The sequence below is a fragment of the Rhodococcus sp. IEGM 1408 genome (assembly GCF_033142235.1).
Classification (GTDB): Bacteria; Actinomycetota; Actinomycetes; order Mycobacteriales; family Mycobacteriaceae; genus Dietzia.
Map to the genome: position 1 here is coordinate 1 of NZ_JAWLRW010000007.1, position 56,577 is coordinate 56,577.

50 protein-coding genes and 3 pseudogenes are annotated in these 56,577 nt (G+C 70.6%); 32 read left to right on the forward strand and 21 right to left on the reverse strand.

All coding sequences use genetic code 11. From position 1 onward, the window contains the following. Positions 1-243: 243 nt before the first annotated feature. Entirely contained in the window at positions 244-3,111 is a 2,868-nt protein-coding gene (gene ppc, locus R4P08_RS11935) for a phosphoenolpyruvate carboxylase (RefSeq protein WP_317814092.1), read from the reverse strand. A gap of 147 nt (positions 3,112-3,258) precedes the next feature. Here ppc and R4P08_RS11940 point away from each other — a divergent pair, with 147 nt between their 5' ends. Then, on the forward strand, positions 3,259-3,693 hold the full coding sequence (locus tag R4P08_RS11940; protein WP_317814093.1) for a DUF4870 domain-containing protein: 435 nt from the start codon (positions 3,259-3,261) through the stop codon (positions 3,691-3,693). A 50-nt stretch (positions 3,694-3,743) separates the two neighbouring features. On the opposite strand, the gene R4P08_RS11945 is transcribed toward R4P08_RS11940, so the two are convergent. After that, positions 3,744-5,495 carry an AMP-binding protein gene (locus R4P08_RS11945; RefSeq protein WP_317814094.1) on the reverse strand — a complete coding sequence of 584 codons (1,752 nt, stop codon included), beginning with the start codon at positions 5,493-5,495 and terminating at the stop codon, positions 3,744-3,746. 211 nt (positions 5,496-5,706) lie between these two features. Between R4P08_RS11945 and R4P08_RS11950 the strand changes: the two genes are divergently transcribed. After that, a complete protein-coding gene (locus R4P08_RS11950; RefSeq protein WP_317814095.1) occupies positions 5,707-6,549 on the forward strand; it encodes a tyrosine-protein phosphatase in 843 nt (280 codons plus the stop codon). On the opposite strand, the gene R4P08_RS11955 is transcribed toward R4P08_RS11950, so the two are convergent. The 6 genes from R4P08_RS11955 to R4P08_RS11980 all read right to left on the reverse strand — a co-directional run bounded on the left by R4P08_RS11955 (position 6,533) and on the right by R4P08_RS11980 (position 16,031). After that, the gene (locus tag R4P08_RS11955) at positions 6,533-6,925 is read right to left on the reverse strand and encodes a hypothetical protein (RefSeq protein WP_317814096.1); all 393 of its coding nucleotides are present in this window, start codon (positions 6,923-6,925) and stop codon (positions 6,533-6,535) included. The two genes, R4P08_RS11950 and R4P08_RS11955, sit on opposite strands and share 17 nt — an antisense overlap. A 157-nt stretch (positions 6,926-7,082) precedes the next feature. After that, positions 7,083-10,553, reverse strand: a complete 3,471-nt coding sequence (locus R4P08_RS11960) for a UvrD-helicase domain-containing protein (protein ID WP_317814097.1) — start codon at positions 10,551-10,553, stop codon at positions 7,083-7,085. Next, positions 10,550-13,552: a PD-(D/E)XK nuclease family protein gene (locus R4P08_RS11965; protein ID WP_317814098.1), complete on the reverse strand. Its 3,003-nt coding sequence runs from the start codon at positions 13,550-13,552 to the stop codon at positions 10,550-10,552. The genes R4P08_RS11960 and R4P08_RS11965 overlap by 4 nt, the downstream gene beginning before the upstream one ends. A 35-nt stretch (positions 13,553-13,587) precedes the next feature. After that, positions 13,588-14,181 (reverse strand): helix-turn-helix domain-containing protein, encoded by a 594-nt coding sequence (locus tag R4P08_RS11970; RefSeq protein ID WP_317814099.1) that lies wholly within the window; start codon positions 14,179-14,181, stop codon positions 13,588-13,590. Positions 14,182-14,265: 84 nt separating this feature from the next. Further along, positions 14,266-15,132, reverse strand: coding sequence for a Fic family protein (locus R4P08_RS11975; RefSeq protein ID WP_317814100.1), 867 nt, complete (start codon positions 15,130-15,132; stop codon positions 14,266-14,268). Continuing rightward, on the reverse strand, positions 15,129-16,031 hold the full coding sequence (locus R4P08_RS11980) for a putative nucleotidyltransferase substrate binding domain-containing protein (RefSeq protein ID WP_317814101.1): 903 nt from the start codon (positions 16,029-16,031) through the stop codon (positions 15,129-15,131). The genes R4P08_RS11975 and R4P08_RS11980 overlap by 4 nt, the downstream gene beginning before the upstream one ends. 179 nt (positions 16,032-16,210) lie before the next feature. On the opposite strand from R4P08_RS11980, the gene R4P08_RS11985 reads away from it, so the two are divergent. From R4P08_RS11985 to R4P08_RS12015, 7 genes are all read left to right on the forward strand, one after another. Next, on the forward strand, positions 16,211-17,749 hold the full coding sequence (locus R4P08_RS11985; RefSeq protein WP_317814102.1) for an amino acid permease: 1,539 nt from the start codon (positions 16,211-16,213) through the stop codon (positions 17,747-17,749). A 6-nt stretch (positions 17,750-17,755) separates the two neighbouring features. Further along, positions 17,756-18,634 carry an urea amidolyase associated protein UAAP1 gene (locus R4P08_RS11990; protein ID WP_317814103.1) on the forward strand — a complete coding sequence of 293 codons (879 nt, stop codon included), beginning with the start codon at positions 17,756-17,758 and terminating at the stop codon, positions 18,632-18,634. Between the two features lie 12 nt (positions 18,635-18,646). Further along, positions 18,647-19,327 carry an urea amidolyase associated protein UAAP2 gene (locus R4P08_RS11995; RefSeq protein ID WP_317814104.1) on the forward strand — a complete coding sequence of 227 codons (681 nt, stop codon included), beginning with the start codon at positions 18,647-18,649 and terminating at the stop codon, positions 19,325-19,327. A 72-nt stretch (positions 19,328-19,399) separates the two neighbouring features. Further along, positions 19,400-21,382: a 5-oxoprolinase/urea amidolyase family protein gene (locus tag R4P08_RS12000; protein ID WP_317814106.1), complete on the forward strand. Its 1,983-nt coding sequence runs from the start codon at positions 19,400-19,402 to the stop codon at positions 21,380-21,382. Further along, a complete protein-coding gene (gene atzF, locus R4P08_RS12005) occupies positions 21,379-23,163 on the forward strand; it encodes an allophanate hydrolase (RefSeq protein ID WP_317814107.1) in 1,785 nt (594 codons plus the stop codon). The genes R4P08_RS12000 and atzF overlap by 4 nt, the downstream gene beginning before the upstream one ends. 120 nt (positions 23,164-23,283) lie before the next feature. Then, a complete protein-coding gene (locus tag R4P08_RS12010) occupies positions 23,284-23,973 on the forward strand; it encodes a hypothetical protein (protein ID WP_317814108.1) in 690 nt (229 codons plus the stop codon). 95 nt (positions 23,974-24,068) lie between these two features. Then, positions 24,069-24,704, forward strand: a complete 636-nt coding sequence (locus R4P08_RS12015) for a hypothetical protein (RefSeq protein WP_317814109.1) — start codon at positions 24,069-24,071, stop codon at positions 24,702-24,704. Between the two features lie 96 nt (positions 24,705-24,800). On the opposite strand, the gene R4P08_RS12020 is transcribed toward R4P08_RS12015, so the two are convergent. Both R4P08_RS12020 and R4P08_RS12025 read right to left on the reverse strand, forming a co-directional pair. Beyond that, positions 24,801-25,658, reverse strand: coding sequence for a T3SS (YopN, CesT) and YbjN peptide-binding chaperone 1 (locus R4P08_RS12020; protein WP_317814110.1), 858 nt, complete (start codon positions 25,656-25,658; stop codon positions 24,801-24,803). 4 nt (positions 25,659-25,662) lie between these two features. Continuing rightward, positions 25,663-26,253 carry an HD domain-containing protein gene (locus R4P08_RS12025; RefSeq protein WP_317814111.1) on the reverse strand — a complete coding sequence of 197 codons (591 nt, stop codon included), beginning with the start codon at positions 26,251-26,253 and terminating at the stop codon, positions 25,663-25,665. A gap of 240 nt (positions 26,254-26,493) precedes the next feature. Here R4P08_RS12025 and R4P08_RS12030 point away from each other — a divergent pair, with 240 nt between their 5' ends. Continuing rightward, positions 26,494-26,802, forward strand: a complete 309-nt coding sequence (locus R4P08_RS12030; protein ID WP_317814112.1) for a hypothetical protein — start codon at positions 26,494-26,496, stop codon at positions 26,800-26,802. Between the two features lie 14 nt (positions 26,803-26,816). Here the strand turns inward: R4P08_RS12030 and R4P08_RS12035 are convergent, their stop codons facing one another. Next, positions 26,817-27,875: an NAD(P)-dependent alcohol dehydrogenase gene (locus R4P08_RS12035; protein WP_317814113.1), complete on the reverse strand. Its 1,059-nt coding sequence runs from the start codon at positions 27,873-27,875 to the stop codon at positions 26,817-26,819. Between the two features lie 314 nt (positions 27,876-28,189). Here R4P08_RS12035 and R4P08_RS12040 point away from each other — a divergent pair. After that, positions 28,190-28,864: pseudogene (locus R4P08_RS12040) on the forward strand (UvrB domain 3-containing protein); the annotation flags it as partial. Positions 28,865-28,981: 117 nt separating this feature from the next. On the opposite strand, the pseudogene R4P08_RS12045 reads toward R4P08_RS12040, so the two are convergent. Next, positions 28,982-30,237: pseudogene (locus tag R4P08_RS12045) on the reverse strand (IS256 family transposase). A 275-nt stretch (positions 30,238-30,512) separates the two neighbouring features. Here R4P08_RS12045 and R4P08_RS12050 point away from each other — a divergent pair. The 3 genes and pseudogenes from R4P08_RS12050 to R4P08_RS12060 form a co-directional block, all read left to right on the forward strand. Beyond that, a pseudogene (locus R4P08_RS12050) lies at positions 30,513-30,680 on the forward strand (type I restriction enzyme endonuclease domain-containing protein); the annotation flags it as partial. 55 nt (positions 30,681-30,735) lie between these two features. Next, positions 30,736-31,074: a hypothetical protein gene (locus R4P08_RS12055; protein WP_317814114.1), complete on the forward strand. Its 339-nt coding sequence runs from the start codon at positions 30,736-30,738 to the stop codon at positions 31,072-31,074. Between the two features lie 125 nt (positions 31,075-31,199). Then, positions 31,200-31,598, forward strand: coding sequence for a hypothetical protein (locus R4P08_RS12060; RefSeq protein ID WP_317814116.1), 399 nt, complete (start codon positions 31,200-31,202; stop codon positions 31,596-31,598). A gap of 17 nt (positions 31,599-31,615) precedes the next feature. On the opposite strand, the gene R4P08_RS12065 is transcribed toward R4P08_RS12060, so the two are convergent. Beyond that, entirely contained in the window at positions 31,616-32,389 is a 774-nt protein-coding gene (locus tag R4P08_RS12065; protein ID WP_317814117.1) for an SDR family NAD(P)-dependent oxidoreductase, read from the reverse strand. After that, positions 32,386-33,912 (reverse strand): NAD(P)/FAD-dependent oxidoreductase, encoded by a 1,527-nt coding sequence (locus R4P08_RS12070; protein WP_317814118.1) that lies wholly within the window; start codon positions 33,910-33,912, stop codon positions 32,386-32,388. The genes R4P08_RS12065 and R4P08_RS12070 overlap by 4 nt, the downstream gene beginning before the upstream one ends. A gap of 90 nt (positions 33,913-34,002) precedes the next feature. On the opposite strand from R4P08_RS12070, the gene R4P08_RS12075 reads away from it, so the two are divergent. The 4 genes from R4P08_RS12075 to R4P08_RS12090 all read left to right on the forward strand — a co-directional run bounded on the left by R4P08_RS12075 (position 34,003) and on the right by R4P08_RS12090 (position 38,127). Beyond that, positions 34,003-35,028, forward strand: a complete 1,026-nt coding sequence (locus tag R4P08_RS12075) for an AraC family transcriptional regulator (protein ID WP_317814119.1) — start codon at positions 34,003-34,005, stop codon at positions 35,026-35,028. Between the two features lie 84 nt (positions 35,029-35,112). Continuing rightward, positions 35,113-36,711: an AMP-binding protein gene (locus R4P08_RS12080; RefSeq protein WP_317814120.1), complete on the forward strand. Its 1,599-nt coding sequence runs from the start codon at positions 35,113-35,115 to the stop codon at positions 36,709-36,711. Then, positions 36,711-37,706, forward strand: coding sequence for an LLM class flavin-dependent oxidoreductase (locus tag R4P08_RS12085; protein ID WP_317814122.1), 996 nt, complete (start codon positions 36,711-36,713; stop codon positions 37,704-37,706). Before R4P08_RS12080 ends, R4P08_RS12085 begins: the two co-directional genes overlap by 1 nt. 40 nt (positions 37,707-37,746) lie before the next feature. Then, on the forward strand, positions 37,747-38,127 hold the full coding sequence (locus tag R4P08_RS12090; RefSeq protein WP_317814123.1) for a hypothetical protein: 381 nt from the start codon (positions 37,747-37,749) through the stop codon (positions 38,125-38,127). A gap of 1 nt (position 38,128) precedes the next feature. On the opposite strand, the gene add is transcribed toward R4P08_RS12090, so the two are convergent. Both add and R4P08_RS12100 read right to left on the reverse strand, forming a co-directional pair. After that, positions 38,129-39,121 carry an adenosine deaminase gene (add, locus tag R4P08_RS12095; protein WP_317814124.1) on the reverse strand — a complete coding sequence of 331 codons (993 nt, stop codon included), beginning with the start codon at positions 39,119-39,121 and terminating at the stop codon, positions 38,129-38,131. After that, positions 39,118-40,587: an alanine/glycine:cation symporter family protein gene (locus R4P08_RS12100; RefSeq protein WP_317814125.1), complete on the reverse strand. Its 1,470-nt coding sequence runs from the start codon at positions 40,585-40,587 to the stop codon at positions 39,118-39,120. The genes add and R4P08_RS12100 overlap by 4 nt, the downstream gene beginning before the upstream one ends. A gap of 55 nt (positions 40,588-40,642) precedes the next feature. Here R4P08_RS12100 and R4P08_RS12105 point away from each other — a divergent pair, with 55 nt between their 5' ends. Then, positions 40,643-41,533: a patatin family protein gene (locus tag R4P08_RS12105; RefSeq protein WP_317814126.1), complete on the forward strand. Its 891-nt coding sequence runs from the start codon at positions 40,643-40,645 to the stop codon at positions 41,531-41,533. A gap of 93 nt (positions 41,534-41,626) precedes the next feature. Here the strand turns inward: R4P08_RS12105 and R4P08_RS12110 are convergent, their stop codons facing one another. Beyond that, positions 41,627-41,773: a hypothetical protein gene (locus tag R4P08_RS12110; RefSeq protein WP_317814127.1), complete on the reverse strand. Its 147-nt coding sequence runs from the start codon at positions 41,771-41,773 to the stop codon at positions 41,627-41,629. Positions 41,774-42,086: 313 nt separating this feature from the next. Here R4P08_RS12110 and R4P08_RS12115 point away from each other — a divergent pair, with 313 nt between their 5' ends. Genes R4P08_RS12115 through R4P08_RS12125 form a run of 3 tightly spaced genes read left to right on the forward strand, consistent with a single transcriptional unit; the run spans position 42,087 to position 45,465 of the window. Next, positions 42,087-43,781 (forward strand): nitrite/sulfite reductase, encoded by a 1,695-nt coding sequence (locus tag R4P08_RS12115; RefSeq protein ID WP_317814128.1) that lies wholly within the window; start codon positions 42,087-42,089, stop codon positions 43,779-43,781. Then, positions 43,778-44,560 (forward strand): phosphoadenylyl-sulfate reductase, encoded by a 783-nt coding sequence (locus tag R4P08_RS12120; protein ID WP_317814129.1) that lies wholly within the window; start codon positions 43,778-43,780, stop codon positions 44,558-44,560. Before R4P08_RS12115 ends, R4P08_RS12120 begins: the two co-directional genes overlap by 4 nt. Continuing rightward, positions 44,560-45,465 (forward strand): NAD(P)-dependent oxidoreductase, encoded by a 906-nt coding sequence (locus tag R4P08_RS12125; RefSeq protein WP_317814132.1) that lies wholly within the window; start codon positions 44,560-44,562, stop codon positions 45,463-45,465. The genes R4P08_RS12120 and R4P08_RS12125 overlap by 1 nt, the downstream gene beginning before the upstream one ends. 19 nt (positions 45,466-45,484) lie before the next feature. Here R4P08_RS12125 and R4P08_RS12130 read toward each other — a convergent pair whose 3' ends face one another. Next, complete coding sequence (locus R4P08_RS12130; protein WP_317814133.1) at positions 45,485-46,303, reverse strand: lysophospholipid acyltransferase family protein; 819 nt, start codon at positions 46,301-46,303, stop codon at positions 45,485-45,487. Between the two features lie 58 nt (positions 46,304-46,361). On the opposite strand from R4P08_RS12130, the gene R4P08_RS12135 reads away from it, so the two are divergent. Both R4P08_RS12135 and R4P08_RS12140 read left to right on the forward strand, forming a co-directional pair. Further along, a complete protein-coding gene (locus R4P08_RS12135; protein ID WP_317814134.1) occupies positions 46,362-47,093 on the forward strand; it encodes a sirohydrochlorin chelatase in 732 nt (243 codons plus the stop codon). A 139-nt stretch (positions 47,094-47,232) separates the two neighbouring features. Beyond that, entirely contained in the window at positions 47,233-47,571 is a 339-nt protein-coding gene (locus tag R4P08_RS12140) for an Lsr2 family protein (protein ID WP_317814136.1), read from the forward strand. Positions 47,572-47,739: 168 nt separating this feature from the next. Here the strand turns inward: R4P08_RS12140 and R4P08_RS12145 are convergent, their stop codons facing one another. Further along, positions 47,740-48,429: an enoyl-CoA hydratase/isomerase family protein gene (locus R4P08_RS12145; RefSeq protein WP_317814138.1), complete on the reverse strand. Its 690-nt coding sequence runs from the start codon at positions 48,427-48,429 to the stop codon at positions 47,740-47,742. 181 nt (positions 48,430-48,610) lie between these two features. On the opposite strand from R4P08_RS12145, the gene R4P08_RS12150 reads away from it, so the two are divergent. From R4P08_RS12150 to R4P08_RS12185, 8 genes are all read left to right on the forward strand, one after another. Continuing rightward, complete coding sequence (locus R4P08_RS12150; RefSeq protein WP_317814139.1) at positions 48,611-49,348, forward strand: TetR-like C-terminal domain-containing protein; 738 nt, start codon at positions 48,611-48,613, stop codon at positions 49,346-49,348. Positions 49,349-49,352: 4 nt separating this feature from the next. Beyond that, complete coding sequence (locus R4P08_RS12155; RefSeq protein ID WP_317814140.1) at positions 49,353-50,219, forward strand: acyl-CoA thioesterase domain-containing protein; 867 nt, start codon at positions 49,353-49,355, stop codon at positions 50,217-50,219. Beyond that, entirely contained in the window at positions 50,216-51,037 is an 822-nt protein-coding gene (locus R4P08_RS12160; protein ID WP_317814141.1) for a maleylpyruvate isomerase family mycothiol-dependent enzyme, read from the forward strand. Before R4P08_RS12155 ends, R4P08_RS12160 begins: the two co-directional genes overlap by 4 nt. Beyond that, on the forward strand, positions 51,034-51,462 hold the full coding sequence (locus tag R4P08_RS12165) for a CrcB family protein (RefSeq protein ID WP_317814142.1): 429 nt from the start codon (positions 51,034-51,036) through the stop codon (positions 51,460-51,462). Before R4P08_RS12160 ends, R4P08_RS12165 begins: the two co-directional genes overlap by 4 nt. A 5-nt stretch (positions 51,463-51,467) precedes the next feature. Beyond that, positions 51,468-51,875, forward strand: a complete 408-nt coding sequence (gene crcB / locus R4P08_RS12170; RefSeq protein ID WP_317814334.1) for a fluoride efflux transporter CrcB — start codon at positions 51,468-51,470, stop codon at positions 51,873-51,875. 70 nt (positions 51,876-51,945) lie between these two features. After that, positions 51,946-52,581 carry an RNA 2',3'-cyclic phosphodiesterase gene (gene thpR / locus R4P08_RS12175; RefSeq protein WP_317814144.1) on the forward strand — a complete coding sequence of 212 codons (636 nt, stop codon included), beginning with the start codon at positions 51,946-51,948 and terminating at the stop codon, positions 52,579-52,581. A gap of 14 nt (positions 52,582-52,595) precedes the next feature. After that, the gene (locus R4P08_RS12180) at positions 52,596-53,222 is read left to right on the forward strand and encodes a nucleosidase (RefSeq protein WP_317814146.1); all 627 of its coding nucleotides are present in this window, start codon (positions 52,596-52,598) and stop codon (positions 53,220-53,222) included. A 93-nt stretch (positions 53,223-53,315) separates the two neighbouring features. Continuing rightward, complete coding sequence (locus tag R4P08_RS12185) at positions 53,316-54,869, forward strand: HNH endonuclease signature motif containing protein (protein WP_317814147.1); 1,554 nt, start codon at positions 53,316-53,318, stop codon at positions 54,867-54,869. Positions 54,870-54,893: 24 nt separating this feature from the next. Here R4P08_RS12185 and R4P08_RS12190 read toward each other — a convergent pair whose 3' ends face one another. Next, complete coding sequence (locus tag R4P08_RS12190) at positions 54,894-55,379, reverse strand: molybdenum cofactor biosynthesis protein MoaE (protein ID WP_317814148.1); 486 nt, start codon at positions 55,377-55,379, stop codon at positions 54,894-54,896. A 43-nt stretch (positions 55,380-55,422) separates the two neighbouring features. Beyond that, positions 55,423-56,490 carry a bifunctional molybdenum cofactor biosynthesis protein MoaC/MoaB gene (gene moaCB / locus R4P08_RS12195; RefSeq protein WP_317814149.1) on the reverse strand — a complete coding sequence of 356 codons (1,068 nt, stop codon included), beginning with the start codon at positions 56,488-56,490 and terminating at the stop codon, positions 55,423-55,425. Between the last annotated feature and the right edge of the window lie 87 nt (positions 56,491-56,577).

The window sequence follows — 56,577 nt, forward strand, 5'->3', positions numbered from 1 at the left end:
CCGCCGAACACAACTTGAAAACCACGAAGAGCCCCCGATCGCCCTCACCGGCGACCGGGGGCTCTCCGTCATTTCACAAGGCGCGAGTATGACTGGGGCGCCCGTCAACGATCACCCACCAAGTCGATAGCCGCCGCATGCGGTCCGATGAGCACGCTGCGGTGGCGAGGCCGGGGGAGGCCACCCGCGCGACCCGCTCGATCTCGTAACAGTCGGCCGCACAGCGGCCTGGAACGTGGGTGGTCAGCCGGAGTTGCGCAGCGCCGTGGCCAGTCCGTTCATGGTCAGCTGGATGCCGGTGCGTACGGCCGGGTCCTCGTCGCCTCCGCGGTAGCGCCGCAGCAACTCGACCTGCAGGACATTGAGCGGCTCGAGGTACGGGAAGCGGTTGCGGACGGACCTGGCCAGCGCCGGGTTGTCGTCGAGCAGCGTCTCGTACCCGGTCACGGCCAGCAGCATCTCGCAGGTGAGGTCGAACTCGTCGGAGATGATCCCGTGGATCCGCCGGCCCACCTCGCCGTCCGGGACGAGCTCGGCGTAGCGGCCGGCCAGACCCATGTCCGCCTTGGCCATCACCTGCGCCATGTTGGACAGGGTCGTGCGCAGGAACGGCCAATCGCCGTAGAGGCGCCGCAGGGTGGCCATCCGCTCGTCGGCGCTCGCCTGGCTCTCCGGTTCGCCCCCGATCTCCCCAAGGCCGCCGTTCTCGCCGTCGATCCAACGTCGCAGGGCAGTGCCGACGCCGAACCAACCCGGCAGCATGACCCGCGACTGCGACCATGACAGCACCCACGGGATCGCCCGCAGGTCGTCGACGGTCGAGGTCTGTTTGCGCGAGGCCGGGCGGGAGCCGATGTTGAGCTCGCCGATCTCGCTGAGTGGGGTCGAGGACGTGAAGTACTCGATGAACCCTTGGTCGTGATGGACCAGCGACGCGTACGCCTCGCGTCCCAGCCTCGCGAGTTCGGTCATCACCTCGTATGCGTCCGCCGCCCGGTCGCCGAGGCCCTCGACGTCGAGCAGGGAGGCCTCGAGCGTGGCGGCCACCAGTGCCTCGAGGTTGCGGCGGGCGCGGTGCGGTTCGGAGTACTTGGCGGAGATGACCTCTCCCTGCTCGGTGATCCGCAGCGCACCCTGCACCGCACCGGGCGGCTGGGCGAGGATCGCGTCGTAGGAGTTGCCACCGCCCCGGCCCACCGCGCCGCCCCGGCCGTGGAAGTAGCGCAGGTGCACTCCGGCGCGGTCGGCGGCGTCGACGAGGTCGCGTTCGGCCTGGTAGAGCGCCCAGTTGGCCGCCAGGTACCCGCCGTCCTTGTTGGAGTCCGAGTAGCCGAGCATCACCTCCAGTACATCGCCCTGCGCGCGGATCAGTGCCCGGAACTGCGGCAGTGCCAGTGCGGCGTCGAGGATCCCGGGCCCCGCCGCGAGGTCGTCGATCGTCTCCAGCAGCGGGATCAGCCGCACGCTCGACCGCGGCTCCTCCGGGTCGCCGGAGAACAGGCCCACCTCGCGCAGGAGCACCGCCGGCTCCAACAGGTCGGACACCGACCCGCACATGGAGACGATGTAGTGCGGCACCACCTCCGGCCCCAGCAGGTCTACCGCCGCAGCGGCGGCCCGCATCACGCCGAGTTCCTTGGCCGCCAGCTCGGACAGCTCAGCCCGCGGGCCGAGCAGTGGGCGATCGTGGGAGAGCTCGCGCAGCAGCAGCTCGACGCGGGCGTCCTCGTCCAGCGCCGAATAGTCCCGGCTCACCCCGGCCAGCGCGAACAGCTCGGTGAGCACCTCCTCGTGCGATTCCGAGTTCTGCCGCATGTCCAGGGCCTGCAGGTGGAACCCGAACGAGCGCAGCGCCCACCGGAGGTCCCGCAGCCGCGGCTCGCGCAGCAGGTCCGACCCGCAGGCGGACAACGCGGCATCGATCGTGTCCAGATCGGCCAGCATCTCCGCCGGGGAGCGGTACGGCTCGTCGTCGTCTCGCCCGATCGCGGGGGACGTACCCGACGGCGACGACGACGAGGAGATCGACCGCGCGGCGAGCCGACGGCGGACCACCCGCACGGCGCGGCGGAAGGGCACGTCCTCGCGGGTGGCGGTGATCTCGTCGCGGACCTCGGGAAGCGAGTCGGCCAGTTCGTACAGCTCGTCCGGTACGGGGACGACCCGGGCCGACAGGGACAGTTCCCGCTCGAGCTTCCGGAGCTGCTCCGCGTAGTGCCGGTGGACGAGCTCGGCCGCGCGTTCGGTGGCGAAGCGCACCACGTCGCCGGTGACGTAGGGGTTGCCGTCGCGGTCGCCGCCGATCCACGACCCGGGGCGGACCACCGCGCGGTCGCCGGTCCCGAGCCGCTCGGCGATCTCGGCGTTGAGCGGAGGGATCACGTCCAGCAGCGTGGCCTCGTGGTACTGCAACCCGCTCAGGACCTCGTCCTCGATGCGCGGGCGTTCGCTGCGGATGATCGCCGTCTGCCACAGGGTGAGCACCTGCTGCCGGATGTCGACCTCGATCTGGGCTGTCTCGGCCTCTACCACCGGGTCCTGGGGTCCGGTGCGCAGGGCGTCGCGGCGGCGCATGAGGGCGTGGACGCGGCGCGTGACCTCGAAGACCGTGCGACGACGCGTCTCCGTGGGATGCGCGGTGAGCACCGGTGACACGCGGGCGGTGGCGCGGACCGCCTCGAGCTTGTCGGGCGCGAGATCGGCACCGTCCAGCCGTGACCAGGTGGACCCGAGGTCGCCGTCCGGCGGAGACTCGCCCGCGGCGGTGTGGATTCTGCGACGGCGCTCCTGGTGCAGGTCCTCGGCCACGTTGGCGAGCAGCGCGAACAGCGAGAACGCGCGGATGACGGGGATGATCTCCCGCGCACTGACGTCGGTGAACAGGGCCACCACCTCGTCGCGGTCGGCCTGCGAGCGGCGGACCGCGAACGCGGTGCGGCGGGCGGTCTCCACGAGGTCGAAGATCTTCTCGCCCGCTTGCTCGCGCACGGTGTCGCCCAGCAGGGCGCCGAGGAAACGGACGTCGTCACGCAGCGGTGCGACCGCCCGCTCGAGCGGATCTGCTTGGGTTGAATCTGACCGGGTTGAATCTGACCGGGTTGAGTCCGTCATGCGCGCCAGGGTAGGCGCGGCATGTGACACGCGTGTGAATCTCCCGGTAGTCGGGCTCAGAGGCGGATGGGACCGGGCGGCGGCAGAATGGCGGAAACCGGGGACTTCCCTGATGCCGATGCGCTGCGAGAGGTGGACACTGGGGACATGACCCAGCAGCCCGGATTCCAGCAGTACGGCGGCTCCGCTCCAGGAAATCAGCCGTTCGGCAACCAGCCCGCGACCGTCGGGCCCGACGACCGCACTCTCGCAGCCCTCGCGCACGCCTCCAGCCTGATCGCGATGGTGTTGTCGGCCGGCTGGCTGTCCTTCGTCGGACCACTCGTGATGTGGCTGATCTACAAGGACCGCAGCCCGTTTGTCCGCCAGGCCGCCGCGGGCTCGTTCAACTTCAACCTCGGCCTGTGGATCATGAGCATCGTCGGTTGGATCTGCATCTTCACGTTCATCGGCATCCCGGTCGGCCTGGTCCTGCTGGCCGTCTCGTTCATCGCCCAGATCGTCGGCCACATCATCGGGACCTTGCGGGCGACCAAGGGCCGGACGATCAACTACCCGTTCCAGCTGCGCGTCCTGCACTGAGCGCACCCGGCCGGGGTCGCCGCCTGATCACGGCCGCCGCCGGCTCCTGATCACACCCCGGCTGGTTGCCGCCCGTGCAGTCGGTAGTTCGCGAGGAGCTCGTCGCGGACCTCGATGGTCAGGGGCAGGAACTCGTCGTCGTCCTTCCCTCCCACCAACGCGGCGCCCCCGCGGGCGTACACCTGTCCCGGCTCGATCCACGACTGGCGCCGCAGGCTCGGCTTGGCGATCTTGCGGGTGGCGGTGACCGGCATGGTCTCCATGATCCGCACGAAGCGCGGGGTCCACTTGGTACCCATGTCCGGCTGCGAGCGGCAGAACTGGCCGAACTCCACCGGGTCGAAAGTGGCGCCCGGCTCGAGTTGGATGGCCGCCATCACCTGGTCGCCGGTGCGTGGATCGGGCACCGGGTAGACGGCTACCACGAGCACCCCGGGGAAGCGGTCGAGGATGCGCTCGACCGGGCCGGCGGAGAAGTTCTCGCTGTCCACGCGGATCTTGTCGCCCGAGCGGCCCGCGAAGTAGAAGAAGCCGTCGGCGTCCTGGTAACCCAGGTCGCCGGAGTGGTAGACCTCGCCGATGTTGCGCTCGGCCGTGGCCGCGGGGTTGCGGTAGTAGCCCTCGAACATCGCCGCGCCGGTCAGGTTGCAGATCTCACCGATCGCCTCGCCGGCGTTGACCAACCCTCCGTCGGCGTCGAACTCGGCGGTCGGGCACTCCCGGCCGCTGTCGTCGAGGATCGTCACCTGCATGTGGGCGCCGGCCACCCCGAGCGCGCCCGGCGGGGTGTCCTCGGTGTGGCTGATCACCACGCCGCCCTCACTGCTGCCGTAGGACTCGAGCGGTTCGACGCCGAAGCGGCGGGCGAACTCGGCGCGGTCGTGGGTCGAGGCCTCGGTGCCGAAGACGATCCGCAGCCTGGTCCGGCTTTCCTCGGGGCGCTCGGGCTGGGCGAGGATGTACGAGAGCGAGCGACCCACGTAGTTGACGTAAGTGGCGTCGAAGCGCAGGACGTCGGGGAGGAAACCCGACGCCGAGAACTTGCGACGCATGGCGAAGCTGCACCCGATATACGCCGCCGGGGCGAAGGCGGCGAACAGCGCGTTGCCGTGGAAGAGCGGCATCGCGCTGTACGCGACGTCTTCCCGCACGAGCCCGCGGTAGTTGATCGTGCCGAGCATCGCCATGCGTCCGGTGGAACACATGACGGCCTTGGGCGCGCCGGTCGAGCCGGACGTGAACAGCAGCGCCAGGAGCGTGTGGGGGTCTCGGGCGTCGTCGGCCAGAGCGGGCGAGGCGCCAGCGTGTCGGTCGAGCAGACCCTGCCAGTCGGGGGAGTCGATGTCGTACACGGCAGCGACACCCGGGTCACCGCCGTCGGCCTGCGCAGCGTCCAGCAGGGCCCGCCCGGCGGTGTCGGTGAGGATCACGTCGCAGTCCACGCCCCGGATGTCGGAGGCGAGTTCCGACCCACGTCGGGTGGGGTTGACGCCGATGACGGTCACACCCGCCAGTGCCGCCCCGCACAGGACGAACAGGTAGTCCGGGACGTTCTCGAGCAGGACGCCCACGTGCAGGCGCCGGAACCGCTCGGGCCGGTCCGAGAAGTGGGCCGAGTGCTCGGCCGCCAGGACCGTGAGGATTTCCGCGCGTACCGCGGACTCCGCCACGAACTCGCGCCAAGTCCAGGCTGCGTCCTCGAAGAGCAGACCCGGGTGGTCGTCGGCGGAGCGCTCCAACAGGATCTCGCCGAACGTCTGGTGCTGCATCTCGTGGCCGGGGTTGAAACTAACACGTGTCATGTAGCGGAGGTTAGGACAACTGACGCGGTCATGACGGCGAAATGGCGGCCCCGGAGTGTGCCCTCCCCGGACGTCAACAACGTTCCGCGCGAACGTCCCCGCGTGGGGACCCTGTGGGCGCGCGGGCCCGGGTGACGGGTTCACCTGCGTTCCTGTAGGAACGTGAGGTCGGCGCGTCACAGGGGCGGGCGGGGAACTGAGGAGATGCGGGATGAACGCGGAGGCAGGTGCAGACGCCGGGGTCGACGAGGATCTGGAAGCCGACGATGTCGTGGAGGAGCTCGGGATGGTGGTGAGCGACGTCCGACTCACCACCATTCACAACTTCCGTGATGTCGCCGGACCCGGATACGCCATCCACCCCTCGGGGACCATGTCCCGCGGCCTGGTCTACCGTTCCACGACCCTGACGGTGGGGGAGGAGGACCTCGGGGTTCTCGAGCGTCTGGGGGTGAGCACCATCGTGGACCTGCGGACCGAGGCCGAGATCACCAAAGAACCCGACATGATCCCGGCCGGCGCCGAGTACCTCGCCATCGACGTGCTCGCCGGCAATTCCTCGGCCGCCGCCTTGACCGGGGCCGGGACGTTCAGCGTCGAGGATGCGCGCCGTGAGATGGCGACGACCTACGACCGGTTTGTCCTCGGCGACCAGGAGAGAGTGGCGTTCGGGCGCGCGGTGCACGCCGTGGCCCTGTCGTCCGGGCCGGCGATCGTCCACTGCACCGCGGGAAAGGACCGGACGGGGTGGATCTCCGCCCTACTCCAGATGCTCGCCGGGGTACGGGAGGAGGACGTGATCGCCGACTACCTGCTCACGCGTGAGATGTCGGTGGACTTCGTCACTGCCATCAGGACCTACGTCCGGGCCGAGATGCCCGATCAGTTCGACGCGATCGACGTCCTCATCGGCGTCGAGGAGAGCAATATCCGGCGCTCGCTGGACGCGATGACCAAGGAGTTCGGCGACGCACGTCGCTACCTGGTGGAAGGCGCCGGCCTCGAGGATTCCCTGGTGGACGAGCTGGGGGCCCGGCTCAGATCAGGACGATGAGGGCGCCGACCGCGCCGCCGAAGGCGATAGCCTCGAGGATCACGGCGAGGATGCGACCCGTCTCGGTCCGCGCCGCCGCGTGGACCCGGGGGCCGGCCATCGTCATGGCGAACACCAGGACGATCACGCTCACCCCGACGAGTGTGTCGGCCAGCCGCGCCGCGACCCCGTAGACCATCGCCAGGCCGATCAGCCCACCTATCGCCGCGGCCGCGAGGGTGGTCAGCGGCGCCGGGAAGACGGCGGCGGGTGTGGCGTCGCTCTTCCCGAGCGATGAGTCGGCGCCGGGTAGGTTCTCGTCCGGGTCGCCCACTGCGAAAGCCGCAGGGGTGGACTGGTTCCACTCCTGCTTCTCGAGCGTCAGACGGTAGTCCATGACTCCGGACACTACGTAGGGACTCCGCCGGAGTCATTTGCAGTCACCTGAGGAATGGCAGCGATGAGCGATAGTGCTGGTCAGGCGCCTGGTAAGGGGCGGAGAGATCGGTCACATCCGCTCGCCGTCACCGGGGACCGGGCCCGGGCCACCACCCTCAGCCGAGGTCCCGTCCCACCACCGTGGCGCGGCCGCCGCGGCAGAACACCAGCTCGATCCGCGATACCCTCCGGCCCGTGGTGGCGCCGAGGAGTTCGGCGTAGGCGCACAGCTGGAGCAGGTACTCGTCGATGGTCGTGGTGGTGACGCTGACGTCGGTCTTGTAGTCGACGATCGACAGGGAGCCGTCGGGCTCGTCCACGACGAGGTCGACCACCCCGTCCACCGCGACCACCCTCCCGTCGGCGGTGGACAGTGGACCCGCGACCGGCAACTCCGCCCAGTGGGGCCGCGCCGCAGCCCTCCGGACGGGTTCTGAGGTGAGGGCGGTGCGGGCTACGGCGACCATCTCGGCGACAGCCTCGGGGGTCCGCGTGCTGCGGAGCCCACCGCTGAGTCCGAGGGCGGTGAGCTGACCTGCGGCCCACCGCTCCCAGTCTGCGGCAGCGGTGGAGTCGTCGCCGGTGGCGGACCGGCCGTCGGCCGAGGCGAGAACGGCGAGATCGGTGTGCTCGGCGAGGTGATGCACGGCGGTGCCCACGTCCGGGCCGGAAGCCAGTGGAACGCGGCGGGGAGCAGGTGGCACCTCCTCCTGACGTGCAGGAGCGGGGGCGAAGCGATCCCGGAGTGCGGCGGCCAGTTGCTCGGGAAGTGGGGGCCTCTCTTCGGCGGGCTCGGATTCGGTCGCCTCGGACGTGTCGAGAGCGGCAGCGGAGTCTCCGGCAGCGGCAGCTGCCGGGTGGACGATCCGGGTGGCCGACCAGCCGGCCCGCTCGGCGGAGCGGGCGGAGATCGCCTCACTGCGGTCGAGCCAGTCGTGCTCATCCGGAACGTCGACGTCGGGCGCATCGGCGGGACGGAGCAGATCCTCCCCGTAGGGCACGAGTGGTGGTGAGTCGGGCTCTTCCATCACCGAGCCGAGGAGAGAACCCCACAGCTTTTTCGGCTGAGGTTTGGTCGCCTTGGTGAGAACGTACCCGTGACCCGAGACCGCGAGTCGGCTCTCGGCGCGGGTGGTGGCCACGTACAGCAGTCGAATCCGTTCGGCCAGGGAGTGCTCCGCTTCGCGTTCTGCGGCCCTGTTGAATCTCGGATCGCGCACCTTCGGGGAGAACGAGGCCGCCGGACGAGGCTGCTCGTCGTCGGTCCAGAGAAGTCGCTCTCGGTCCGCAGGCCATTTACGGCTCATCCCGGCGATAACGACCATCGGGTACTCGAGACCCTTGGAGGCATGGATGGTGGTGATCCGGACAGCGTCTACGCCGATCTCGGGGATGGCGGCCTCCGGGACCCGGGCATCTTCAGCGGTCAGGGACAGTGCCCAGTCGGCGTACTCCCGCAGGTCGGCGCGGGCGGGGTCGGCGGCAGACTCCTCCCACTGCCAGGCGTGTTCGGTGACGAAGCGGATGCGTCGCCACAGATCGCGGCGGCGCGGGGACTCGGCAACCGACTCGAAGACCATGCGATCGTGCACGAGCGTCTCCAGCAGTTCACCCGGTCGCCGGGTGCCGCGGCCGAGGGCGGAGAGATACCTGATCCCCTCGGCGACCGGGGAGTCGGACAGACCCTCGGGGGCGGGGGCGCCGCTCGCCCACGTGCCACCGGCGGAGCGCCAGCGGAGCAGGTCGTCGTCGCCGCAGCCGAAAAGCGGGGAGCGGAGCGCACCGACGAGCGAGGCCTCGTCGGCTGTGTTGGCCACGGCCCGGACGGCGAGGAGTAGATCGCGGATCTCGGGGGTGCCGTAGACGATCGACGAGGCCTCGGTCCGGAAATCGATCCCGGCGTGGTCGAGGCATTTCTCGATCATGGGCAGCGACCCACGGGAGGGGAGAAGGATGGCGATGTCACCGAGCCGGAGGGGGGTCTGTTCACCGTTCTTCGACTCGTGCGTCCACTCCTCTCGGATCGCGGTGGCGATCACCCGCGCGACGTCAGAGGCTTCGGTCCAGTGACGCTTGTCATCTTCAGTCGCGTGTCGCGGGCAGTGATCGGGTACGTCCTCGGTGCGGAACACAAACGGCCGGGGTCCGTGTGCGGAGTCATGTACCGGTCGGCCGGGCCCCGGCTCGAGATCCTGGTATGCGGGCTGCACACCCTCTGCAGCGAGGAGCACCTCGGAGAACACGGAGTTGACCCAGTCGAGCACTGCCCGGGAACAGCGGAAGTTCGTGCTCAGCCGCTCGACCTCGACCCCGTTCCCACTCTGCGCGCGCAGGTAGGTGGAGATGTCGGCCCGCCGGAAACGGTAGATGGACTGCTTGGGGTCGCCGACGGTGAAGAGCCGCCCCGACTCGGGGCCGTCGCCTGACTCGTCACTGGTGAGGAGCGTCGCGAGGTCGAGCTGAATGGGGTCGGTGTCCTGGAACTCGTCGATGAGGATCCGTGTGTACTGGACCCGGACGCGATCTCGGACCGACCGGTTCTGCAGCAACTCACGCGCCAGGACGAGCTGGTCATGGAATTGCAGTGTGCCGTGCCGGCGTCGATCGTCTGCGTGCCTGAGGACCACCGGGATGAGGGCGTCGAGAACGATGGCGATGCGGGGACGCCAGTGCGTGGCGAGGACTTCCTTGCAGAGCGGTTCCAACGCCTTGATCTCTTCTTTGATGCCCTTGACGGCGTCGGCGCCTCCCCAGTTCGCCCCCTTCCCTCCGCGGCCGGTCTTGACGGGCTTGGCCAGGAGTTCGACCCAGCTGGGTGAGGCGGTCGGATCCGTGGCGGCCGCGTGCAGGTTCGCCAGCCACTCCTCGTGCTCGCCGATGGTGGCGTAGAGGAGGTCGGTCTCGTCCTGGCAGGAGTCGCGCCAGGCCACGATCGATCCGACCGCGGCGGCCACCTCGGCCAGGTCGGGCGACGTCGGGAGTTCGCCGTTCGGCGACCCGCCGGAGTACAGGGGCTCGGTGGGGAGGCGGTCCCAGTCGCGGTGGAGCGCCTCCACCATGTCGCGGAACGCGAGCGTGCCCACTCCGGCGTCGAGCATGTCGTCGACCGCTCGAGCGAGGTTGCCGGCGCGTGAACCCTCGTGATCCGTTCCGAACAGGACGGTCGCACATTCCTGCCACAAGGCGTTGACGGCTGTCGCCTCGGCGGTGTCCTGCTGGGCGGTCACCCGCGGCGGGATCCCGGCCTCGAGCGGGTTCTCCGAGAGCAGCCGAAGAGCGAACGAGTGCAAGGTGCCGATTGCTGCGGTATCGAGGCCGGCGAGCGCGACATCCGCGAGTGTGTCTCCCTTGTCTCGTTCACTCACGAGATGCATGCGGAGCCGGTCACGCAGTTCTGCGGCCGCCTTCTCGGTGAAGGTGATCGCGGCGATCTGGTCGACGGGTACGCGGTCGGTGAGCAGCAGGGCACTGAGCCGCTGGACCAGGGCATGGGTCTTACCCGTTCCTGCTCCGGCCTCGACGAACAGAAGGGCGGCGGTGTCGTTGTGGACGCGGTGGCGCGCGGGATGGTCCTGGAGCAAGGTCATGAACTGGATTCCGATCCGGAGTCGGTCTGGTCATCGGCGACGATGCCCGCGAACGCGGGGTGGGAGAGCAGGGGTTCTCGCCTGGACAGGCTCTCCCAGGTGCGGTCCAGATCCGCGCCTCCGAGGAGATCGGCCAGGTCCCTGGAGGACCCGCGGCCGCCCTTGAGTGGGAACCATCCGCTCTGGAGGGCGTCGACAAGGTTCCCGACATCCGTGCGGACGCGGTCCATGAGGGTGTCGGTGACCGCCAGGGAGATCTGTTCGAACTTCCCGCGCTCGGTGCAGTACCAGTACCGCACCTCGCTCACCGGCTGGGCTCGGGCGGTGGCGGCAGCCGCGGCGTAGAGCGGCAGCTGGAACCGGGTACCGGTCATCGTGGGGTCGTCCTCGCTCGGGCGTTCCTCCGCCTTGGGCGGGGCCCCCGTCTTGTAGTCCGTGACGCGCTGCGTACCGCCACGGACGTCGAGCCGGTCGATCGACCCGGCCAGGAGAAGGGTCCGAGGGCCGCGAGAGGTGGCGACCTCGAACGGGACCTCGGTCACCGGGGCGTCCGGCGCCGCGCGCCCGAATGCGAGTTCGGTCGCGGTGGGCTGCCACCCGTTGTCGGCGTCGGCGCTGTCCTCGTCGAACCAGCGGCCCAGCTCCGCGGCCAGGAGGATCTGCCGACGGCGCCACAGCGGGGTGAGCAACCCGGGGGCGGCGTTGACCGCGTCCTCGCATTCCTGTTGGAGTGCCTCCATGAGCAGCTCGCGGTCGGGGTCGCCCCCGCGCTCGAGGCGAGCGGAGACGTAGCGCTGCAGGATCGCGTGGACCAGATCGCCGTAGTCCCGTAGATCCATCTCGATGTGCGCCGCGGGGTCGTCGAGAGGGCGGACCCGGAGCACGGTGCCGAGGAAGAAGAGGTAGGGGCTCTGGGCCCAGTCCTCGAGCCGGGTCGGCGAGACGGGATGGTCGAAGACGGTCAGCAGGTCTCTCACCGTGGACACGTTGCCGGTGAAGCGAGAGAACAGGCCCTTCCTGCGGTCTCGTCGCATCTCGTGGGCCCGGGCGAGCAACGCCGGTGCCCTGGCCCCGACCCGCCACTCGTCCGCCGCGAGTGCGCGGATGCGCAGCTCGGCCGCTGTCGCCGGGTCGGAACCGAGCTCGGCCGGCGGGGAGAGGACGCCGTCGACGAACGACGGGACCGCGGTGACGGACGGGCAGCCCGCCACGTTCTGCTGCCACTCGGTGGCGTGGACCTTCGTGCCGGCGAGGTGTGACAGCGTGGGCAGCAGCCAACGAGACGGGATGCGGTTCCCGCCGCCGCGCATGGACCCGCGGGGAAAGGTGCACAGTGTGCGGGCCGAGCCGGCGGAGAGCGCGAGCTGGAGAACCCGGTACCGCTCGTCGAGCTGGTCGGCGGGGAGCTCGACCGCGCCCTCGGGCAGCAGCGGGTCGGGCCGGTGTAGGACGGGGAGCAATCCCTCGGCCATTCCCACGACGCACACCGTGTCGAGGTCTCTCCCGACCGCGTCGTCGATCGGTCCCAGTGCCACGCCTGCGCCTTCGTCGCCGATCCTGTCGCCGATCGAGTCCAACCGCGTGGCCACGGCACCGACGATCCGCTCGCGGGTGATCACGGGGGAGATGGTGTCCAGGTCGGTCAGTGCGTGCACCGCGGCCTGCACGGCGGCCCGGTCGGGGCTCTGCCGGAACAGCGAGGTGAGCAGCGTGTCCACGGCGGCCACGACGTCGGACCACGTGTGGGCGGAGCCGAGCGCGCGCGAGCCGGCGCGGACCTTGCCGATCAGGCGTAGGAGAGCGGCACCGGCGGATCGCTCGGAGTCGGTGAGCCGACGCCCGCCGGACCCGGCCCCCTCCGACGATTCCGGTTCGGCGAGCAGTTCCTCCGCCAGTCGGTCCCAGTCGCTCCCACCGATGACCGGGAACGCCGTGCGGGTGAGCAACTCCAGGCGGCGGGAGGAGACCGGTGTCCCCGTGTCGTCCGGAATCAGCACAACCCCCTCGGCCACGATCGACAGCAGCTCGGCACGGGACATGAGGTCCGCATCCACCCCGAGGAGTCGGATGAGTGACCGCCCGACGGGGGTCCGCCCCAGAGTGGTGATCGAGGGGGCGTGGACGGTGATCCCCGACTCCGCGAACGCGCGGAGCAGCAGGCGCAGGTAGGGATCCGGCGACGGGTAGTAGACGCCGATCCGGTGACCCGGGATCCCGGCCGCGAGGCGTGAACGGACGAAGCGGACCACGGCTCGCACCTCGTCATCCGAGTCCGACGCGTGCAACACGTGGGTCCCCGTGACGGCGCCCTTCCCGTCCGGTTCCGCGGCGGAGGCCAGGTGGTCGGCGCCCGTCCCGGGGACCGGGGTGACCCCGCGGGCGTCCAACGCGGCGCGCAGGCGGCGCTCGGCCTCGGTCCCCCGCAGTGGCGCCGCGAGGACGATCCGGCCGAGCACGTCGAGCCTCTCCAGCGCCGTCGTCACCGCCTCGAACTGCGGGTAGTACGCGGCGCCGGTCATCGAGTGAGCCTGTTCCGACAGGCGCAGGACCTCCGAGTGCAGTGGCGTCCGCGGGAAGAGCGAACCCACGTCGACCTCCCCGAGCCGCAGGCAGGCCTGGGCCACCGCGTGAGCGGTGACCGGTTGGGAGGCGACCGCGCGCAACTCGCCCGGGTCGGCGTCGAGGGCCTTCTCGACAGCAGCCTCGAGGAGGGGGAACGGCAGCGCGGCGCGGGGGGCCAGTGCCGGCCCGGACAGTTCGGTGATCACCTGGGCGGCCGTCCGCACCGCCACGTTGACCGCGCCCCCGCCCAGCGCCAGCGCCCGCACGAGGTCCCTCGTCGCGCCGAAGGAGGCGACGATGACGGTGATGCGGCCGAGGGGATCGGACCCACGGAGGCGACGGACCTCGGCGACCACAGGGGAGACGGCAGGAGAACCGGGTGGGGAACCGAGCGGGAAGGCGCCGTCGGAGTCGGGGGAGGCCTGGGTTTCGGTCACAGCGCCATGGTGCCCCACGGGTACGACAGTCCGGGTCAACCGATGTCGATCGCACGGGTCGCGGCCGTCGCCCACCGCCCGGCGTCGATGCCGCCTGCCGGGTGGTCCTGCCGGTGCGCGATCACCGACTCGACCACCCGGAACGGTAGGTCGACGGCCTGGTCGCCGGGATCGAGGTCGGGGCGACAGAGGGAGACGAGGCGGCGGTAGATCCCCCTGAGTTCGGAGCGCGAGGCCCGGAAGCCCTCGAACTCCGCCCCGGCCACCTCGGGCAACACGTACAGCATCCCGATGTTCCAGCGAGAGGCCAGGAGGCCCTCGACATCGATCGTCGCCAGCGTCAGGAGGGTCTCCCGCGGGTCGCGGTCCCCCTCGACGAGGTGACGGGCGTGGTCGAGGGTCGGTGCCACCGTGGTGTCGAGCAGGGAGACGAGGATCGCGGCCTTGGTGGAGAAGTGTGTGTAGAGCGAGGCCTGGCGGAGCCCGACCGCGTCGGCGATGGCCCGGGTGGAGGTGGCCGTGTACCCGCGGGTGGTGAACAGTTCCGCCGCTGCGTCGAGGATCTCGTCCGCCGGGGTGGCCCCGGGACGCCGCCGGTCCACGAGTCGGGGGCGGCCGGGTGAGGACACGGGGCTCCCTTCGGGCAGCGGTCGGCGGGCAGTGGGCAGCGGGCAGTGGGCAGCGGTCGGCGACGGGCGATCACCGCTCGTAGGTCAGTTGCCGTCCGCGGCGGCGAACCGACCCATTGTGACACGGAGGAATTCGAACCGATGGGCTGTCGTATCGACGGTGCGCCGGGGCGGCGACGGCATGGAGGCGACGGCGGCCTGGACCCACATCTCGCGATCGGTCCGGGTGAAGTCGAGATCCACCCCGTGGGCGCGCGCGGCGAGTAGGGCGGCGACCGCGGCGGCGCGCCCGTTCCCCTCTCGGTACGGGTGGACGTGGTTGACCTGCGCGTACCAGTCGGCCAGGGCCAGGGCGACGGTCGTCGCGGGGGTTGTGGCGAGGGTTGTGGCAGGGGTTGTGACGCGGGTGGTGGCGCCGGAGGCCGAGGCGAGCGCGTCGGCGACGAGGGCTGCGGGGCGTTCGAGCGGAGCCAGCAGCGCCGGGACGTGGGCTGCGCTCACGAACGCGGAGCCCTGCTTGGTGAGGTCGACGATCCGGGGCAGGCCGGCCCAGGCGTACACGTCCCCGAACAGGGCCGCGTGGACACCGGACACCGTCGCGGGGGCGCGGGCGGGATCACGCAGGAGTCGTGCCCCGGCGGCGACGACGAGGAGGGCCTCCGCCCGGCCGAGAGCTGTCGCCGACGTGATGCCGAGACTGTTCTCGAGGACCCGCGTCCCGCGGATGAGGTAGGGATGGCGGCGGGACAGGGCACCGGGCCGCGGCCGCCGCACGGCGTCCGGCGCTACTCCCTGGAGGACCCGGAGGCGGATCGCGCGGGCGGGGGCGCCCCGATCGACGAGATCGAGTACCTCGTCGTCGTCCCCCTCCGGTTCCCATCCCTCCAGTGCGGAGACGGCGAGCATCGTGGCGGTGGCGGGGTGGCGGCTCGTCCGGCTCACCGCGGTCACCCAGGCTCCCGGAGCTCGCCCGCCGAGCGGAGGTAGTCGAGGGTGCGCTGCGCGCCGGCGATCTCGCGTGCGGCGGACCGGAGCCCGGCGCGCTCGGCCGTGGTGAGGGTGGAGAGAGGGAACAGGTCGGTTCCCGGGCCCTCGGACCCGGCGCGGAGGCGGACGTCCCACCGCAGGCGGGCGGTGACACGGGCGGCCACGCGCAGCGAGTCCCACCGGTCCGCCGGCAGGATCCGCGGATCGGCGGCGAGCTCCAGGCGCGCGTCGGTGGCGGTGGCGGTGACACCGGCGCGGAGCGCGGCCCAGCGGGCGAGTTTGACGACCGGGGTGAGCACCGACGCCTTGAGGTCGACGACGGGGTCCGAGCGGAGGTTGCGGGCGAACCGGGACGGCACGGACGCCCGGGTCGAGAGCGCGTCGGCCAGGACGTCGGCCAGCACCGCGGGGTGGGCTCGCACCGACTGGACGGCCAGGCAGGGCAGCAGGTCGGGCTGGTCATGGCCGTCGACGAGGGGCCGGGCGTCGGCGAGCAGTCCCAGGTGGACCACGCCCAGGTCCCGGGCGGGGGCGCCGGCCCAGTCGTCGGCGGCGGTCGACCACCCGGCGCGGGTCCGGACCAGGCGGGGATCGGCGGCCGAGGCAGTGGAGGTCTCGGCGAACCACGGCGCGGGGGAGAGGTCGGTGGAGGCGACGGCGCGCCGCACCGTGCGGTCGCCGGGATCGTCGACGACGGCGAGGGATTCCAGGTCGCTACCGGGGACGGCCTCCCCGCGACCGACCGAGCCGGTCACCCACACCGCGTCCGCCACCGCCGTGCCGACCCGCGTGGCCAGCTCGCGCCGCAGCCCGTCGGACCACGCGCGGGCGCGCTCGTCGGGAGGGTCGCCGAACGGTGCCATGGGGGTATTCGACCACGTCAGCAGGCACCCCGGGAACTCCGGGCAGCGGCGTGAACCGGTGTTAATCGGATGGAAACACAGCGCAACCGGCAGGTCACACGGTCGCGGAAAACTATCGACAGACAGGAACAGGTCCTGCACCCGGGTCCCCCGACCCCGTCTCGAGAGGAGCACCGGACATGAGTGAATCCCCCGGTCTCACCACCCCGGCTCCCGAACGTCGGGGCGATCACGACGACCTCGCCGACCTCGGCTACGAACAGCAGCTCCATCGCAGTCTCGGCACCTTCGCCTCGTTCGCCGCCGGGTTCTCGTTCGTCTCCATCCTCACGACGATCTTCCAGCTGTTCGGCCTCGGTTACGGCTTCGGTGGCCCGGCCTTCTTCTGGACCTGGCCGATCGTGTTCGCCGGCCAGTTCCTGGTGGCGCTGTGCTTCGCGGAGCTCGCGGCCCGCTACCCGATCGCGGGTGCGATCTACCAGTGGTCCCGGCGGATGGGCGGGGAGGTCGTGGGGTGGTTCGGCGGTTGGTTCATGATCCTCGCGCAGATCGTCACCGCCTCGGCCGCGGCCATCGCCCTGCAGGTCGTGCTGCCGAGCATCTGGTCCGGCTTCCAGATCATCGGGGACGACCCGGCCCTCACCTCCTCCTCCGGCGCGGCCAACGCCGTCCTGCTGGGCTCGGTGCTGCTCGTCGTCACGACGGTGATCAACTCGATCGGCGTCAAGTGGATGGCCTACGTCAACAACGTCGGCGTGACGTGCGAGATCGTCGGCGTGGTCGCCGTGGTCCTGGCGCTGCTGACCCACGCGGTCCGCGGGCCGCAGGTCGTCTTTGACACCGCGGGGATGGGGGACCAGCCGGGGTACATCTGGGCGTGGGTGGTCTCCGGGCTGATGGCGGCCTACGTCATGGTGGGGTTCGGCTCGGCGGGCGAACTCGCGGAGGAGACCGTCAATCCCCGCCGCATCGCGCCCCGGACCATCCGCCTGGCGCTGACCGTCTCCGCCATCGGCGGTGGCCTGATGATCCTGGGCGCCCTCATGGCCGCGCCCAGCCTCACCGACGGCCGCCTGGCGACCGAGGGCCTGCCGTACGTGCTGAACTCGGTGCTCGGGAACTTCTGGGGCAAGGTGCTCCTGGCGGACGTCGTGGTGGCGATCTTCATCTGCACCCTCGCCATCCAGACCGCGGCCTCCAGGCTCATGTTCTCCATGGCCCGCGACGGCAGGCTCCCGTTCTCGGCAGCGCTCTCCCGCGTCCACCCGCGTACCGGCACCCCGATCCTTCCGTCAGTTCTGATCGGGCTGGCCTGCATGGCGATCCTGCTGGTCAACGTGGGAAACTCAGCGATCTTCGCCACGCTCGCCTCGGTCTGCATCATCCTCATCTACCTCGCCTACCTGTGCGTGACCGTGCCGCTGCTCCTGCGCCGGCTCCAGGGATGGCCGAGGGGTCCCCGGCTCACCGACGCCGAGGGGAAGCAGCTGTTCTCGCTCGGCCGCTGGGGGGTTCCCGTCAACGTGCTGGCGGTGGCGTACGGCCTGCTCATGACCATCAACCTCGCCTGGCCGCGGGCCGAGATCTTCGACCCCTCCGGCGAGGCCCCGTGGCTCCGGTGGGCGGGCGTCCTGACCGTCGTGGCCGTCGTGGGCCTGGGCGTCCTGTGCTTCCCCCGCGGCAAGACCCATCCCAAGCCCGTCCAGATCGGAGAGTGACCTGACATGACCAGCACCACCGAGAGCACCGCCACCGAGAGCACGTCCACCACCGCCGGTGCCCGCGAGCACGCGCGCGCCCAGGCCGGGGCGATCACCGACTCCATGCCCGTCGTTCCCGCGACCGCCTGGCCCCACCCGCCGGCGGACGTCCCGGCCGACCGTCTGACGTGGGCGGAGTCCGTTCCCGGCGGCCGCTACACCGCGATCGCCCTGGCCCGCGGCACGCGGATCCGCCTCACCGACCGGGACGGTACGGGGTGCGCCTCGCTCATGCTGTGGCGCGCCGACGCCCCCTGGGAGCGCCTCAACACGGTCGACACGGTGAAGGTTCCGTGGCAGGCCTACCTGGGGACCGGTCATCCGCTGCTGTCGGACCAGGGTCGGGTGCTGGCGACGGTCGTCGCGGACACCTCCGGCCACCACGACGCACTGTGCGGGGCCTCCACCCTGGCCGGGAACGTCGCCCGGTACGGGGCCGGGGCGCCGGAGTCCGACACGCCCGCCGGGCGGGAGTTGTTGCTGCTCGCCGGGCTCAAGCACGGGCTGGGGGAGCGGGATCTACCCCACACCGTGTCCTTCTTCCACGGCGTCCGGGTCAGTGACGACGGCGCGCTCGTCTCCACCGGGACCGCGGGCGCGGGGGCGACCGTCGACCTCGTGCTCCACCTGCCCGTCGTGCTGGCCGTGGCGGTCGCCGACCATCCGCTGGACCCGTCGGCGGAGTACCACGCCGGGACGGTGGAGCTCCTGGCGTGGAGCGCCCCGGACGACCTGGACGCCCTCGTGCAGGACGGCTTCCCCGGCGTCGGTCAGGACCTCGAATACCGCCGAGCCGTCGCCAACTCCGAGGCCGCCCACCGCGCCCTCACCCCGATCGCCTGAGGAGAACCTCCCATGACACCCCCGACCCCCACCGCCACCGCCACCGCCGATCCCCGGACCGCCGCCGCTGCCGACCTCGCGCTCGCGGGCGGGGCCGTGGTCGCCGACGAGACCGTCGCCGCCCGGGCCGCCTGGTCCCGGGTCCTGCTGGCGGGCCAGACACTGACCATCGTGGACCTCGAGGGCAACCAGGCCGTCGACACCCTGTTCTACGACGCGCACGACCCCGCCCGCCGTTACAGCGCCCCGGCGACCGTCGCCGCCCAGCGGTCCATCTTCCTGACCGAGGGGAGTGTCCTGCGGGACGACGCCGGCGACCCCCTCGTGACCATCACCGCCGATGAGGTGGGCAACCACGACACCCTCGGTGGCGCGTGCTCCCAGGAGTCCAACACCCTGCGGTACGGCCACCACACCCGGCATCAGCACGCGTGCGTGGAGAACTTCCTCCGCGAGGGCGCCCGGCACGGCCTGGGCAAGCGGGACCTGGTCCCCAACGTCAACTTCTTCATGAACGTGCCCGTGGACGCCGACGGCACCCTCGGGATCGTCGACGGGCTCTCCGCGCCCGGGAAGCGCTTGGCGCTGCGCGCCGACCGCGACGTGATCGTCCTGGTCTCCAACTGCCCGCAGATCAACAACCCGTGCAACGGCTTCGACCCGACGCCGGTGCGGATGATCGTCACCGCCTGAGCCGGGAACCCACCGCCCCGCACCACCTGCGTCCCCGTCACCTGCGTACCCGTCACCACAGGAGAAGCCGCCATGACCCGTCTCGAAGTCCTCGCCCCGGGACTCATCACCACCGTCCAGGACTGGCCCGGTCGCATCGGGTACTGGGGCGTGGGGGTCCCGCCCTCGGGGGCGATGGACGACTGTTCGCTGCGGTTGGCCAACATCGCCGTGGGGAACCCGGAGGGCGCCGCCGGCCTGGAGTGCACGCGCGGCGGGTTGAAGGTCCGGCCGGACGGCCCCGTGACGGTGTGCGTGGGCGGTGCGCCCGTGCGGCCCACCGTGGACGGTCGCCCGGTGGCGCAGTGGAAGCCGGTGCAGCTCGAGGCCGGATCCGTGCTCGAGGTCCCGGTGATCGCGGGCCCGGGCATGCGCGTGTACGTGGCGGTCGGGGGCGGGATCGAGGTCGAGCAGTACCTCGGGTCGTCGTCGACCTTCACCCTGGGGCGGTTCGGGGGGCACGAGGGGCGTGTCCTGGCACCGGGGGACACGCTCGCCGTCGGTGAGCCCGGACCGGGTGTGCCGCGCCGGATCCTCGCCGAGGAGGTTCCGGCCATAGGTCACCACTGGCACCTCGCCGTGGCCGAGGGCCCGCACGGTGCCCCGGAGTTCCTCACCCGCGCGGGGATGGACGAGCTGTACGCGGCCGACTACACGGTGCACTTCAACTCGGACCGCACCGGCGTGCGCCTCGAGGGGCCCCGCCCGAAGTGGGCCCGGCCCGACGGCGGGGAGGCCGGCCTGCACCCGTCCAACCTGCACGACAACGCCTACTCGGTGGGTGCCCTGGACTTCACCGGTGACACCCCGATCCTGCTGGGCCCGGACGGGCCGAGCCTGGGCGGGTTCGTCTGCCCGGTCACGGTCGTCAGCAGCGACCGGTGGAAGCTCGGGCAGCTCGCCCCCGGGGACACCGTGCGGTTCGTCCGTGTGCGGGTGGACACCGGCCCCGATCGCGCGAGCATCGGCGGGGTGCGCGGTGCCGGTCGCCCGTACGTCCTCGGCGACGGCGGTGACCGCGACGACGGCGTCCTGGGCCGTGGTCACACCGCCGACGGCGTCACCGAGGTGACCTACCGCCGGGGCGGGGACGACAACGTCCTGGTCGAGTACGGGCGCATGGAACTCGACCTCGAACTGCGCGCCCGCGCCCACGCCCTCTACCTGCACCTGCGGTCGAACCCCGTTCCCGGCCAGCAGGACCTCACGCCCGGGATCCGGTCGCTGCAGGTCAAGATCACCCCCGGCCGCAGCACGGTGGCCGCCACCCTGGCCGCCCTGCGTGAGGCCGAGACCGCCATGCCCGCCGCCGAGTCCCTGGTGGTGCCGAGCAGACGGGTCCGGCTCCCGCTGAGCTGGGACGACCCCGCCACCAAGGAGGCCATCGAGCGGTACATGTACGGCGTGCGCGACGACGCCCCGTGGTGCCCGTGGAACATCGAGTTCATCCGCCGGATGAACGGATTGGAGACCGCCGACGACGTGTACCGCACCGTCTTCGACGCCGAGTACATGGTGCTGGGGCTCGGGGACGTCTACCTCGGCGCGCCGGTGGCCACGCCCCTGGACCCGCGTCACCGCCTGGTGACCACCAAATACAACCCCGCCCGGACATGGACCGCGGAGAACTCCGTCGGGATCGGCGGCGCCTACCTGTGCATCTACGGGATGGAGGGACCGGGCGGCTACCAGTTCGTGGGACGCACCACGCAGGTGTGGAACCACCGGCACCCCGAGCCGGCGCCGGGCTTCGACGCGGAGCACCCGTGGCTGCTGCGGCACTTCGACCGGATCTCCTGGTACCCCGTCTCCTCCGAGGAGTTGGCCGACCTCCGCGCCGACACCGCCGCCGGCCGGGGGCTCGTGGACATCACCGACGACACGTTCTCGCTGGCCGAGCACAACGCCTTCTGCGAGCGCGAGGCCGGATCCATCGCCTCCGCCAGACGCCGCATGGAGCACGCCCGCGCCGAGGAGTTCGCGCGCTGGGCCGCCAGTGGGGAGCTGAGCGCGTGAGGGCCGCGGTGGCGGGTCCCGGTGTGCGCGACGCCGCTGAGGCGCTGGTCGACGACGTGTTGGCCCGACTGCTCGACGCGGACCGACCCGAGGTGTTCCTGAAGGTCCGCGGCCGGGAGGAGCTGATCGCCGACATGGCGGCCTCCCTCGCCGCCGGGGGTCCTCTCGCCGGGAAGCTGCTGGCCGTCAAGAACAACGTGGACGTGGCGGGGTTGCCCACGACCGCCGCCTGCCCGGGGTTCGCGTACCTCCCCGAGCGGGACGCGGTGGCCGTCGCGCGGCTGCGCGCGGCCGGCGCGGTGGTGTTGGGGGCGACCAACCTCGACCAGTTCGCCACCGGCCTGGTGGGCACGCGCAGCCCCTACGGCGCAGTGCGGGCCGCGCACCGCCCCGGTCACATCTCGGGCGGGTCCAGTTCGGGTTCGGCCGTGGCGGTGGCGCTGGGGATCTGCGACCTTGCCATCGGCACCGACACCGCCGGTTCGGGCCGCATTCCCGCTGCGCTCAACGGGATCGTGGGGATCAAGCCCACGCTCGGTGTGGTCTCCACCGACGGGGTGGTCCCGGCGTGCGCCAGCTATGACTGCGTCACGATGTTCGCCCGCGACGTCCACACGGCGGCGAGGGCGACGGCGGTGATGGCCGGCGGTGCGGGCACCCGCAGCTGGCCGACGGACACGCCACTGGCGGCGGCGCCGGCCGCCACGCTCGCCGTCCCCCGGGAACTGGTGGCGATGGCGCCGGGCTGGGCCGAGGCCTTTGCCGCCGCCGTCGACCGGGCCCGCCTCCTCGGGTACCGGGTGGTGGAGATCGACCTCGCACCGTTCCTCGCCGCGGCCCGGTTGCTCTACGACGGCGCGCTGGTCGCCGAGCGCTACGAGGCGGTCGGCGCGTTCCTCGACGCCGAGCGGGATCCGGACGCGGGCATCGATCCGATAGTCCGCGGCATCATCGCGCCTGCTCGCGACATCGCGGCGGTGGAACTGCTGCGCGACCGCCGGCGGGTCGAGGCGCTGCGGCGCGAGGCGCTCGCCGAGCTCGACCGGCTGGGTGCGGCCGCGTTGCTCGTGCCCACCGCGCCGTTCCACCCGACGATCGCCGAGGTGGACGCCGACCCGATCGCGCTCAACAGCCGTATGGGTACCTACACGAACTTCTGCAACCTGTTTGATATGTGCGCCGTGGCGGTGCCGACGGGCGAGGTCGACGAAGGGGACCGCGGGACGGCGGCGTTCGGGGTGACCGTGGTGGGGCGCACGTTCCACGACGGTCCGGTGGCTGCCATTGCGGCAGACCTGGCGGCCGACCTTGCGGCCGACCTTGCGGCGGACCTCGCCGGGGGACGCGAGCCCGGGGAATGCGACCCCGCTGACGAACCACTCGTCCCGTGGCCGCTCCGAGCAGGGGCGGCCGCGGTCGACCTGGTGGTCTTCGGCGCTCACCGGCGCGGGGGCCCGCTCGAGCATCAACTCACCACGCGAGGCGCGGTCTGGCGTGGCCCGGTGCGCTCCAGCGCGGACTACCGGATGTATCGACTGGACACGCAGCCCCCCAAACCCGGGGTCCTGCGTCATCCGGACGGCGCCTCTCTGCTCGGTGAGAGGTGGACACTCTCCCCGGCGGCGCTCGGGAGCTTCCTCCAGGAGCTCCCCAGGCCGATGCAGCTCGGCCGGGTGACGCTCGCCGACGGCACCGAGGTGATCGGTTTCGGCTGCGAGCCCACCGCCGTCACCGCGGCGGCCGACGACCTCACCGCACTCGGGGAGTGGCCGATCGGGTGAAGGTCACTCCCGGTGCCCGAGGACCGGGCGGCCCGCATTGGTCAGGCGGTGTCGTCCACGCCTGCTATCTTCCGATCAGATCGGTCGCATCCGGGACCGCGGGAGTGTGGGAGCGTCGGGATGTCGTACGGCTGGGATGACGGCACCACTGGCCCGCAGCAGCAATGGCAGAGCCACGGCTACCCGCCGGAACCGCAGCGCGGCGTCTCAGGCGCGCTGATCGCCCTCATCGCCCTCCTGGCGGCGCTGGTGCTGGTACTCCTCGGCGCGGTCGCCTACCTCGTCCTCCGACCGGGCGGCATCTCCGGGGACACGTCCGAGCAGACGCTGGCGGACACCTCGTCGTCGTCGACCGTGTCGTCCGTGACCGCGCCATCAGTTACCGAGCAGCCTCCGGTGACCGAAACCGCCTACACCACCCCGCCGGAGCGCGAGACCGTGACGGTCACACGTCCGGCGCCCGGTTCGAGGTCGTCGCTGCGGACCGCGGGATACCCCGCCGGAGCCGATTCCTCCGGCTGGGTCTCCGATCGCCAGGCCAGGTGCAACGCCAGTGACCCCTCCGCGATGATGGGCCGGACCACCCGGTCCGCGTTCTCCATCTGCGTTAACCCTGATAACGGCCGCTACTACTACCGGGGATCCGCCGGCGGCGCGGGCGTCGAGGTGGACGATCCGGTGGTCTCGGGCAATTCGGCGACGGTGAGCAACAACAACGTCGTCTATTCGATCGACTCCTCGGGGATGGCGATCTTCGAGGGCGGTGCGCTGATCTCAAACCAACCGATGGTCGAGTTCTGGGTCGGCTGAGCGAGCCCGGACCCGGCGCCGGATACGCTGGGATGCGGCCCGCACGGTGGGAGATTCCGCACCTGCAGGTGCCCCGAACAGTGAGGTGAGCGCCAGTGAGTCAGCTCGTGTCCTTCTACGAGACCGCGCCTGTCACGGACCGACGCGGCCTGCTCACCGACGTGATCCAGCGTCCGATGCAGGTCCGCTCCGGGTACGACGTGATCGAGGGCGAGGTCGTACCGCGAGTGGTCTACGTGCAGGCGCCCATCGAGGGTCGCCCGCTGCTCGTCCCGTTTGGCCAGTACGACGCATGGAGCCTGCGGCAGCGGTTCGAGGAGGCGCTGCGGGTGATGAACACCCTCGGGGCGTGCGAGATCGAGTGCGCGACCTACAGCGCCCGACGCAACGCCGTCGCCGCGCGGGTGGGCGTGGGGCCGATGGCCGGATGGGGCAAGGTGACCCGCACCCAGAGCACGGATTTCGATTACTCGTTCTCGGGAACGGGTTCAGCACCCCGCGATCCCGGGCCGATCCGGTGGACCAACATCCCCGGCCTCGACGCCGCCAAGCAGTCGGTCCTGCTCAACGGGGGGCGTCGCGTGGAGATCACCATCGAGAGCGAGTCCGAGTTCGCTGCGGACTCCGACCTCGCCCGACGCCTCAAATCCTCCGGACTGGTACTGGGCCTGGAGGGCCGGACCCAGGCCAAGACCCTGTTGCGGATCAAAGCCGAGTTCCCGGTGACCTGAGGGCTGTCGGGCGAGGTCGGCCGTCTGCAGAGCGAGCCGCCGGTGGCTGCTCCTTGTTGAACTTGTCCTGCACGGAGCCTGCGATCTCGGCCCAGTTCAGCGGGGGCCGAGGCGGGCAGCGATGCCACTCCGTGTCGTTGCGAAGGTCAACAGGAAGTGCTCGAGATTGAACTGCACGTACCTGGGGAGGAACGGGCCGACGGACACCACGGAGCGCTGCATGACGTGGCGGCCGTCCAGGATCCACGACGTCCATTGTTCGTCGAGGTTGAGCTCGGCCAGCCTCAGGGCCGTGTCGGACCGCGAGCGGACCCCGCGCGCGACCCACGCCCAGATCTGGGCACTGGGGTCGTTCTCGGTGAACGTCACGTGCACCGGGTGGCCGACGTGATCAAAGACCAGGTCCCCGTTGTCGTCGACGATGACGGGGCGGCCGGTGACCGCCTCGGCCAGCGCCTCGAACCGCTCGCGGGCCTCCTCGTGCCCCTCCACCTCGACCGCCACGTCGACCGAGTCGGCCCCGTCCGCGGGGTCCACACCGGTAGGGAGCCTCCCGGTGCGGACCAGCCCCAGCCCGTCCATGCGTTGACCGACGCCACCCTGGCACCGGACCGTCAGGAGGTGTGGGTGCGGCACAACCAGTCGGTCCCGACATGTCGACACCACCGCCTCCGCGATCCGGCCGGGGTCGGTGGGCACGGTCTGGGCCACCATCTCCTCGAGAAGCGGGTGTCCCGCCGCGCGGTAGGTCACCCAGGCGTGGGAGGAGTCCGCGGCCAGCTGGACGGTGCACCGGGCCTGACTGCTAGCGGATTCCGACGGCGCCGTGAATTCCATCGCACCGGAGGACCGCGGTCGGCGGAGGTGCAGGGCGAGTGCCTTGCCGAACCGGTCCCACGGGTCCTCGGTCAGGCGCAGCGAGGCACTCCCCGGCCCGGACGGTCGGTCACGCACGCGATCAAGCCGCCGGGACGAGCGCCGCGACGTCGTCCACCGCCTGACGGAGCTGGCGCGTGGCAGCGCAGTCACCCAGGCGTTCGGCGACCGTCTCCGCGATCGCGTTGTAGAACCACAGTTTCTCCTGGGGCCCGGCGTTGAAGATCCCCCACATGTCCTCGCCGAGGTGCTCGTGCGCGGTGACCATCGAACGCAGGTTGTGGATCTTGTCCGCCGCCGAGATGAGCAGGCACTGCTCCGAGTCCTCGGCGAGCGTCGCGAGGTAGCCCTCCTTGCGGACTCGCCACGGCGGGGTCTCCTCTCCCGCGGTCTTCTCCTCGGAGACGCCGCGGACGAGCTCGGTGACCCGCTCGCCGAACTCCGCCGTCATGTCGTCGGCCGAGTAGACCGACGGCGGCACGTCCTCGAGGACGTCGTGCAGGAGGGCGGCCACCGCCACGTCCTGATCGTCGGTGAAGTCCGAGACGATCATCGCCACCGCCACGGGGTGAGCGATGTAGGGCGTCGGATCGTCCTTGCGGGTCTGGCCGGCGTGGCAACGGGCGGCGACCGCGAGCGCGCGGTCGATGGCGGGGGTCCAGGTAAGGGACATGGTGCACTCCTCAGAGGGAGGGGCCCGGCGCCGGGCGACGCCGCCGGGTCGTGGGGCCGGAGCCTGAGCTCCTCTCCCACGCCCTGAGTAGACACCGCAGGTACGACACGACCGCGCCGAACGGTCCGGTTTGGTCAGCCGTGGGAACCGTTCGGCGCGGTCGAGCCGTCCTACTTATGACGGCCTGATGACGGTGAAGTGAGCGACGACGACGAGGTGTGCGATGAATGAGGTGCGCTGATGGCCGACGGGACGATCAGGGCGGATGCCGGGAGGATCGCCTCTGCGGTCTCGGTGTTCGGTGGCGCGGGAGAACGGGCCGCGGAGATCGCGTTCCCGAACGTCGTCGCAGGTTTGGAGACCGCGCTTCCGGGTGGGTCGGCAATCACGTCGGCGCTCGACCGGGCATGCGGAGCCGCGGCCGTCCATGCGGCCCGGTGTTCGGGCCGCATGACCGGCCTGGCCGACTTCGCGGCCGAGGCGCACCGATTCCTCGAAGCGTCGGATGAGGACTTCGCGGGCCTGCTCGCTCGGGTGGTGCCAGGGTGAGCGGGAACGGTGAGCTAGAACGTTTTGGCGTCGATCACGAACCGGTACCGGACGTCCGAGCTCACGACGCGGTCGAAGGCCTCGTTGATCTTGTCCGCCGAGATCAGCTCGATCTCCGCCGCGACCCCGTGCTGCGCACAGAAGTCGAGCATCTCCTGGGTCTCGGGGATGCCGCCGATCATGGACCCGGTCAGGATCTTGCGTCCGGCGGCGACGGACCCGGCCCGCACCGACATCGGCTCGGTCGGGATTCCGATGTTGACCAGCGCCCCCCGCGGCTTGAGCAGAGCGAGATACCGGTCCATCGGCAGGCTCGCCGACACGGTGTTGAGGATGACGTCGAAGGTGCCGCGGAGTTCACGGAGGTTCTGCTTGCCCTCGTCGCCGGCCGTGGCGTAGTGCTCGACGGCGCCGAACCGGAGCGAATCGTCCCGCTTGGAAGTGGTCTGGGACAGGACCGTGACCACGGCGCCCATCGCTACCGCGAGTTGCACACCCACGTGTCCGAGGCCGCCCATGCCGATCACCGCGACACTCGTGCCCGGGCCGACGTTCCACTGGCGCAGCGGCGAGAACATGGTGATCCCAGCGCACAACAGCGGCGCCGCCGCTGCCGGGTCGAGCCCGTCGGGCACGGACACGACCATCTGCTCCTCAACCACGATGTGGGTGGAGTAGCCGCCCTGGGTGACCTGCCCCTCTGGGTGTCCCTCGGGCAGCGGTGAGCCGTAGGTCGCGACGGACCCACGCTCACATTCCTGTTCCTGGCCGGCCTCGCACGAGGAGCAGGCGTGGCAGGCGCCGACCAGGCACCCGACTCCCACCCGATCGCCGACCGCGTGCCGGGTGACGTCGGAACCGACTTCGCGGACGATGCCGACGATCTCGTGCCCGGGCGCCACGGGGTAGGTGGTCTGACCCCATTCGCCGCGCACGTGGTGGATGTCGGAATGGCAGATTCCGGCGAACTCGGTCTCGATGAGCACGTCGGCCGGTCCGGTTTCCCGCCGCCGGATCGTGGTCTTCTCCAGAGGTGCGTCCGGTGCGGTCGCGGTGACGGCGGCGACGTCCATGTGATCTCCCGTGGTTCAAGTCGAGTGCAGCGTGAGCTTGATGTGAGCATCAGGCTCACGCCACAGTAGAGGGAGAGCGCGCCCTGCCGCCGGGGCTGACCGCAGCCGGGTCTAGTTTCTGAATACCAAACACCCTCCCGAACAGGTGCGGTACGGCTCTTGCGGAGTCCGTACCCCGGTTCAGAAGGGCATTCAGCGGATCGGAAGGTTAGCTGCCCGCGCTCCCGAGGATTCCCATGACGTCGACGCTGCCGAGGCTGACGCTTCCGGTGGTGGTGACCGAGGAGTTGCGGAAGTGGATCGCGATCGGGGTGATGAGCGTCTGCGCGGCCCGGTCCATTGCGGCATACCTCTACCTGGAGATCGTCCGCCTGCGTCCCGACTGGCAATCTGACGCCGACGACAAGGGCAAGGTCAAGGGCAAGGTGGTCTACACCGCCGATCCCGGAGACGAGGAGCACGTCACCCGCCAGCTGCGGCGTCCGAGCGCGATCGCCGCGGTGAAGCAGCGGGTCAAGGACCCGGGCGACGAGCTCGAGCTGATCATCGTCAAGGACACGATGCTCACTGGTTTCAACGCCCCGGCCCTGCACACATCGACCGCCCGCTCAAGGGGGCCCTGCTCATGCAGACCCTCGCCCGCGTGAACCGCACATTCTGCGGGAAGCAGGACGGGCTGCTCGTGGGTTACGCGCCCCTGACGGACAACCTGGCCCAGGCGCTTCAGGAGTTCACCCGCGAGGCCCCGACGGGCGGGGACCGGCTCGACGGCCGGACCTCGGACGAGTCCGGGAACTGATCGGCGACGACTGGAAGGCCCAGTGGCACGCCAATGCCAAGACCGGGTGGCGGGACGCGCTCCTCACCGTGGTCACCCGGCTCCGGTCGCCGGGCACCCCGGGGAACCGGGACGACGACCCGGGTGCCCGCCCGCTGGCTGATCGCTCCGGAACTTCTCCTCGAAGCTCGCCCGGGCCTGGGCACTGGCGGCGGGCACGGCCTGCCGCTCCCACGGTTCGACACGCTCACCCCGCAGTGGCTCTAGGAGGCGCAGAAGCCGTCCAGATAGTGCCCCGTGGGGTGGTGGGATTCGGATCGACGTCTGGTCAGGCGCAGTGATCAACGAGTCCTGACTGATCGTAATCGCTACCGGTGTCGAGGGCTCGTTGTTTGGCGGCTATGACACGTCGGAGTTCGGCCATGGAGGTCTCCGAGAGATAGCGGCGGGAGACCTGCCATTCGTCGTGTTGGTCGATCACCACCGAGGTCGCCAACCGCAGGAACGCCGCCGGGTTGGGGAAATCTCCACGACGTCCGTCCGGCGTTTGATCTCCTTGTTCAGCCGCTCGATCGGGTTGTTGGACCAGACCTTCTGCCAGTGCCCTCGGGGAAACGCGGTGAATGCCAGAACGTCGGTCTTCGCCTCGCGCATCATCGTGTTGACCTTCGGAAACGAGTCAGCGAAAGTGTCGGCGACCTGATCCCACTGCTCGGCCACGGCGGCCGGTTCGGTGTGGGCGAAGATCGTCTTGACCGCCGCGGTCACCACCGGAGCATTCTTGGCCGAGACGGCACTGTGCAGGTTGCGCATGAAATGCACCCGGCACCGCTGCCGCGCAGCACCCACAAACTGCTGCGCCACGGCCGCTTTCAGGCCAGCGTGAGCATCTGAGATCACCAGGTGCACCCCGGTCAGGCCGCGGGCTTTGAGGGAGCGCAGGAAGTCGGTCCAGAACTCGTACGACTCACTGTCCCCGACGGCCGTACCGAGCACCTCGCGGGTGCCGTCCACCGAGACCCCGGTCGCCACGACCATGGCGTGCGAGACCACATGGGCGCCGATCCGGACCTTGCAAAACGTGGCGTCGGCGAACACGTACGGGAACTGTGTGTGGGACAACGTCCGGGTGCGAAACGCCTCAACTTCGGCGTCCAAGTCGGCGCAAATGCGGGAGACCTCCGACTTGGAGATGCCAGTGTCCACCCCGAGTGCCCGGACGAGGTCGTCGACCCCGCGCGTGGACACCCCGTGCACGTAGGCCTGCATGATCACCGCGTACAGGGCCCGATCGATCCGCCGGCGACGCTCGAGCAACGCCGGGAAGAACGACCCTGCCCGCAGTTTCGGGATCTGTGCCTCGATGTCACCGACCGGGGTCGAGACCGTCTTGGTGCGGTGGCCGTTGCGGTGGGTCGTGCGGCCCTCGGTGCGCTCGTAGCGGTCAGCGCCGATCTTCGCAGCGGCTTCGGCCTCGATCAACGCCTGCAGGCCGGCCCGCACCAGCTCGGCGAACATCGCCTGCGGATCAGCGGCCAGCAGTGCATCGAGCTGGGCGTGTACGCCAGAATGGGACTGGGTCATCGCGTGGTGTGTCCTTTGCTGTGAGCTACTTGGCGGTAACTCATTGACCACTACGCGATGGCCCGCCCTCTTCAGCGGACCGCCACGCCCTCGTCAGCCAAAACCCCGGCCCCGAAACCCCACCACGCCATGGGACTTACCCGCCGTCCAAGGCCCACCTGGCGATCGAAGCCCTCAGGGCGACGTTGCTACAAGAGGTCGCCAGGGTCACCCGCGGCAACGAGGTGCGCAGCCGGTAGTTCTCGGAAAGCACCAACGAACTCATTGTGCGGTAAACCAACTGGACCGTCCGCGAGGACGTTAAAGCCAAGCTCCGCGCCTCGGTCAAGCGGACCCTGCGCAAGTACAAGTACCCGCCGGACAAGCAGCCCGAGGCTATCCAGCGGGTCATGCAGCAGATGGAGGCGCTGGCACCTCGCTACGCGGAGGAGACGGGGAACTGACGGCGCGTGCGGTGGGAACAATGACGCCCGGGTTCGATCCTGCGAGACTGTCGGTATGGCAGCAGTCACGGAGACCCAAGTCGACTCGATCAAGGCGGGCATTTCGCAATTAGAGTCGGCCGTATTCACCGTCATCGAGGTCACCGTCGAACAAGACGATGACCCTCAAGGCGAGGCGACCCGGGTGACGATCGAGTTGGAGGCGAAGGAGGTGCCGGACGAACAACGGCTCGATGCGTTCGTCTCTTTCGGTCGCGCAGCTAGGCGAGTCGCATTTGACGTGCTCGGCGAGGATCGGATCCTGAGGGTTGCGTACCGAGTACTGACCGAGGGGCAATCTCCGAACTCGGACATTGAGGACGGGGCCCCGGATCAGACCGACAAGAGCATCTGATGGCGGCGCGACCGATACAGCCCGGTGAGCTAGTCGAACTCGCTTCGAGACTCGCTCGCGGAGCCGGACGTGGTCGGCCCCGGACGATCGAACTTCGTCGAGCAGTCAGTACTGCTTACTACGCGGTGTTTCACAAACTCGGACAGCACGCGGCAACAAGACTGATCGGGGATGGGTGGTCCCCGCAGCACTCCGCAGTTGCGCGGTGGATTTCTCACACCGAACTTGCGCAGCTAGCCGATGCTTCGAACGGCATCGGAAACCGTGCGTTACAAGCAGCATTAAGCCCGGTCGATCCGAGGCTCGCGGACATTTCGCAGATCTTCGTCGACTTGCAAGTGGCCCGGCACGACGCGGACTACAACGATCTTTTTGATGTCACGCGAGAAGAAGCTCTGCTTGCGGTCGATTCCGCAAAGCGAGCCCTCGCGTTGGCGAACGAGCTGTTCGTCCACTCGGAATCGAGCTACCTGCGTTTCCTCGGACTGTCCTTCGGCGGAGTGAAGGTCGCCAAGAACAGGTAGCCCGCGGCGGCAGCCGCCTAGCCCTGCCGGTGGGCGACCCGTCCGATGAGCCGCGTGCCCGCGAGGAACGGGATCCGGGTGAAGCGCTTGGAGTACCAGGTGAACGCACTCAGAGCATCCGGCGTGACGACGAGCCGACGGGCCTGGATTCCCCGGATCGACCGGCTGGCCACCTGCTCCGACGTGAGGCGGGTGCGCGAGAGCAGCATCCGGGCCGTCTTGTCGGCCTGCGGATCGTCGCCGGAGAGCGAGTCGGCGAGCCCGGAGCGGAAGAACAGCGGGCAGATCACGGATGTGCTGATCCCCTGCGGCCGCAATTCTGCATCAAGTGTCTCTGCCAGCGCGACCGCCGCCGCCTTGGTCGCGTTGTAGGCGCCCATCTGGGGAGCGTGGACCAGCCCGGCGGCGGAGGCGGTGATGACCACCCGTCCGCCCCGGCCGAGCTTGGGAACCATGGCCTTGCACCCACGAACCACTCCGAGGAGGTTGATGTCGATAATGCGCTGCCATGACTCCATCGACGTGGCGTCCAGGCGGCCGCCCACCGCGATCCCCGCGTTGTTGATGAGGATGTCCAACCTGTCGACAGCGTCTGCGGTGGCAGCCCAGTCGTCGTCGTTGGTCACGTCGAGCCGCAGATAGCTCCACTGGCCGGACAGCTCCCGCACGGCGGGCGGGGCCTCCGGATGGATGTCGGTGAGGATCACCTCGTCCCCCGCTGCCAGGTACTCACGGGCGAGTGCGAGGCCGAGGCCGGACGCGGCGCCGGTGATGAAGATGCGGCGGCTCATCGGACGGCCGCCGGCGTGATCCGGTCGCCGAACTCCATGCCCCGGCGTTGGTCCCCGAAGGTCAGCTCGGGGATCTCGACGAGGTAGTTCTGCACGTAGGTCCACGGGCGGGCCGTTCCCTGCCGCGGGAACCGATGCGCTCCGCGCCGGACGTATCCGGCGTCGAGGTCCAGCAGTGGTCGGTCGCCCCTCTTCTCGGGGGGGACCGGAGCGTAGATCTTCTCGCCGCTCTTCTCTCCGGCGCGCCAGAGTTTGACCATGTACTTCGAGACCATGTCCGCTCGCAGGGTCCACGACGCATTGACGTAGCCGACGGTGAAGCTGAAATTGGGCACGCCCGCGAGCATCATCCCGCGGTAAGCGGTCTGGTCGGAGGGTGGCAGGGCGCGGCCGTCGATGCTCAAGGTCCCGCCGCCAAAGGCCTCGAGCTCCAGCCCGGTCGCGGTGACGATGACGTCGGCCTCGAGTTCGGCGCCTGAGCGGAGCTGGATCCCGCGCTCGGTGAAGGTATCGATGTGCCCGGTGACCACCCGCGCGTTGCCCTGCATCGCCCGGAAGATGTCTCCGTTCGGGGCCTTGCACACGCGCTGATCCCACGGTCGGTACGACGGCGTGAAGTGCTCGGCGACCTGCGCGCGGGAAATGTAGCGTCGCTGCATCGCGCGCAGGCCCTGCTTGAAAGCCCAGGGGAGGTTCTGTGCGACGAGGAATTGCCCCATGTCCCGGGCGCCGTGGGTGAACCGGGCGGCCCGGTAGGCCGGTGACGCGGGCAGGATGCGCTTCCATACCGCGCTGATGATGTCCTTCTCCGGCAGGGGTGCGACGTAACTCGGGGTCCGCTGCAACATGGTGACGTCGGCCCCGAGCTGCTCCAGTGCCGGCACGAGCGTGATGGCGGTAGCGCCGGAGCCGATCACGACGAACCGACGACCCGCGTACTCGGTGTCCTCCGGCCAGTGCTGAGGGTGGATGATCTCGCCGGTGAACTCCTCCTCGTTGGGGAACTCGGGCCGGAAGCCCTCTGAGTGGGAGTAGTACCCGGCGCCGAAGTGCACGCGTCGGGTCCAGATCGTGCGCTCGGACTCGGATGCGGATCCCGACCCCGACCCCGAGTCGCCTCGCACACTCGTCACCTGCCACAGCTGCTCCCGGCTGTTCCAGTCCGCGCATCTGATCCACGACCTCAGGTGCAGTCGCTCGAGGGCGCCGCAGTCACGGGCCGCGTCCCGGATGTACTCCTTGATCTCCTCACCCTGGCCGAGGGTCGACTCGTGGGGCCAGGGCCGGAAGGGGAAGCCGAACGTCGCCATGTCCGAATCCGAGCGGATCCCCGGGTACCGGAAGGTGTGCCAGGTCCCGCCCAGATCGTCGTGCACGTCGTGGACCTCCCACGACCAGCGCGGGAACGCCTCGCATACATGGTGGGCGAGGTCGATTCCCGAGATGCCGGCGCCGACGATCAGCAGATCCAGCGGGTTCTCGAGGGTTCCGGCCGAGGTGTCGCGGTCAGCGGAGGCTGTCATGAGCACGACGATAGTCGCGATCGGGCCGCAGAAGTTTCCCTTTCGCGCCGAGAACTTGCTGTTTCGCGCCACGCGGGGGAGGGTGCCTCCATGGCCTACGTGCGCTCAGCCGGACTGCGGGGCGTCAGGTCGGTGATCGTCGAACTCGGGGGAGACGCCGACGACCTGGCCCGCCGTTGCGCGTTGCCTGCCGGTGCGCTCGACGACGACGAGATCCTGGTCCAGGATCTGGCGATCGGCCTCCTCCTCGAGACCGCGGCGGTCGAGCTGCGCTGCCCTGATCTGGGCCTGCGGGTGGCCCAGCGTCAGGATCTCAGCCTCCTCGGCCCGGTCGCGGTGGCCATCAGGAACGCCCGGACCACGACCGACGCGCTGGAGATGACCTCCAAATACCTGTTCTTCCACGCCCGCTCACTCGAGATCACCATCGTCCCGGATCCGGAGGGCAGGCAGGACGTGCTGGGGATCCGGTTCGGCTACCGCGACGATGCGGTTCCGCTCCCGCCGCAATCGGTCGACATGGTGCTGCTCTTCCTCCACCGGGCGCTCGTCCAGCTGGTCGGCGCCGACTACGGTCTGCTGTCGATCGAGCTCCCGAATCCGCTCAATGCTGACCGGCATCGCTACCAGACGCTCTTCGGTGCACCGGCGACGCCGTCCACGGGAGCCGCGATCCTGCGCGTCCCCTCCGTGCTGCTCGGACGAGCCATCTCGGGTGGCGACCAGACGGCCCAGCTGCTGGCTCTGCAGTACCTGGAACAACACAGTCCTCCGCGCGGTCAGAGCTACAGCGAGAGGGTCCGGGCCGTGCTCCAGCGGTCGCTGGACACCGGAACCTCCTCGCTCGGCGAGGTCGCCGAGGTTCTCTCGGTCTCCACGCGCACGCTGCAGCGACACCTGACCGCCGAGAACACGAGTTTTTCCGCGATCCGGGACGAGGTGCGCCGCGACGTGGCCGCCCGCCTGCTGGCCACCACCGAGATCCCGCTGTTCCAGATCGCCTCCGCGCTGGCGCTGGACGACGTGACGACGTTCAGTCAGTACGCCAGGCGCTGGTGGGGGATCACGGCCCGGGAGTTCAGGTCCAGCCGGAAGCCGTCGATCGATCCCGGATAGCGGCCTGCGGCACTTCGCTGACGCATGTCAGGTCTGCTGGTTATGATCCAGATCACACCCGACGCCCCTCCCGAAGGAGCCCCCATGGCCGATACCGTCCGCGAGCAACTCCGCCGACACGCCGATTCGGACACCGACGCGATCCGCTACGAGGACCAGGCGATCAGCTGGCGCGAGTACGTGGGGTCCGCCGACCGCCGGGCCGGCGCCATCGACGCCCTCCTGGACGACTCGCGGCCGCGCCACGTGGGAACGCTCCTGGAGAACACCCCGGAGATGCTCTACGCGCTCGCCGCCGGGGCGTTCGGCGGCTTCGTCGTCGCCGGTATCAACGCCACCCGCCGCGGCGAGAACCTGGCCCGCGACATCCTGCGCGCGGACTGCCAGGTCCTGCTCACCGATTCCCAGCTCAAGCCGCTGCTCGACGGTCTGGACCTGGGGGACGTCTCCGTCATCGACACCGACTCGGACGAGTGGGCCGCCATGGTGCTGGCCTCGGAGCCGCTCGAGAACCCGCCGCCGGTCGACGCCGGCGACCCGTTCATGCTGATCTTCACCTCGGGCACCTCCGGGGACCCGAAGGCGGTCCGGGTGGGCAACTTCACCGTCACCATGTCCGGGGAGTCGCTCGCACCGTCCTTCGACCTCACCTCGGAGGACGTGATCTACCTGTCCATGCCGATGTTCCATTCGAACGGGGTCCTGAGCGGCTTCTCCCCGGCCATCGCCGTGGGCGCGACCATGGCGCTCGCGCGACGGTTCAGCGCCACCCGCTTCGGGGACGACGTGCGCCGCTACGGCGTGACGTACATGAACTACGTGGGCAAGCCGTTGGCCTACATCCTCGATACGCCGGTTCGGCCGGACGACGCGCAGACCACCCTGCGCGCGGCCTTTGGCAACGAGGCGGCGGCCAAGGACATCCCGGCGTTCGCCGAGCGCTTCGGCTGCCGCGTGTGGGACGCGTACGGCTCGACCGAGCTGGCGATCATCATCGTCCGCACCGAGGCCTCCCCGCTCGAGTCCATCGGGGAGCCGTTCCCCGGGGTGGCGGTGTACGACCCGATGACGGGGGAGGAGTGTCCGCGGGCGGTATTCGACGAGAACGGCGCGGTGAGCAACCTGGACGAGTGCGTGGGCGAGCTGGTCAACACCGAGGGTGCCGGGTTCTTTGCCGGCTACTACAACGACGAGGCGTCCACCTCGGACCGGATGCGCGACGGCATGTACTGGTCTGGTGACCTGGCCTATCGCGACCAGAACGGCTTCATCTACATGGCCGGCCGCAGCGGGGACTGGCTGCGGGTCGACGGCGAGAACATGGCCACCGGCATCGTCGAGGAGATCCTGCTGCGCAACCCGGCGGTGTCCCGGGTCGCCGTCTACGGCCTGCCCGACCCGCGCGGAGTGGGGGACCAGCTCGCCGCCGCGATCGTGCCCCGCCACGACGCGAGCCTCGACCCCGCCGAGTTCGAGGCGTTCCTCGGTGCCCAGGCCGACCTCTCGCCCAAGGCATGGCCGCGCTGGGTCCGGGTGTCCGAGTCCCTGCCCACCACCGCCACCAACAAGATCCTCAAGCGGGACCTCATCAAGGAGGGTCTCGGCTCCAGCGGGTCCGACACCTGGTGGGAGCGTGACGAGCGGGGCACGGCGTACGCGGAACTGACCGGATCGCGGATCTGATGGTCTTCGTCGTCACCCGGTTCGACTTCCGCGCCCCCGGCGCCGGGCCCGAACAGCGCCGCGACCGGTACCGGGCGGCCCTCGACATGGCGCGGTACGCCGAGGAGTCCGGTCACGACGCCGTCAACCTCTCCGAGCACCACTCCTCGGAGGACGGGTATCTGCCCTCGCCGCTCATCGCGGCATCGGCGGTCGCCGCGGTGACCAGCCGCATCCCCATCACGGTGTGGGCGCTGATCGCGCCGCTGTACGACCCGGTCCGGCTGGCCGAGGACATCTCGGTCCTCGACCACATCGCCGCGGGCCGGGTGAGCTACACCTTCGGACTCGGCTACCGCCCGCTCGAGTACGCCCTGCACTCGAAGGAGTGGAAGAACCGCGGCGCGCGGCTGGGCGCCCAGTTGGAGACCGTGCTCGCCGCGTGGCGGGGCGACCCGGTCGGTGACGACCCGTCGGACGGTTCCCCCCGGGGATCGGCCACCCCGCGGCCGTTCTCCGACCCGCACCCCCTGGTGTTCCTCGGCGGGGGCGGGGCGGCGGCGAGGCGGGCCGGGCGGCTGGGCATGCACTACCAGCCGCAGCTGGACGATCCCGCGCTCACCGAGCTCTACCGCGCCGAGTGCCGGGCGCACGGGCACGAGCCGGGCCTCGTCGTCGCCCCTATTCCCGGTCCCGCCACTGTCTTCTGCGCGGAGGACCCGGACGGGTTCTGGGATCGCTACGGCCACCACCTGCTGGCGGACGCCGAGGCGTACCGCGCCTGGCAGACCGGGACGGGCCGCAGCTCGTTCGTCCACTCCGACGCCCGCTCGATCGAGGACCTGCGCGCCGAGGGGGTCTACCTGGTGGCGACGCCGGAGGAGCTGGTCCGGCGCGTCCGCGGAGGCGAGCTGGGGTTGATCGCCAACCATCCGCTGTGCGGCGGGATGCCGATCGAGGCGGGCTGGGAGTCATTGCGGCTGCTCGGCGAGGAGGTGTTGCCCGCGGTCCGGTGATCGGCGTCCAAGCCGGGGCCGCGCCCGTAGTCTCGGCCGAATGAGACGCCACACCAGCAAGGCCGTCCGGTACTGGTCCATGCCCGCCGCACTCGGCGCGATGGGCGTGCTCCACTTCGTGAAGCCCGAGCCCTTCGACGGGCTCATCCCGCCTGAGCTGCCCGGCAGCAGGCGAGCCTGGACCTACGGGTCCGGCGTGGCGGAGATCGCCGTGGCGGGTCTCATCGCCGCCCCGAAGACGCGCGCCCTCGGCGGCGCGGTCGCGACCGCGCTGTTCATCGGGGTGTTCCCCGGCAACCTGCAGATGGTGCGGGCCTGGCGGAACAAGCCGGTGTGGCCGTACCAGGTGGTCGCCTGGAGCCGGCTGCCGCTGCAGGTGCCGATGATCGTCGCGGCCGACAAGATCCGTCGCGGCGCCTGACTCACCCGACCCAGTCGTCGATCCGGGCCAGGGCGTCGCGCTTGAGATCGGCGGGCGCGAAGGAGAACTCGATCGACGTCCGGGCGCAGTCGGCGAGCCGCGCCTCCGCGATCCCCATCCGCTCGTGGGCCAGCACGTACTCGTCCACCACGTCGACGCCGAAGAGCAGCGGGTCGTCGGCCCCGATCGAGCAGCGCACCCCGGCCGTCAGCAGCTCCGGGAGCGGGTGGTCGCGGAGTGAGGGTGCGACGTCCAGCACCACGTTCGAGCTGGGGCAGACGTCCAGGCAGACCCGGCTCTCAGCGAGCAACCGCAGCACCCGGGGGTCCTCGATCGCACGCACCCCGTGCTGGATGCGGGAGGCGCCCAGCTCGATCGCGGACCGCACCTCCTCCGGCCCGGCCAGCTCCCCGGAGTGGGGCACCACGCCGAGGCCTGCCGCGCGGGCGATTCCAAAGGCCTCGGCCGCGCAGGCCACAGGGTTGTCGCGTTCGTCGGCCACCAGGCCCACCGCCACCACCCCGTGATCGGCGAACCGCGCGGCCAACCTGGCGGCCGCGCGCGCGTGGTCGGGCCCGGCGCCGCGGTCGATGCTCACGATCGCTCCGGTCCACACCCCGTGGCGCTGGCCGGCCTCGGCGGCGGCCCGGAGGATGAACTCGAGCGCGTCCTCGGCCGAGTCGAAGGCGGCGGACTTCTCCGGGATCGACGCGAACTCCAGGGCCACGACGCCCTGCGCGGCGGCGTCGGCCACCACCTCGTCGAGCAGCCGCTCCACCCGCTCCGGGGTCCGCAGCAGCGAGATGAGCAGGCCGTAGGCGTCGAGGAAGCCGGTGAAGTCAGGGAACTCGACGAGCGGGGGCGCGTCCACGCCGTCCTCGGCGCACCACTGGCGCATGGTCTCCTCGCGCATCGCGGCCTCGAGGTGCACGTGGAGGTGCGCCTTGGGGAGCGCCGCGAAGCGGTGGTATGCCGACGAGTGGCTGTCCGTCACGCCTTGGACTCGACGTCGCGGGTCTCGTCGGCGACGTGCTGGTGCGTCATCGGGTCGGAACCGTCCCACGCGGAGACGTTCTTGGCCTGCGGGAGGTCGTCGCGGTGGAACACCGGGTTGTGACCCTTGGCCTTCTGCTGCAGGTAGTGCCGGAGCAGCGCCACGGCGAGGCCGCCGAGCGGGATGATCGCGATGAGGTTGATGGTGGCCATGACGCCCATGAACAGGTCGGCAAGACCCCACACCAGGTCGACCGAACCGAGCGCGCCGCCGACCACGGCGAGGAGCACGAGCCCGCGGAAGGCGTTGATCGAGCGCGGGCTGTCACGCAGGAAGTTGATGTTGGCCTCGCCGTAGTACGAGTTGCCGAGGATCGAGGAGAAGGCCAGGAAGAAGATCACGACGGTGAGGAAGGGCACGCCCCAGTCGCCGACCTGCGAGGCCAGGGAGTCCTGGGTGAGCGAGATGCCCTCGCGATCGCCGCCGAACTCGGGGTCCGCGAGCAGGATGATGAACGCGGTGGCCGAGCACACGACGAGCGTGTCGAAGTAGACGCCCAGCGCCTGGACCAGGCCCTGCTTGACCGGGTGGGAGACCGACGCGGTGGCGGCGGCGTTGGGTACCGAGCCCATGCCGGCCTCGTTGGAGAAGAGGCCCCGACGCATGCCCTGCATGATCGCGGCACCGATTGCGGCGCCCGCGATCTCGCGCAACCCGAGGGCGTGGCCGACGATGAGCGAGATCATCTCGGGGACCTCGGTGATGTTGATCGCCACGACGATCAGGGCGACGACGACGTAGGCGGCGGCCATGACCGGGACCAGGATCTCGGTGACCGCGGACAGGCGCCGGACGCCGCCGAAGATGACGGCGCCGGTGACGGCAGCCAGCACGAGGCCGATCACCAGGCTCGAGCCCATCCCCTCGAGGCCGAACTGGTTACGGACCGACTCGGAGATCGAATTGGCCTGCACGGCGTTGAAGACGAATCCGTAGGTCACGGTGATGATCACCGCGAAAGCCACCGCGAGCGGCTTCCAGCCCAGTCCGTCGCGGATGTAGTAGGCGGGGCCGCCGATGTAGGAGTCCTTGCCCTTGACCTTGTAGAGCTGTCCGAGGGTGGATTCGATGAAAGCGGTGGCGCCGCCGAGGATCGCGATGAGCCACATCCAGAACACCGCGCCCGGACCGCCGACCGTGATGGCGATGGCCACGCCGGCGATGTTGCCGGTTCCCACGCGCGACGCGGCGGAGATGGTGAATGCCCGGAAGGCGGAGATCCCCTTCTTGTCCGGCTCGATGTCGGAGGGTTTCTCCACGATCGTGCGCAGCATCTCCGGGAACATCCGGACCTGGACGATCAGGGTGGTGGCGGAGAAGTAGAGACCCGCGACGACCAGTAACGCGATTACCGCGTACCAGTAGACGTCATTGACGGAGGCGACGAACTCGGTGATGGCATTCACGGTGCGACCGTAGCGGATCACCGGGCCCGGAGCGGTGCGACCTACCCTGGTGATCGTGACCGAGTTCGAGCCCAACGCCCCCGACGTCGCCCTGCTCTTCGAGGGCGGCGGAATGCGCGCGGTACACACCGCCGGGGTGGTGGAGACCCTCATAGACGCCGGGATCCACACCGGGCTGGCCGCGGGGATCTCCGCGGGGGCCTCGCACCTGGCCAACTACGTCTCGCGGGACAGCGTCCGTGCGCGCAAGAGTTTTGTGGAGATGGCGGCCGATCCCAACTTCGGGGACTGGCGGAGCTTCGCGCGCGGCAAGGGGCTGTTCAACGCGGAGTACATCTATGAGCAGGCCGGCCTGCCCGACCAGGTGCTGCCGTACGACTTCGAGACGTACTCGAGTAGCGGGACGGCCGCGAGGATCGGGACCTTCCGGTGCTCGGACGGCGCCACGGTCTTCTGGACCGAGGAGGATTCCTCGACCATGGCCGAGCTCATGCGGATGGTCAGGTCGTCGTCGACGATGCCGGTCTGGATGCCGCCGGTGCTGATCGACGGCGAGTACTACGTGGACGGAGCCCTGGGCCACGACGGCGGGATCCCTTTGTCGACGGCGCGGGAGGCCGGATACGAGAGATTCCTGGTGGTGCTCACCCAGCCGAAGGGCTACCGCAAGATCCCTCCGCGGCGGCTCACGCCGTTCTACCGCTCGTACTTCCGCCGTTTCCCGGCGGTGGGGGAGGCGCTGCAGCACCGCTGGGCGCTCTACAACGAGACGCTCGACGAGATCGAGGCGCTGGAGGAATCGGGTGAGGCGATTGTCTTCCGCCCACATCGGGTGATGATCCGCAGCTACGAGCGCAGGGTGGACCGCCTGGCCGAGGCCTATGTCCTCGGGAGGGAACAGGCCCGGCGAGAGGTCGACACCTGGCTGGACTTCTGCGGGCTGTGAGGCCTGACGCGCAGGCCACGGATAGCTGCGTCGAGCCCGTCGCCTGCAGAGGCGACGGGCTCGACGGGAAGTCGGCTGTTGAGCCGTCGGGGATCAGGAACCGAAGAGCAGAGCGCCGCCCTGGAGGGTCCGAAGGATGTAGGCGGGTAGGCCAAGCAGGCCATCGATTGCGGCGGAGCCGACGTCGGGGGCAATTGCCTCCGAGCCAGTCGCGAGATTGCCCCAGAATTCGGAGAACATAGAGTGTCCTTTCGAGAAGGAGTCCCACGGGGGTGTGGGTCACATCACTCTCAACGGTAGGAACTGATCGGGCACGTCGCTACCGCGCCGCTGGCGCTCGGGCACGCGTTAAGGCGATTCCGAACTCCCGAGCAGGGCGGATCCCCATAAGTGAAGATCGGCCTATTCTCAGCGGTCGGCGCCGCATGAGGGGACCTGCACCACGCTGGAGGGTGGGCGCTCGAGGGTCGCCGGAAGGGCCCGCGCCGCTCTGCCCTCGGGTTAGGCACCCCTTGTTAGACAGATCGGTCTGTTCTCACCTATTGTCGCGGCCATGACCGATACTGCAGCCGCCCCCCGCCCCGCTCGTCCCGCGCGCGCGGCCAAGCCGCAGGGGCAGTGGAAGATCGACGGGAAGCTCACCCTCAACCACAACGAGGAGTTCAAGCTCACCGACGACGCACTCAACGTGCGTCAGCGCATCCTCGACACGTACTCCAAGGAGGGCTTCGCCTCCATCCCGCCCGACGACCTCTCGGGCCGGATGCGGTGGTGGGGCCTGTACACCCAGCGTAAGCAGGGCCTGGACGGCACCCGGACCTCCAAGCTCGAGGCCGAGGAGCTTCAGGACGAGTACTTCATGATGCGGGTCCGGACCGACGGCGGCGCCGTGTCCACCGACCAGCTGCGGGTGCTGGCCGACATCTCGACCGACTTCGCCCGCGGTACCGCGGACATCTCCGACCGGCAGAACATCCAGTACCACTGGATCGCCATCGAGGACGTGCCCGAGGTCTGGCGCCGCCTCGAGGCCTCGGGCATCGACACGGTCGAGGCCTGCGGCGACTGCCCCCGCGTGATCCTCGGCAGCCCGGTGGCCGGCGTGGCCGCGTCGGAGATCCTCGACCCGACCCCGGTGATCCAGGAGATCAAGGCCAAGTACATCGGGACCCCTGAGTTCTCCAACCTCCCCCGCAAGTTCAAGTCCGCCATCACGGGCCACCCGAGCCTCGACGTGGTCCACGAGATCAATGACATCTCGCTGGTGGGCGTCGAGCATCCCGAGCTCGGCCCGGGATACGACCTCTGGGTGGGTGGCGGCCTGTCCACCAACCCGCAGTTGGCCACCCGCATCGGGGTCTTTGTCCGCCAGGAGGAGGCCTCCGAGGTCTGGGCCGGCGTGGTGGGAATCTTCCGCGACTACGGCTACCGCCGGATGCGGACCCGCGCGCGGCTGAAGTTCCTCATCAAGGACTGGGGTGCCGAGAAGTTCCGCCAGGTCCTGCAGGACGAGTACCTGGGCCGGGAGCTCCCGGACGGTCCCGCGCCCGAGCGGGGCGTGGGCTCCGGCGACCATGTGGGGATCTTCGAGCAGAAGGACGGCCGCTTCTACGTGGGCGCGGCCCCCACCGTCGGTCGCGTGGGCGGACAGAAGCTCACCCAGGTCGCCGACCTGGCCGAGGCCGCCGGCTCGCGCCGGGTGCGGTTCACCCCGCACCAGAAGCTCCTCGTGCTGGACGTCGAGCCGGAGAAGGTCGAGGAGCTGGTCGAGGGGCTGGCCGCGATCGGGCTGCACGCCCGCCCGAGCTCGTTCCGCCGCTCCACCATGGCGTGCACCGGCATCGAGTTCTGCAAGCTCGCCTTTGTGGACACCAAGGACACCGCCACCGCGCTGATCGGCGAGCTCGAGCAGCGCTTCGCCGACGACGCCCCGCTGCGCACGCCGCTGTCCATCCACCTCAACGGCTGCCCCAACAGCTGCGCCCGGATCCAGACCGCCGACATCGGACTCAAGGGCCAGCTGCTCGACGGCGACACCCCCGGCTTCCAGGTCCACCTCGGTGGCGGCCTGGCCTCGGAGGACCAGGAGTCGGGCGGGCTCGGCCGCACGGTTCGCGGGCTGCGCGTGCCCTCGGCGGACCTCCCCGACTACGTGGAGCGCGTCATCCGCAAGTACACCCAGACCGGTGAGAACGGCGAGACCTTTGCCGAGTGGGCGCACCGGGTGGACGAGGAGGAGCTCGTATGACCGCAGTTGCCCTGGAACTGCTGCCCCGCAGCACGGTCCTCACCCCCGGCCCCGGTCGGAAGCGCACCACAGAAGAACTCAAGGCGATCGCCGACGACGCGGCCCGCCGCTTCGACGACCGCGGACTCTACGGTCATCACGGCGAGGTCGACCCCGCCGAGGTCCTGGCCTGGGCCGGGGAGACCTTCGGTGACTCGCTCGCGGTGGCCTGCTCCATGGCCAACACGGTGGTCCCGGAGATGACGGCCAAGTACGCGCCCGGCGTGGACGTGCTCTTCCTGGACACCAGCTACCACTTCGCCGAGACCATCGGCGTCCGCGACGCGCTCGCGGGCACGCCGGGACTGAACGTGGTGGACGTGCGCAGCCCGGCCAGTCGCGAGGAGCACGAGGCCGTACTGGGCCCGCGCCCCTTCGAGACCGATCCGGAGATGTGCTGCCGTCTGCGCAAGGTGGAGCCGCTCGACGCGGCCCTCTCCGGCTACGAGGCGTGGATCACCGGGCTGCGCCGGGTCGACACCGACCACCGTGCCGGCGCGGCGATCGTCGAGTGGGACGCCAAGCACTCGATGATCAAGATCAACCCGCTCGTGGCGTGGACCCTCGAACGCGTCCACGCGTACGCGGACCAGCACGGCTGCCTGGTGAACCCCTTGCTCGACGACGGCTTCCCGTCGATCGGCTGCGAGCCGTGCACCCGTCGGGTCGAGGCCGGGGCCGATCCCCGCTCGGGTCGCTGGGCCGGGTCCTCCAAGACCGAGTGCGGCATCCACCTCTGATGACCGCGCTCGCCAAGGTGGACGCCGCGACTGTCGCGGGGCAGGACCTGCCCGCACCCGCCCCGGCGCCCGCGTTGGACGGCCTCCCGCTGACCGTGGGACTGGCCGCCCGCGAGGTGCTGGTGGTGGGCGCCGGGCCCGTCTCGGTCCGTCGGGCGCAGACGTTCCTCGAGGCCGGGGCAAAGCTCCGTGTGGTGGCCCCTCGCGTCGACCAGGCGATGGCCGACCTCGCCGCGCGGGCGGGAGACCACCTCGTCGTCGTCGCCCGGAATTTCACCACCGCCGACCTCGACACCCCCTGGATGGTCCACGTCGCCACCGGCGACCCCGCGGTGGACGCGGAGGTGGCGGCGCTGTGCGAGCAGCGCCGGATCTGGTGCGTGACCGCGGGCGACGCCGCGCTCGGGTCGGCCCGGGTCCCCGCGCGCACCGCGGTCACGACCCCGGCCGGGCTCGTGCGCATCGCCGTGGACTCCGGCGACCCGCGCCGCTCCGTGCGCGTCGGCCGACACGTGGCGCGTTCCCTGGCCACCGCGCCCGCCGGTCTGCGCGCCCGACGCCGCCCGGACGCGGGCTGGGTCGCCCTGGTGGGCGGCCGGGGCGACGACGGTGACCTCCTCACCGTCCGCGCCCGGCGCCTGGTCCACGCCGCCGACGTGCTGGTGGTGGACGGGGTGGCCGATCCGGGGCTACTGGCGGAGCTCGACGACGACGTCGAGGTGGTCGAGGTCGGACCAGCCCTGCCCGCCGATCGGGTGGCCGCTCTGGTCGCCACCCGGTTCGCTGCCGGTCACGGGGTCGTGCGGATCGCCGCGGCGGCCGCCCTGGCCGCCGAGTCCCGCGACCTCGAGGGCGTGGGAGTGCGCTTCCAGGTGGTCCCCGGCGTGATCCGCGGCGGTGCCTGAGACCCGGTCCTGGACGACGTCAGGTCCAGGCGGCGGTGAGGGCGTCGTCGATGCCGTCGCGGACCGCGTGCTGCACCTCGGAGACGGCCGGCGCAGGCGCGTTCCCGCCCCATACGAGGGGCGGCGCCACCGCCAGCGCGGCGTGTCGCGGCGGCAGCGTGGCGTGCTCGCGCCCGTGGTAGGCGATCCCGACCGGGAGCACCGCGACCTCGCCCCCGGCCTCGCGCGCCCCGGCGACCATGAGGCCGACGCCCTTCTTGACCGACTCCAGACGCAGCGTGCGCAGGTCGTCCGCCGAGGAGTTCGTGCCCTCCACGAACGTCAACACCACGCCGCCGGAGACGAGCCGGTTCACGCACACCTCGATCAACCGGGCCGCCGCCGCCTCGTGGATCTCCGCCCCCGTGCCGACGTAGTTCTTGGCCCGGAACACCGGGACCGTGCCCGTGTACTCGAAGAGCGGACGGAGCCGGCTGCGGAAGAGCGGATCCTTGGCCAGGCCGGTGCCGCCGGAGAGGAACCGGACGCGCCCGTCGAACACGGCCGAGGCCAGCACCAGCGGGTCGTGCGCCGACGGGTGGTTGGCGGCCACGATCAGCCCCACCCCGGCGTCGTGGAGTCGATGTACCTCGGCCACCGTCTCGGGCGCGATCCGGAGGTCCGGGGCGTACAGCGCGCCGACGAACCGCAGCAGCGGGTGGGTGAACCCGTCGCGACGCCGGCCGGGACCGTAGTAGTCGTACACGGCCTCGTAGTTGCTCACGGTGACCTCGGGCCGCCCGCCGCCTCGGCGGCGCGGCACTCCGGCCCGCCCGCGGTGTCCGGCTCCGGCGTTCATCCCCGTAGTCTCGCCGAGCGGCCGCGGTGATGCATCCGGATTGCGGCATGCTCGGGGGATGACGACGACGAGCACTGCGGCCGTCGGGCCGGGCCCGGACCGACCCCGCCTCCTGTTGGTGGCGCACGGAACGCGCTCCTCGGCGGGCCGCCGGGAGCTGGGCCGGATCCTGCTGGAGACGCGCAAGAAACTTGACGGCGTGGTCTGCCGACTGGCCTGGGTGGATGTCCAGTCGCCCGGCCCGGACCGCATCCTGGCCGACGGCGCGCCGACCGTCGTGGTTCCCGCCTTCCTGGCCCGTGGCTATCACGTCACCGAGGACGTCGACGGGGCGTGCCGCCGCGCGCCCGGCCCGGTGGCGCTGACGCCGCACCTGGGCTCTGAACCGGAGGTGGTGCGCGCCCTGGTGCAGCGGCTCGCGGAGTCGGGGGCGGCGGGGGCCTTCGGTGCCGATGCGGTGGTCCTGGGCGCGGCGGGCAGCCGCGACGAGTCCTCGCTCGCCGAGACGCGGGCGCTGGCGGCCACCCTCTCCCGAGTGCTCGCGGTGCCCGTGACCGCCGCGTTCGCCTCCACGGCCACCCCGGCCGTCGCCGACGCCGTGGCCGGATTCCGGTCGTCCGGCCACCGGCGGATAGCGGTCGCGAGTCACCTGTTGGCACCGGGGTTCTTTGCCGATCGGCTCGCCGCGGCCGGTGCGGACGTGACTTCCCCGACGCTGGGCGCGCACCCGGAGATCATTGATCTTCTTGTCAGGTTGTATCGAGAATATTCATTTGAAACGGCGCGGTGATCGTCCGCGGTATTCCGAGGATAGGAACGCTGAGAACATTGTCGGCGTAGGTTATCGGAGAAAGAGGATTGCTCGCTAATTGGCTATTCTGGTGCATAATGTTGTGAACTAGTGAACGCGCCACAGTAGGGAGAAACACATGGCACAGCAGTTTCACGTGCGATACATCGACGACATCGACGGGACGGAACTGGGCGACGAAGCCCATTCCATCAGCTTTGCGTTCGAGGGCAAGGAATACTCGATCGACCTGAGTGAAGAGAATGCCGAGGCTTTCCGTCAGGCCATGGCACCTTACGTTGACGCTGGTCACAAAGTGACCGGTGGTAAGAGTAAGCCCGCACGTAAGGCCACCACCAAGGCTCCTTCGGGCGATACCAAGGCCATTCGTGAATGGGCCCGTGACAACGGCTACACGGTCTCTGATCGAGGCCGTATTCCGGCCGACGTGATGGACGCGTACGCCGCCGCCAACTGACGGTTGGGCCTCGGTCGCCAGAGGGCGTGAGTCCTCTCGGCCGGCTTCAGGCGATCCCCGCAACACTCTCCAGTTCAGAGAGTTGCGGGGATCGTTGTTTCTGGGGGTTTCTGAAGGCGCCTGCGGTGAGGCGTCCGGCGGGGTCGGGGTCGGCGGGGTCGGCGCGGCTCAGAGCCGCGTGATCGGTTCATCCAGGTGGGGCAGGACCCCGGCCATGAGTCCCGCGCGGATCCCGGCGTAGTTCGCTCCCCGCAGGGGGGCCAACTCCGCGGCCACGGCCATCGCCCGGTCGAGGACCGCGTCCGCCTCGGCGGCCTCGTGGGCGATCCCGTCCGCCACGGCGTCCGCCGCCGGGTAACGGCGCGAGGTCAGCATCGCCGTACTCGCCACGGAGTGGCTGAGCCGGGTGGTGAGGAGAGCGTTCATGCCCGCGGGGAACGGCATGCCGAGCTGCGCCTCCGGCAGGTTCCAGAAGCCACGGTCCGCGCGCATGACCCGGTGATCATGGGCGAGGGCGAGCATCGCGCCGGCGCCGAATGCGTGCCCGTTGACCGCGGCGACCGTCGGCACCTCCAGGCGCAGGACTCGGGCGAACAGCCGCTGGGCCCGCGAGACGTACGCGGGCAGGCCCTTCGGGTCGGCGGCGACCACGGTCAGGTCGAGCCCGTTGGAGTAGAACTTGCCGGCTCCGGTGGTGACGAGGGCGGCCGGTCCCGCAGACGCCTCGACCTCGCCCAGGGCGGCGTCGAGCGAGTCGAGGAACTCGGGCGAGAACGCGTTGTCGGGGGCGTCGGCCGGATCCTCCGGCTGGGAGAAGCGGAGGACGAAGACGGACTCGTGACGGCTCAGAGTGGGCATGCGCCTCAGCGTAGAGCCTTCAGAACAGTGTCGCGGCAGGTGGGACACCGTTGTCACGGCGTTCACCGCAGCCCGGGAAGCTGCGGGCCGTGGGTGTGATGTCGGTGGGATGACGGCGTCTCGGGCGGACACGCCACGGCGCTATGACGAGTTCGTCACGTTGTCGTCGTACCCTGCCCGGGTGACCCCATCCTCCGCGCGCGCCGACACCGGTGCCCCTACCCACGCCCTGTACGACGAAGACCTGCGGCAGGGGATCCTCGCCGAGGCCACGCGCAGACTCCAGGACGCGGCACCGGAGAAGTTGGGCCTGCGGCCGTTGGCCGCGTCGCAGGGTACGTCCACCACGGCCATCTACACGATGTTCGGCGGCAAGGCCGGACTGCTGTGGGCGGTCGCGCACGAGGCGGACCGACGCCTCGCCGGTGCCCTCCGGGACGCACTGCGTTATGACAGCGTCGAGGGCGACATGCGCTCCCTGTGTCGTGCCTATCGCCGGTGGGCGCTGGACAACCAGGGGCTCTACGGGCTGGTGGTGGGTGACCCGGCACGCTCGCCCGGCGCCGGGCACGCACGCACGGGCCGGACAGGCTCCGAACCGCTGTCCCGGGAACCGCTGTCTCGAGAACCACTGTCCCGAGAACCACAGTTTCGAGAGCCGCAGTGGCGGGAACCGCTGCTGGAGATAGTGGATGCGCTGGTGGACGAGGGGATCTTCAGGTCCGCGGATGTGCACGAGACGGCCACCGCGATCTGGGCGTCGCTGCACGGGGTGGTGTCGCTGGAGTTGAGCGTGTGGCGGGACTCCCCGAGCGCCGAGCAGTACTTCGAGACCCAACTCGCGGCCATCCTGCGGTCCTGGGCGGCTGGATCCGCCTCCGCCGGGTCCGCATCAACTTCGACCGGAACGGCGGGCTGACCTCATGAGCGAGCGATCCTTCTTCACCCTCGACTCCTCGGGTGCGTACATCCCCACCAGGTACGCCCGGAGCGCCTGGTCGGAGACCATGGTCAACGGTCCCGCGGTGGTGGTGGCGGCCGCCCGCGCGCTCGAGTCCGAGCACGGCGCGCAGGGGTTCCAGCCCGCCCGCCTCACCGTGGACCTCTTCGCGCCGGTCCGGACCGAGCCGCTGGTCGCGGTGACGGAGGAGATCCGCAGCGGCAACCGCATCAGGGTGGCCGACGTGAAGATGATGCAGGGCGGGGAGACCGTCGCCCGGGGCACGCTCGTCCAGCTGCGCCGGGGCGAGCAACCGCACGGGCAGGTGTGGCGCTCGGGCCGGCACGTCGAACCCCCGGCGGAGGCGGATTCCGAGCAGGCCCGTCCTGGGTCCAACGTGTTCTTCGGCAGTGGCGACGCCGACGAGTCGTGGAGCCGGGACATGGGCGCGCACCAGAACGACCAGCGCAAACGCTTCTGGCACCACCCGCTCGACGTGGTCGCCGGGGAGTCCGCCACCCCGTTCCAGCGGGCCGTGACCCTGGCCGAGTCCACCAGCCTGATGTCGCACTGGGGTGACGAGGGGATCGGCTTCATCAACGCCGACCTCACCGTGGCGTTGGCCCGCCTGCCCCGGTCCGGTGACATCGGGATCGAGGCCGACGAGCACCTCAGCGACGCAGGCGTGGCGGTGGGCAGCGCGTCCCTGTTCGACCGCGACGGCGTGTTCGGCACCGGCACCGTGGTGGCCGTGTCCAACGCGGGGCGGCAGATCGATTTCACCCGGCGCCGGGCGGGCACCGAGGACAGCGGATCCATCGGTTCGAACGAGGCGGCGACGCGCGTATGAGCGCCCGGCTGACTCGCGAGCGGATGCTCGACGCGATCGAGGCCCAGGTCGGCCTGGTGCGCTACGCGCTGGCCCCCGGTGGTGACCCCGGGGACGTCGCCCTGACCACCCGCGTGCCCTCGTGCCCCGAGTGGACTCTGCACGACTTGGTCGCGCACCTCGGTGCCGTCAACTGGTGGGGCGGGGCCACCGTCAGGGAGGGGAATCCGGACGAGCGCTCGCGTGGCCTGGGCGCGGCGATGAAGTCCGCCCCGCCCGCGACGGAGGGCGCCGGCGCGCTCGCCGACTGGTACGCGCCCCTGGCCTCCGGGATGCTCGAGACGTTCACCGAGACCGATCCCGACGCCCCCGCGTGGACCTTCGGCGGCCCGGGGCCCGCGGCGTTCTGGCTTCGGCGCCAGCTCCACGAGACCGCGCTGCACCGCTGGGACCTGGAGAACGCGCTGGGCGGGCCCGCGGCCACCACGCCGCTGCCGGAGGACGTGGCCGTGGACACGGTGGACGAGTTCTGCTCGGTGATGTTCCCGCACACCGCCGGCCGTCGGCCCCCGCTCCGGGTGACCATCCGGCTGCGCGCCCTCCCGCACGTCGCCGAGGGCCTGGCCACGGGCGCCGAGCCGGTGGGGGCGACCGCTACCGGCCCGGCGGAGTGGGTCCTGTCCGGCGGTGACGGCGCCCCGGAGGTCGAGGTGGCGGGAACCCCGGAGACCCTCGCTCTACTGCTGTGGGGCCGCGTCGGTGCCGACGAGGCGGGGCTGGAGATCTCCGGCGACCGCGCGGGCCTCGTCGCCGCCCTGGAGGGCGGGCTCTCGGCGTGAAGACGCCGCTCGCGCTGGTGGTGGTCGCGCTCGGCGGCGCCGCGGGAACCTACGCGCGTGTCGCGGTGTCCCTCGTCTTCCCGGACCCGGCGCTCGCCGCCACCCTCGCCGTCAACCTGGTGGGCGCGCTCGCACTCGGGTTCCTGTTGACCTGGCTCGCCGGCGGCGGGACCCAGCACGACGGGACCCGGATCGAGGGACGGCGACGACAACGCGCGCGACTGCTCCTGGGCACCGGCTTCTGCGGCGGGTTCACCACGTACTCCCTCATCGCGCTGCAGGCCGCCAGCCTCGTGCAGAGTGGCGATGCCCCCGTGGCCGTCCTCTACTGCGCCGCCACCGTGGCCCTCGGCGCGGTGGCCACGATGATCGGGATAGTGCTGGCGTCCCGGCGACGACCCGACCGGACACCGTCGGCCTCGTGACCGCCATGTCGTGGGGCGACGCCGCGCTGGCCGGGTGGATCGCGCTCGGAGGAGGCGCGGGCGCGGCGTTGCGTTACGCCGTGGACCTCGCGGTGTCCTCGCGCTGGCGGCGCGCGTTTCCTCTGGCGACGTTCCTCATCAACCTGTCGGGCTCGCTGGCCCTGGGGTTTCTCGTGGGGTGGTTCTATTCCAGCGATGCGGGACCGGGTTGGTCACTGCCGGTCTCGGTGATCGGCACCGGACTCCTCGGGGGGTACACGACGTTCTCTACGGCCAGCTTCGACACCCTCCGTCTGGCCAGGGACGGGCGGGTGGGCATGGCGTTGGCCTACGCGGTGGGCACGATGCTCGTCACGGTCGCCGCCGCGGTGGTGGGCTTGTGGCTCGGCGCGTGGTGGGCCACGGTGGGGTGAGAATGGCCGGGTCGGGAAGTCGGCGAGGCGTGTGGGGTCCGTGAGGAGGGGGTCGCAGATGGGGCACCGGATGTTCGTCGCTGTTCAGCCACCGGAGGAGGTCCGCGCTGAGCTGGAGCGGTTCCTCGAACCGCGTCCCGGCATGGCCTGGACCAGCCCGGAGCAATGGCACCTCACGCTGACCTTCTGTCCCTCTGTCGACGACTGGCGCCTCGACGAGCTGGTCGAACGGCTCGGCGCGGTCGCCCGCAAGCACGCGCCGTTCCGGCTGCGGCTGGCCGGGGCCGGGGCGTTCCCCTCGGTCGATCGGGCCAAGGTGCTGTGGGCGGGGGTCGAGCAGTCCCCACTCCCGCAGGCGGAGGGTTCGGAGGTTTCCCCGCCACTGGACGGGTACGACCGGCGACACCGCCCGCTCGACGCACTCGCCGCCGGAGCACGCTCGGCGGCCAACGCCGCCGGCTGCGTCCCGGACGGTGCCCGCTTCCGGCCCCACCTCACCCTCGCCAGGCTCGGGGGCCGCGACGACGCCACGGCATGGCTCCGCGTCCTGGACACCATTGCCAGCAGCTCCTGGACGGTCTCCGAGATCGCGCTGATCGACTCGTTCCTCGGGGAGGGGCCGAGTGGCCGGGCCCGGCACGAGGTGGTGGAGCGACTCCCCCTGGGGGAGCCGGACCTGCGCTGGTGGGCCCGACCCCCGCGATAGCTACGGTGTGTCCCGTGGAACTCCTCGGAACGGTCGATCCAGCTCACCCCCTCGTCGTCGTCGCCCTTGAACAAGAGGCCCGACACTTCGTCACCGATTTCCCTGTCCTGGTCACGGGCGTCGGCAAGGTGCGCGCGGCCTTGGCCGTCGCGCACGCGCTCGGTGGCGGGGTCCGGCCGCGTGAGCTCGTCAACGTGGGCACCGCCGGCGGGCTGCATCCGGGGATGGAGGGGACGCACGAGATCGCGGTCGTGTTCCAGCACGACTTCGACGACCCCGCGCTCCACGCGGTCACCGGCCGGCACGACGGCCCGCCGCTGGCGCTGTCCGCCACGCGCGCGGTGACCCCTGAGTTCGCCGCCGCGCCGTCCAGCCCCGGCGGGACGACGGCGCCCGTGCTCGCCAGCGGGGATCACTTCGTCGCCGGCGGCCCGGTGCGGTATCGCCTGGCAGGGATCGCCGATCTGGTGGACATGGAGGGGTACGCGGTCGCGGCGGCGGGGGCGATGCTGGGCGTGCCCACGCGGCTGGTCAAGCACGTCTCCGACTCGGCCGACGAATCCGCGGGCACCACGTGGGTCGAGGGCGTCGACGCGTGCGCCAGGGTCCTGGCCGAGTGGGTGGGCACCAGGCTGGGTTAGAAAATCGAACCCTTGTGCGGCCTTCGACGGGCGGGTATAATCGAATACAGGTTCGATATCTGACGTTTCGATGCCCGCTCAAGGGGAGGTGAGATGGTGACGACGACGAGTGCGCTGTTCGCCGTACCCGAGCCCCTCGGCATGGTGGACGTGAAGGCGGTCAGTGAGGCTGCCCGGTCCGCGACGCTGGCGCAGAACCGGGCCGGAGCTACACGGCTGGAAGCCGCCCACGTCCTGGTCGAGCAGCTGGCCCGACGCAACGAGGCGGAGGCCGGGACCGAGGGCGCTGACGAGAGTAATGCCGCTGCCGGTGCGTCGCGACGGCCGGCGTATGCGCGGTTGGATCCGCAGGCACAGGCCCGCGATCATCTGGTGTCGGCCTGCCAGCTCACGTGCTGGCACGCTGCGCGGTTGGTGACGGCGGGGGTTCAGATCCACCGCCGGCTGCCCCGTCTACGTTCGACGGTGGATCGCGGGCTGGTGCCCGAACAGTTGGCCATCGATATCGCGTGTCGGCTGGCAGATGTTCCCGACTCGATCGTGTCCGACGTAGAGGACGAGGTGGTGGCCCGTATCTCCGAGGACCTCGACGGAGGAGACAGGCCGAGCCGCGCCGCGGTGGACTCGCTGTTCGACGAGGCGCTGGAGCGCCACGATCCCACAGCGGCGGAGGACGCGGCTGCCGCCGCCCTCGAAGCTCGCACCGTCCGGTTCCGCCGCGCCCGCGACGGTATGGCCACGATGTGGGCGAAGCTGTCCGCCACCGATGCCGAATTCCTGCGTCGCCGGATCGACGCTGACGCCACCGCCGCCTCCCAGGACGGGCTGCCCGGGACCCTGGACCAACTCCGTGCGGACGCTCTGGCGGCGCTGGCGGTCTACGGCCCCGCGGGACAGACCGCAGGACACACCGCGGGACAACCGTCTGCCACCACCGGTGCGGAGGGCGCCGAAACGGATGACGACGCCATCGAGCTCGGGGACGTGGCGCTCGGGGCGGATCTGCCCCGCCCCACGCTGGGCAACGCCGCATCGGCCGGGCAGCGCATCCGCATCAACGTGATCGCCGCTGCGTCGCGCGGGTTGCCCAACCGCGTCGAGTTCGTCCACGGCACGTACAGCAGCTTCGAATGGCTCTGCCATGAGCTGCTGCAGGGCGACGACGCGAGCGTGCGGTTCGAGACCCTCGACCCCGCCCCCGGCTCCCTGGATTCCCCGGAGCACGCCCTCCGCTACGTGATCACCCCGGCGATGGCCGCGCGGATCAGACTCCGCGACGGCACGTGCCGTCACCCCGGGTGCTCGGTCGCCGCCTCGGACTGTGATGTGGATCATGTGATCGCGTTCAACAAGAGAGATCCCGAACTCGGCGGCCCGACCACGGAGTGGAACCTCGTCTGCCTGTGCCGCAAGCACCATCGCGAGAAGACGTTCGGCCACAACGCCTACCGGCCCGGCCCCCTCGGCGAACTGATCATCATCACCGACACCGGGCACCAACACCGCACCAGGCCTAAAGGACCTCTGGCACGGGCCCGCGACGACATCCGAGAACGGGAGTGGGACGCGTACGCGGACCGCTTCATCGCCGACGACGGACTACTCACCAATCCGCCGGGCGCGGACAGACGCCGACCCACCGCCTGACCCAGCGGCCGCCCGCCTGAGGCGTCAGCAGTCGCCGACGCCCACCCATTCCGAGACACCGTCGGTGAAGCGCTGCCGCTTCCAGATGGGCACCTCGTGCTTGAGGCGCTCGATGAGATCCGAGCACGCGGCAAAGGCCTCCGCCCGGTGCGGTGACACGGCCACCGCGACCACCGCGATCTCGCCCACGGGCAACACGCCCACCCGGTGCACGGCCCCCACGCGGGTGACACGCTGCGGGTCGGCGGGCGCGGCAGCGGTTCCATCGGCGCCGGCGGACCCGCTGTGCTCGGCCGCGACCTGATCGCAGAGGCGCCGCAGGATGTCGCCGGCGGCCGGGTGCGCGGAATACTCGATATCCAGTACGTCGGTGCGGCCGCCGTCGTGGTCGCGCACCACCCCGGAGAACGTGACCATTGCGCCGTCGGCGGTGCTCCAGACGGCCGCCTCGACCTCCCGGGGGTCGATCGCCTCTTGGGTGATGCTCGAGAGCGGCGTACTGGCGGTCATGGTCGGTTCCTCTCGCGGGTGGTCAGGGTCAGGGTGGTCGGGGTCAGTGCCCGCCGCCGTGGGCGTGGACGTCGAGCAGGTGCTCCAGGAGCTCGTCGAGCACCGCCAGTCCGTCGCGCACCCCGCCCGTCGACCCGGGGAGGTTCGCCACCAGGGTACGGCCGGCAAAACCCACCAGGCCGCGGCTCATGGCAGCGGTGGGGGTCGCGGCCAGCCCCCGGGCGCGCATCGCCTCGGCCACCCCGGCCAACTCGAGCGTGAGGTGCGGCGCGGTGGCCTCGGGCGTGCGGTCGTCGGGCGCGACGCCGGTGCCGCCCGTGGTCAGCAGGACGGCCGGGGAGCGGCGGACCTGTTCGGTAAGGGCTACCGCGACATCGGCGTCGGCCACCACATGCACCTCGACCGGCGAGAAACCGCGTTCGACCAGCCAGGACTCGATGGCGGGACCGGTGGTATCGGCGCGGTCGCCGCGGGCGGCGGCGGTGGAGGAGACGACGACGACGCCACTTCGGCCCGAATCGACTGCCGCGGGCCCGGAGTTCGGGAGTGCGTTCTCGTCGTCGTCGTCCGATCCCCGCGTCCAGTCGCCCCGCTTGCCGCCGGTCTTGGCGGCCAGGCGGACCCCGTCCATGGTGGCCAGCGGGTCGACGGCCTTGACCATGTCGTGCAGCGTCAGCCCCGCCACCGAGACGGCGGTGAGCGCCTCCATCTCGACCCCGGTCCGGCCGGTGGTCTTGGCGGTGGCCGACACGCGGATCTCGCCGACGGCCGCGTCCAGGTCAAAGTGCACCTTGACCGAGTTCAACGGGATCTGGTGGCACAGCGGGATGAGCTCGGAGGTCTTCTTGGCGGCGCCGATCCCCGCGATCCGCGCGGTCGCCAGGACGTCGGCCTTGCCCAACGCGTCGCCGGCGACCATGTCCACGACCTCGGGGCGGGTGCGGAAGACGCCCTCGGCGGTGGCGGTGCGGGTGGTGACGGCCTTGTCGCCCACGTCGACCATCCGGACCCGGCCCTCCGGGTCGAGATGAGTGAGCCCGGGGCGGGTGAGGCCGAGGTTGGTGGGCTGCGGCTCTGGCGTCGAGCCCTGTCCGGCCTGCGCGTCTGTCATGCCGCCCACGCTAGTCGGCCGGGCGCGGCCGGTCCGCTCGGCTGGTCCGCTCGGCTGGTCCGCGCGGCCGGGGTGCGCTCCGCTCAG

What these genes read in the sequence shown, in the direction of transcription:
- ppc (WP_317814092.1), bottom strand. Translation starts at nt 3,111, where the DNA reads ATGACGGACTCAACCCGGTCAGATTCAACCCGGTCAGATTCAACCCAA.
- R4P08_RS11940 (WP_317814093.1), top strand. Translation starts at nt 3,259, where the DNA reads ATGACCCAGCAGCCCGGATTCCAGCAGTACGGCGGCTCCGCTCCAGGA.
- R4P08_RS11945 (WP_317814094.1), bottom strand. Translation starts at nt 5,495, where the DNA reads ATGACACGTGTTAGTTTCAACCCCGGCCACGAGATGCAGCACCAGACG.
- R4P08_RS11950 (WP_317814095.1), top strand. Translation starts at nt 5,707, where the DNA reads ATGAACGCGGAGGCAGGTGCAGACGCCGGGGTCGACGAGGATCTGGAA.
- R4P08_RS11955 (WP_317814096.1), bottom strand. Translation starts at nt 6,925, where the DNA reads ATGGACTACCGTCTGACGCTCGAGAAGCAGGAGTGGAACCAGTCCACC.
- R4P08_RS11960 (WP_317814097.1), bottom strand. Translation starts at nt 10,553, where the DNA reads ATGACCTTGCTCCAGGACCATCCCGCGCGCCACCGCGTCCACAACGAC.
- R4P08_RS11980 (WP_317814101.1), bottom strand. Translation starts at nt 16,031, where the DNA reads ATGGCACCGTTCGGCGACCCTCCCGACGAGCGCGCCCGCGCGTGGTCC.
- R4P08_RS11985 (WP_317814102.1), top strand. Translation starts at nt 16,211, where the DNA reads ATGAGTGAATCCCCCGGTCTCACCACCCCGGCTCCCGAACGTCGGGGC.
- R4P08_RS11990 (WP_317814103.1), top strand. Translation starts at nt 17,756, where the DNA reads ATGACCAGCACCACCGAGAGCACCGCCACCGAGAGCACGTCCACCACC.
- R4P08_RS11995 (WP_317814104.1), top strand. Translation starts at nt 18,647, where the DNA reads ATGACACCCCCGACCCCCACCGCCACCGCCACCGCCGATCCCCGGACC.
- R4P08_RS12000 (WP_317814106.1), top strand. Translation starts at nt 19,400, where the DNA reads ATGACCCGTCTCGAAGTCCTCGCCCCGGGACTCATCACCACCGTCCAG.
- R4P08_RS12010 (WP_317814108.1), top strand. Translation starts at nt 23,284, where the DNA reads ATGTCGTACGGCTGGGATGACGGCACCACTGGCCCGCAGCAGCAATGG.
- R4P08_RS12025 (WP_317814111.1), bottom strand. Translation starts at nt 26,253, where the DNA reads ATGTCCCTTACCTGGACCCCCGCCATCGACCGCGCGCTCGCGGTCGCC.
- R4P08_RS12030 (WP_317814112.1), top strand. Translation starts at nt 26,494, where the DNA reads ATGGCCGACGGGACGATCAGGGCGGATGCCGGGAGGATCGCCTCTGCG.
- R4P08_RS12035 (WP_317814113.1), bottom strand. Translation starts at nt 27,875, where the DNA reads ATGGACGTCGCCGCCGTCACCGCGACCGCACCGGACGCACCTCTGGAG.
- R4P08_RS12055 (WP_317814114.1), top strand. Translation starts at nt 30,736, where the DNA reads ATGGCAGCAGTCACGGAGACCCAAGTCGACTCGATCAAGGCGGGCATT.
- R4P08_RS12065 (WP_317814117.1), bottom strand. Translation starts at nt 32,389, where the DNA reads ATGAGCCGCCGCATCTTCATCACCGGCGCCGCGTCCGGCCTCGGCCTC.
- R4P08_RS12070 (WP_317814118.1), bottom strand. Translation starts at nt 33,912, where the DNA reads ATGACAGCCTCCGCTGACCGCGACACCTCGGCCGGAACCCTCGAGAAC.
- R4P08_RS12075 (WP_317814119.1), top strand. Translation starts at nt 34,003, where the DNA reads ATGGCCTACGTGCGCTCAGCCGGACTGCGGGGCGTCAGGTCGGTGATC.
- R4P08_RS12080 (WP_317814120.1), top strand. Translation starts at nt 35,113, where the DNA reads ATGGCCGATACCGTCCGCGAGCAACTCCGCCGACACGCCGATTCGGAC.
- R4P08_RS12085 (WP_317814122.1), top strand. Translation starts at nt 36,711, where the DNA reads ATGGTCTTCGTCGTCACCCGGTTCGACTTCCGCGCCCCCGGCGCCGGG.
- R4P08_RS12090 (WP_317814123.1), top strand. Translation starts at nt 37,747, where the DNA reads ATGAGACGCCACACCAGCAAGGCCGTCCGGTACTGGTCCATGCCCGCC.
- R4P08_RS12110 (WP_317814127.1), bottom strand. Translation starts at nt 41,773, where the DNA reads ATGTTCTCCGAATTCTGGGGCAATCTCGCGACTGGCTCGGAGGCAATT.
- R4P08_RS12115 (WP_317814128.1), top strand. Translation starts at nt 42,087, where the DNA reads ATGACCGATACTGCAGCCGCCCCCCGCCCCGCTCGTCCCGCGCGCGCG.
- R4P08_RS12120 (WP_317814129.1), top strand. Translation starts at nt 43,778, where the DNA reads ATGACCGCAGTTGCCCTGGAACTGCTGCCCCGCAGCACGGTCCTCACC.
- R4P08_RS12125 (WP_317814132.1), top strand. Translation starts at nt 44,560, where the DNA reads ATGACCGCGCTCGCCAAGGTGGACGCCGCGACTGTCGCGGGGCAGGAC.
- R4P08_RS12130 (WP_317814133.1), bottom strand. Translation starts at nt 46,303, where the DNA reads ATGAACGCCGGAGCCGGACACCGCGGGCGGGCCGGAGTGCCGCGCCGC.
- R4P08_RS12135 (WP_317814134.1), top strand. Translation starts at nt 46,362, where the DNA reads ATGACGACGACGAGCACTGCGGCCGTCGGGCCGGGCCCGGACCGACCC.
- R4P08_RS12140 (WP_317814136.1), top strand. Translation starts at nt 47,233, where the DNA reads ATGGCACAGCAGTTTCACGTGCGATACATCGACGACATCGACGGGACG.
- R4P08_RS12145 (WP_317814138.1), bottom strand. Translation starts at nt 48,429, where the DNA reads ATGCCCACTCTGAGCCGTCACGAGTCCGTCTTCGTCCTCCGCTTCTCC.
- R4P08_RS12155 (WP_317814140.1), top strand. Translation starts at nt 49,353, where the DNA reads ATGAGCGAGCGATCCTTCTTCACCCTCGACTCCTCGGGTGCGTACATC.
- R4P08_RS12160 (WP_317814141.1), top strand. Translation starts at nt 50,216, where the DNA reads ATGAGCGCCCGGCTGACTCGCGAGCGGATGCTCGACGCGATCGAGGCC.
- crcB (WP_317814334.1), top strand. Translation starts at nt 51,468, where the DNA reads ATGTCGTGGGGCGACGCCGCGCTGGCCGGGTGGATCGCGCTCGGAGGA.
- thpR (WP_317814144.1), top strand. Translation starts at nt 51,946, where the DNA reads ATGTTCGTCGCTGTTCAGCCACCGGAGGAGGTCCGCGCTGAGCTGGAG.
- R4P08_RS12185 (WP_317814147.1), top strand. Translation starts at nt 53,316, where the DNA reads ATGGTGACGACGACGAGTGCGCTGTTCGCCGTACCCGAGCCCCTCGGC.
- R4P08_RS12190 (WP_317814148.1), bottom strand. Translation starts at nt 55,379, where the DNA reads ATGACCGCCAGTACGCCGCTCTCGAGCATCACCCAAGAGGCGATCGAC.
- moaCB (WP_317814149.1), bottom strand. Translation starts at nt 56,490, where the DNA reads ATGACAGACGCGCAGGCCGGACAGGGCTCGACGCCAGAGCCGCAGCCC.